This is a genomic window from Arthrobacter sp. U41, from assembly GCF_001750145.1.
GTDB lineage: Bacteria > Actinomycetota > Actinomycetes > Actinomycetales > Micrococcaceae > Arthrobacter.
Genome location: NZ_CP015732.1, coordinates 3765023 through 3820266 on the forward strand (window position 1 = coordinate 3765023; position 55244 = coordinate 3820266).

54 protein-coding genes and 1 riboswitch (2 of these 55 running past the window's edge) are annotated in these 55244 nt (G+C 67.9%); of the genes, 17 read left to right on the top strand and 37 right to left on the bottom strand.

The window, feature by feature from the left end:
• The 5 genes from ruvB to pdxT form a co-directional block, all read right to left on the bottom strand.
• Positions 1-455 carry the start of a Holliday junction branch migration DNA helicase RuvB gene (gene ruvB, locus ASPU41_RS17125; protein WP_069951934.1) on the bottom strand. Its footprint begins 658 nt before the window's first position, so 455 of the gene's 1113 nt are visible here — the first part of the coding sequence; its start codon is at positions 453-455; the stop codon falls past the left edge of the window.
• Entirely contained in the window at positions 448-1095 is a 648-nt protein-coding gene (gene ruvA / locus ASPU41_RS17130; protein ID WP_069951935.1) for a Holliday junction branch migration protein RuvA, read from the bottom strand. The genes ruvB and ruvA overlap by 8 nt, the downstream gene beginning before the upstream one ends.
• A 104-nt stretch (positions 1096-1199) precedes the next feature.
• Positions 1200-1787, bottom strand: coding sequence for a crossover junction endodeoxyribonuclease RuvC (ruvC, locus tag ASPU41_RS17135; RefSeq protein WP_069951936.1), 588 nt, complete (start codon positions 1785-1787; stop codon positions 1200-1202).
• Positions 1784-2539, bottom strand: coding sequence for a YebC/PmpR family DNA-binding transcriptional regulator (locus ASPU41_RS17140; RefSeq protein WP_069951937.1), 756 nt, complete (start codon positions 2537-2539; stop codon positions 1784-1786). Before ASPU41_RS17140 ends, ruvC begins: the two co-directional genes overlap by 4 nt.
• A gap of 3 nt (positions 2540-2542) precedes the next feature.
• On the bottom strand, positions 2543-3244 hold the full coding sequence (pdxT, locus tag ASPU41_RS17145; RefSeq protein WP_069951938.1) for a pyridoxal 5'-phosphate synthase glutaminase subunit PdxT: 702 nt from the start codon (positions 3242-3244) through the stop codon (positions 2543-2545).
• Positions 3245-3325: 81 nt separating this feature from the next.
• Here pdxT and ASPU41_RS17150 point away from each other — a divergent pair, with 81 nt between their 5' ends.
• The 3 genes from ASPU41_RS17150 to ASPU41_RS17160 all read left to right on the top strand — a co-directional run bounded on the left by ASPU41_RS17150 (position 3326) and on the right by ASPU41_RS17160 (position 5919).
• Positions 3326-4615, top strand: coding sequence for a Mur ligase family protein (locus tag ASPU41_RS17150; protein WP_069951939.1), 1290 nt, complete (start codon positions 3326-3328; stop codon positions 4613-4615).
• A gap of 116 nt (positions 4616-4731) precedes the next feature.
• Positions 4732-5409: a type 1 glutamine amidotransferase gene (locus tag ASPU41_RS17155; RefSeq protein ID WP_231941358.1), complete on the top strand. Its 678-nt coding sequence runs from the start codon at positions 4732-4734 to the stop codon at positions 5407-5409.
• A gap of 21 nt (positions 5410-5430) precedes the next feature.
• On the top strand, positions 5431-5919 hold the full coding sequence (locus tag ASPU41_RS17160; protein WP_069951940.1) for a GNAT family N-acetyltransferase: 489 nt from the start codon (positions 5431-5433) through the stop codon (positions 5917-5919).
• Positions 5920-5950: 31 nt separating this feature from the next.
• Here ASPU41_RS17160 and ASPU41_RS17165 read toward each other — a convergent pair whose 3' ends face one another.
• Entirely contained in the window at positions 5951-6787 is an 837-nt protein-coding gene (locus ASPU41_RS17165) for an alpha/beta fold hydrolase (protein WP_069951941.1), read from the bottom strand.
• A 23-nt stretch (positions 6788-6810) separates the two neighbouring features.
• Complete coding sequence (locus tag ASPU41_RS17170; protein ID WP_069951942.1) at positions 6811-8088, bottom strand: CapA family protein; 1278 nt, start codon at positions 8086-8088, stop codon at positions 6811-6813.
• 82 nt (positions 8089-8170) lie between these two features.
• On the opposite strand from ASPU41_RS17170, the gene ASPU41_RS17175 reads away from it, so the two are divergent.
• On the top strand, positions 8171-10183 hold the full coding sequence (locus ASPU41_RS17175) for a M3 family metallopeptidase (RefSeq protein WP_069951943.1): 2013 nt from the start codon (positions 8171-8173) through the stop codon (positions 10181-10183).
• A 110-nt stretch (positions 10184-10293) separates the two neighbouring features.
• Here ASPU41_RS17175 and ASPU41_RS17180 read toward each other — a convergent pair whose 3' ends face one another.
• The 7 genes from ASPU41_RS17180 to ASPU41_RS17210 form a co-directional block, all read right to left on the bottom strand.
• Entirely contained in the window at positions 10294-11514 is a 1221-nt protein-coding gene (locus tag ASPU41_RS17180) for an IS481 family transposase (protein WP_069949836.1), read from the bottom strand.
• A gap of 275 nt (positions 11515-11789) precedes the next feature.
• Entirely contained in the window at positions 11790-12716 is a 927-nt protein-coding gene (pdxS, locus tag ASPU41_RS17185; RefSeq protein ID WP_069951944.1) for a pyridoxal 5'-phosphate synthase lyase subunit PdxS, read from the bottom strand.
• 170 nt (positions 12717-12886) lie between these two features.
• Positions 12887-13525: a phosphatidylinositol phosphate synthase gene (pgsA, locus tag ASPU41_RS17190; protein WP_069951945.1), complete on the bottom strand. Its 639-nt coding sequence runs from the start codon at positions 13523-13525 to the stop codon at positions 12887-12889.
• Positions 13515-14138 carry an HIT family protein gene (locus ASPU41_RS17195; protein WP_069951946.1) on the bottom strand — a complete coding sequence of 208 codons (624 nt, stop codon included), beginning with the start codon at positions 14136-14138 and terminating at the stop codon, positions 13515-13517. Before ASPU41_RS17195 ends, pgsA begins: the two co-directional genes overlap by 11 nt.
• Positions 14139-14158: 20 nt before the next feature.
• On the bottom strand, positions 14159-16168 hold the full coding sequence (gene thrS, locus ASPU41_RS17200) for a threonine--tRNA ligase (protein WP_069951947.1): 2010 nt from the start codon (positions 16166-16168) through the stop codon (positions 14159-14161).
• Between the two features lie 106 nt (positions 16169-16274).
• Complete coding sequence (locus ASPU41_RS17205; protein ID WP_069951948.1) at positions 16275-19775, bottom strand: DNA polymerase III subunit alpha; 3501 nt, start codon at positions 19773-19775, stop codon at positions 16275-16277.
• Positions 19772-20107, bottom strand: a complete 336-nt coding sequence (locus tag ASPU41_RS17210; protein WP_069951949.1) for a DUF6504 family protein — start codon at positions 20105-20107, stop codon at positions 19772-19774. Before ASPU41_RS17210 ends, ASPU41_RS17205 begins: the two co-directional genes overlap by 4 nt.
• A gap of 153 nt (positions 20108-20260) precedes the next feature.
• On the opposite strand from ASPU41_RS17210, the gene ASPU41_RS17215 reads away from it, so the two are divergent.
• Complete coding sequence (locus tag ASPU41_RS17215) at positions 20261-20647, top strand: hypothetical protein (RefSeq protein WP_069951950.1); 387 nt, start codon at positions 20261-20263, stop codon at positions 20645-20647.
• An 11-nt stretch (positions 20648-20658) separates the two neighbouring features.
• Here ASPU41_RS17215 and ASPU41_RS17220 read toward each other — a convergent pair whose 3' ends face one another.
• Positions 20659-20985, bottom strand: a complete 327-nt coding sequence (locus ASPU41_RS17220) for a chorismate mutase (protein ID WP_069951951.1) — start codon at positions 20983-20985, stop codon at positions 20659-20661.
• Positions 20986-20999: 14 nt separating this feature from the next.
• Here ASPU41_RS17220 and ASPU41_RS17225 point away from each other — a divergent pair, with 14 nt between their 5' ends.
• Positions 21000-21422, top strand: coding sequence for a VOC family protein (locus ASPU41_RS17225; RefSeq protein ID WP_069951952.1), 423 nt, complete (start codon positions 21000-21002; stop codon positions 21420-21422).
• 213 nt (positions 21423-21635) lie between these two features.
• Positions 21636-23369 (top strand): FAD-dependent oxidoreductase, encoded by a 1734-nt coding sequence (locus ASPU41_RS17230; protein ID WP_069951953.1) that lies wholly within the window; start codon positions 21636-21638, stop codon positions 23367-23369.
• Between the two features lie 234 nt (positions 23370-23603).
• Here the strand turns inward: ASPU41_RS17230 and ASPU41_RS17235 are convergent, their stop codons facing one another.
• Positions 23604-24350 carry an SOS response-associated peptidase gene (locus ASPU41_RS17235; RefSeq protein ID WP_083266589.1) on the bottom strand — a complete coding sequence of 249 codons (747 nt, stop codon included), beginning with the start codon at positions 24348-24350 and terminating at the stop codon, positions 23604-23606.
• Between the two features lie 135 nt (positions 24351-24485).
• On the opposite strand from ASPU41_RS17235, the gene ASPU41_RS17240 reads away from it, so the two are divergent.
• From ASPU41_RS17240 to ASPU41_RS17250, 3 genes are all read left to right on the top strand, one after another.
• A complete protein-coding gene (locus tag ASPU41_RS17240; protein ID WP_056429693.1) occupies positions 24486-24743 on the top strand; it encodes a mycoredoxin in 258 nt (85 codons plus the stop codon).
• A 161-nt stretch (positions 24744-24904) separates the two neighbouring features.
• A complete protein-coding gene (locus tag ASPU41_RS17245; RefSeq protein ID WP_069951955.1) occupies positions 24905-25990 on the top strand; it encodes an S-(hydroxymethyl)mycothiol dehydrogenase in 1086 nt (361 codons plus the stop codon).
• A complete protein-coding gene (locus tag ASPU41_RS17250; RefSeq protein WP_231941108.1) occupies positions 25987-26631 on the top strand; it encodes an MBL fold metallo-hydrolase in 645 nt (214 codons plus the stop codon). The genes ASPU41_RS17245 and ASPU41_RS17250 overlap by 4 nt, the downstream gene beginning before the upstream one ends.
• 16 nt (positions 26632-26647) lie before the next feature.
• On the opposite strand, the gene ASPU41_RS17255 is transcribed toward ASPU41_RS17250, so the two are convergent.
• Positions 26648-27421 (bottom strand): lipoate--protein ligase family protein, encoded by a 774-nt coding sequence (locus ASPU41_RS17255; protein ID WP_442856210.1) that lies wholly within the window; start codon positions 27419-27421, stop codon positions 26648-26650.
• Here ASPU41_RS17255 and ASPU41_RS17260 point away from each other — a divergent pair.
• Positions 27414-27797, top strand: coding sequence for a DUF2177 family protein (locus ASPU41_RS17260; RefSeq protein ID WP_069951957.1), 384 nt, complete (start codon positions 27414-27416; stop codon positions 27795-27797). The genes ASPU41_RS17255 and ASPU41_RS17260 overlap by 8 nt on opposite strands.
• Positions 27798-27876: 79 nt before the next feature.
• Here ASPU41_RS17260 and ASPU41_RS17265 read toward each other — a convergent pair whose 3' ends face one another.
• Both ASPU41_RS17265 and ASPU41_RS17270 read right to left on the bottom strand, forming a co-directional pair.
• Positions 27877-28680: a thioesterase family protein gene (locus tag ASPU41_RS17265; RefSeq protein WP_069951958.1), complete on the bottom strand. Its 804-nt coding sequence runs from the start codon at positions 28678-28680 to the stop codon at positions 27877-27879.
• Positions 28681-28773: 93 nt separating this feature from the next.
• Positions 28774-29058, bottom strand: a complete 285-nt coding sequence (locus ASPU41_RS17270; RefSeq protein ID WP_069951959.1) for a DUF427 domain-containing protein — start codon at positions 29056-29058, stop codon at positions 28774-28776.
• Positions 29059-29277: 219 nt separating this feature from the next.
• Between ASPU41_RS17270 and ASPU41_RS17275 the strand changes: the two genes are divergently transcribed.
• Positions 29278-29988: an endonuclease/exonuclease/phosphatase family protein gene (locus ASPU41_RS17275; RefSeq protein WP_069951960.1), complete on the top strand. Its 711-nt coding sequence runs from the start codon at positions 29278-29280 to the stop codon at positions 29986-29988.
• 54 nt (positions 29989-30042) lie between these two features.
• Positions 30043-31695: a SulP family inorganic anion transporter gene (locus tag ASPU41_RS17280; RefSeq protein WP_069951961.1), complete on the top strand. Its 1653-nt coding sequence runs from the start codon at positions 30043-30045 to the stop codon at positions 31693-31695.
• A 17-nt stretch (positions 31696-31712) separates the two neighbouring features.
• Here ASPU41_RS17280 and ASPU41_RS17285 read toward each other — a convergent pair whose 3' ends face one another.
• Genes ASPU41_RS17285 through ASPU41_RS17295 form a run of 3 tightly spaced genes read right to left on the bottom strand, consistent with a single transcriptional unit; the run spans position 31713 to position 34642 of the window.
• Entirely contained in the window at positions 31713-33383 is a 1671-nt protein-coding gene (locus ASPU41_RS17285; protein ID WP_069951962.1) for a DUF5671 domain-containing protein, read from the bottom strand.
• Complete coding sequence (locus tag ASPU41_RS17290; RefSeq protein WP_083266590.1) at positions 33383-33943, bottom strand: hypothetical protein; 561 nt, start codon at positions 33941-33943, stop codon at positions 33383-33385. Before ASPU41_RS17290 ends, ASPU41_RS17285 begins: the two co-directional genes overlap by 1 nt.
• A 42-nt stretch (positions 33944-33985) precedes the next feature.
• Positions 33986-34642 carry a DedA family protein gene (locus ASPU41_RS17295; protein ID WP_069951963.1) on the bottom strand — a complete coding sequence of 219 codons (657 nt, stop codon included), beginning with the start codon at positions 34640-34642 and terminating at the stop codon, positions 33986-33988.
• 139 nt (positions 34643-34781) lie between these two features.
• Between ASPU41_RS17295 and ASPU41_RS17300 the strand changes: the two genes are divergently transcribed.
• On the top strand, positions 34782-36239 hold the full coding sequence (locus ASPU41_RS17300; protein ID WP_069951964.1) for a DUF5129 domain-containing protein: 1458 nt from the start codon (positions 34782-34784) through the stop codon (positions 36237-36239).
• A 5-nt stretch (positions 36240-36244) separates the two neighbouring features.
• Here ASPU41_RS17300 and ASPU41_RS17305 read toward each other — a convergent pair whose 3' ends face one another.
• The 5 genes from ASPU41_RS17305 to ASPU41_RS17330 all read right to left on the bottom strand — a co-directional run bounded on the left by ASPU41_RS17305 (position 36245) and on the right by ASPU41_RS17330 (position 40407).
• Entirely contained in the window at positions 36245-36436 is a 192-nt protein-coding gene (locus tag ASPU41_RS17305; RefSeq protein WP_069952779.1) for a DUF1918 domain-containing protein, read from the bottom strand.
• A gap of 59 nt (positions 36437-36495) precedes the next feature.
• Entirely contained in the window at positions 36496-37521 is a 1026-nt protein-coding gene (locus ASPU41_RS17310; protein WP_231941109.1) for a serine hydrolase, read from the bottom strand.
• Between the two features lie 172 nt (positions 37522-37693).
• Positions 37694-38887, bottom strand: coding sequence for a type II toxin-antitoxin system HipA family toxin (locus ASPU41_RS17315; RefSeq protein WP_069951965.1), 1194 nt, complete (start codon positions 38885-38887; stop codon positions 37694-37696).
• Entirely contained in the window at positions 38887-39084 is a 198-nt protein-coding gene (locus tag ASPU41_RS17320) for a helix-turn-helix transcriptional regulator (protein WP_069951966.1), read from the bottom strand. Before ASPU41_RS17320 ends, ASPU41_RS17315 begins: the two co-directional genes overlap by 1 nt.
• A gap of 588 nt (positions 39085-39672) precedes the next feature.
• On the bottom strand, positions 39673-40407 hold the full coding sequence (locus ASPU41_RS17330) for an NlpC/P60 family protein (RefSeq protein ID WP_157357034.1): 735 nt from the start codon (positions 40405-40407) through the stop codon (positions 39673-39675).
• Positions 40408-40411: 4 nt separating this feature from the next.
• Positions 40412-40607, bottom strand: a riboswitch (cyclic di-AMP (ydaO/yuaA leader).
• Between the two features lie 148 nt (positions 40608-40755).
• On the opposite strand from ASPU41_RS17330, the gene ASPU41_RS17335 reads away from it, so the two are divergent.
• The gene (locus ASPU41_RS17335; RefSeq protein ID WP_069951968.1) at positions 40756-41037 is read left to right on the top strand and encodes a hypothetical protein; all 282 of its coding nucleotides are present in this window, start codon (positions 40756-40758) and stop codon (positions 41035-41037) included.
• A gap of 14 nt (positions 41038-41051) precedes the next feature.
• Here ASPU41_RS17335 and ASPU41_RS17340 read toward each other — a convergent pair whose 3' ends face one another.
• The 3 genes from ASPU41_RS17340 to ASPU41_RS17350 all read right to left on the bottom strand — a co-directional run bounded on the left by ASPU41_RS17340 (position 41052) and on the right by ASPU41_RS17350 (position 43055).
• The gene (locus tag ASPU41_RS17340) at positions 41052-41729 is read right to left on the bottom strand and encodes a DNA alkylation repair protein (RefSeq protein WP_069951969.1); all 678 of its coding nucleotides are present in this window, start codon (positions 41727-41729) and stop codon (positions 41052-41054) included.
• Positions 41730-42102: 373 nt separating this feature from the next.
• Positions 42103-42423 (bottom strand): GYD domain-containing protein, encoded by a 321-nt coding sequence (locus ASPU41_RS17345; protein WP_069951970.1) that lies wholly within the window; start codon positions 42421-42423, stop codon positions 42103-42105.
• Positions 42424-42596: 173 nt separating this feature from the next.
• Positions 42597-43055 (bottom strand): universal stress protein, encoded by a 459-nt coding sequence (locus ASPU41_RS17350; protein WP_069951971.1) that lies wholly within the window; start codon positions 43053-43055, stop codon positions 42597-42599.
• Between the two features lie 256 nt (positions 43056-43311).
• Here ASPU41_RS17350 and ASPU41_RS17355 point away from each other — a divergent pair, with 256 nt between their 5' ends.
• Both ASPU41_RS17355 and ASPU41_RS17360 read left to right on the top strand, forming a co-directional pair.
• Positions 43312-43869: a hypothetical protein gene (locus ASPU41_RS17355; protein ID WP_069951972.1), complete on the top strand. Its 558-nt coding sequence runs from the start codon at positions 43312-43314 to the stop codon at positions 43867-43869.
• Between the two features lie 2 nt (positions 43870-43871).
• Positions 43872-44420, top strand: coding sequence for a hypothetical protein (locus ASPU41_RS17360; protein WP_157357035.1), 549 nt, complete (start codon positions 43872-43874; stop codon positions 44418-44420).
• Here ASPU41_RS17360 and ASPU41_RS17365 read toward each other — a convergent pair.
• From ASPU41_RS17365 to ASPU41_RS17395, 7 genes are all read right to left on the bottom strand, one after another.
• The gene (locus ASPU41_RS17365; RefSeq protein ID WP_069951974.1) at positions 44417-44929 is read right to left on the bottom strand and encodes a mycothiol transferase; all 513 of its coding nucleotides are present in this window, start codon (positions 44927-44929) and stop codon (positions 44417-44419) included. The genes ASPU41_RS17360 and ASPU41_RS17365 overlap by 4 nt on opposite strands.
• A 117-nt stretch (positions 44930-45046) precedes the next feature.
• Positions 45047-46891: a gamma-glutamyltransferase gene (ggt, locus tag ASPU41_RS17370; protein WP_069951975.1), complete on the bottom strand. Its 1845-nt coding sequence runs from the start codon at positions 46889-46891 to the stop codon at positions 45047-45049.
• A gap of 157 nt (positions 46892-47048) precedes the next feature.
• Positions 47049-48068, bottom strand: a complete 1020-nt coding sequence (locus ASPU41_RS17375; RefSeq protein WP_083266591.1) for a phosphotransferase enzyme family protein — start codon at positions 48066-48068, stop codon at positions 47049-47051.
• Positions 48065-49090 (bottom strand): phosphotransferase, encoded by a 1026-nt coding sequence (locus ASPU41_RS17380; protein ID WP_069951977.1) that lies wholly within the window; start codon positions 49088-49090, stop codon positions 48065-48067. Before ASPU41_RS17380 ends, ASPU41_RS17375 begins: the two co-directional genes overlap by 4 nt.
• 10 nt (positions 49091-49100) lie before the next feature.
• On the bottom strand, positions 49101-50972 hold the full coding sequence (locus tag ASPU41_RS17385; RefSeq protein WP_069951978.1) for an ABC transporter ATP-binding protein: 1872 nt from the start codon (positions 50970-50972) through the stop codon (positions 49101-49103).
• A gap of 77 nt (positions 50973-51049) precedes the next feature.
• The gene (locus tag ASPU41_RS17390; protein WP_069951979.1) at positions 51050-52081 is read right to left on the bottom strand and encodes a phosphotransferase; all 1032 of its coding nucleotides are present in this window, start codon (positions 52079-52081) and stop codon (positions 51050-51052) included.
• Positions 52078-55244, bottom strand: the 3' portion of a protein-coding gene (locus ASPU41_RS17395; protein ID WP_197515695.1) for a glycogen/starch synthase. It continues 292 nt past the right edge of the window; only the last 3167 of its 3459 coding nucleotides appear in the window; the start codon falls outside the window, past its right edge; the stop codon is at positions 52078-52080. Before ASPU41_RS17395 ends, ASPU41_RS17390 begins: the two co-directional genes overlap by 4 nt.

A 55244-nucleotide genomic window follows, 5' to 3' on the forward strand; every position in this document is an offset into this window, starting at 1 on the left:
GGAATTTCAAGCGGGATCGCGGTGGCGCCGGCGCCCTTTCCGACGACGATGTCGACCCGGAAATCCTCCATTGCCATGTAAAGCATTTCCTCGGCAGGCCGGGACATCCGGTGGATCTCGTCGAGGAAGAGCACTTCGCCTTCGGAGAGCGAGGACAGGATGGCGGCCAGGTCCCCCGCGTGCTGGATGGCGGGTCCGCTGCTGATCCGCAGCGGGGCGTTCATCTCGGCCGCGATAATCATCGACAGCGTGGTCTTCCCCAGCCCGGGAGGGCCGGAGAGCAGGACGTGGTCGGCACTGCGGCCGCGCATGCGTGAGGCCTCCAGGACCAGCGAGAGCTGTTTGCGGACCCGGTGCTGGCCGACGAAGTCGTGGAGGTTCTTGGGCCTGAGGGCGGCTTCGATGACCCGCTCCTCCGGCTCCTCTCCCCCGGTGACAATCGACGGCTCAGCCACGGGCGCCTACCCTGTTCCCGGCACGGGCGCCGTCCTGGCCCAGCCAGCGGAGGGTTGCGCGGAGGATCTCAGCCACGTTGCCCTTGTCAGCCAGTTCGGGTGAATCCGCCAGGGATTTATCGATGCTGGACGTGGCGTCCTTTTCGGACCAGCCCAGACTCGTCATGGCCGCAACGACCTGGGGCTTCCAGACCGCTTCGGAGTTTGCCGCCGGAGCCGTGGTGCCGGGGGCGGTGCCGTGCGGCACCAGCTTCCCGGCCAGTTCAAGCACGATCCGGCCGGCGACCTTGGGTCCGATACCGGGCACCTTGGTGAAGGCCTTGCCGTCGCCGGAGTGCGCGGCGACGCGGATCGCCTCGGGCTCGTGCACGGCGAGGACGGCCAGCGCCAGCCGGGGTCCGACGCCGCTGACGCTGAGCAGGATGTCGAAAACTTCCCGTTCGTCGTCGGAGCCGAATCCGAACAGCGTGAGCGAGTCCTCACGCACGATCAGGGAGGTGAAGAGCTTCCCCTCCTCGCCGATGCGGAGCCTGCTGAGGGTCTGCGGCGTGGCGTTCACGCTCATGCCGGCGCCGTTGAGGTCGATCACGGCGGAGGCCAGGCCGATGTGCGCTACGGGTCCGCGGAGAAAACTGATCAAAGCCGGGCTCCTGAAAATTCAGCTGAAAAGATAACCGGACGACCCGGCTATCCGAACATATCTACGAATACCCTACCAAGTTCCGAGGCGGGACAGTCGGACATTCAGCGGGCACGGCGCGCTTTGGCCTCGGCGTCCGCCCAGGCGCGCTGGGCCGGGGTCAGGGACAGGCTGCCCGCTCCGGTGGTGGCTGCACCCGTGTTGGAAGTGCCGGCCCCGGACCGCCAGGCGTGGGTGATGGCCAGCGCGAGGGCGTCGGCGGCGTCGGCCGGCCGGGGCGGGGCGTCGAGCCGGAGGATCTTGGTGACCAGTTTGGTGACGGCATCCTTGTTGGAGGTTCCGCTGCCGGTCACGGCGGCCTTGACCTCGGACGGGGTGTGCAGGGCGACCGGGATGCCGCGGCGGGCGGCGGCGGCGATCACCACCCCCGATGCCTGGGCGACGCCCATCACGGTGCTGACGTTGAGCTGGGAGAAGACCCGTTCGACGGCGAGGACGTGCGGTTCGTACCGGTCCAGCCACTCGTCGATCGAGGTGGCGATGACCAGCAGGCGCTGGTCCAGGCTCTCCGCGGGTGAGCTTCCGACGACGCCGAACGCCACCATGGTGGCGCGGCGGTTTTTCTCGACGTCCACGACGCCGATCCCGCAGCGGGTGAGGCCCGGATCGACGCCGAGGACGCGAAGGGTCACTCGGCTTCCAGTGCGGCCTGCACTTCGTCGCTGAGGTCTGCGTTGCTGTACACGTTCTGGACGTCGTCGAGTTCTTCGAGGGCGTCGACGAGCTTCATGAACTTCTTGGCCGCCTCGAGGTCCAGCGGCACCTGCATGGACGGGACGAACTCGGCTTCGTCGGTCTCGTACTCGATGCCGGCGTCCTTGAGCGCGTCGCGGATGGCCTGGAGGTCGGTCGGCTCGGAGTGGATCTCGAAGCTGTCGCCGTTGTCCTTGACTTCCTCGGCGCCGGCGTCGAGCACTGCCATCAGGACGTCGTCCTCGCTCAGTCCGCTCTTCGGCAGCGTGACGACACCTTTGCGGGAGAAGAGGTAGCTGACCGAACCCGGGTCGGCGATGGTGCCGCCGTTGCGTGAGATCGCGAGCCGGACCTCGGAGGCGGCACGGTTCTTGTTGTCCGTCAGGCATTCGATCAGCAGCGCCGAGCCCTGCGGCCCGCGGCATTCGTACATGATCTCGGTGTAGTCCACGACTTCGCCGGTGAGACCGGCGCCGCGCTTGATGGCGCGGTCGATGTTGTCAGCGGGGACCGAGGTTTTTTTGGCCTTGGTGACGGCGAGTTCCAGGCCGGGGTTGCCGGCGAGGTCCGGGCCGCCCATGCGTGCAGCAACTTCGATGTTTTTGATCAGCTTGGCGAACGACTTGGCACGGCGGCTGTCGAGGATGGCCTTCTTGTGCTTGGTCGTCGCCCATTTGGAGTGGCCTGACATGCTTTACGCTTCTCCTCTGATCATTCGAATAAACAATTCATGCACGCGCTTCTCCCCCGTCACTTCCGGGTGGAAGGAGGTGGCCAACAGCTTGCCGGAACGCACTGCAACAATTCTAGCCGTCCCGGCCAGCGCCTCGGGGTGGGAAGCCCTGGAAGGCTCGACTTTGGCGAGGACCTGCACGCCCGCGCCAACGCGTTCCACCCAGGGCCCGCGGATGAAGACCGCGTGGACCGGGGCCACGCCCGCTGCGGTGGCGCTGAACTCCAGGCCCTTGAAGTCGAGGTCCGTCTCGAAGGACTCGCGCTGCCGGCCGAAGGCGTTCCGGCGCACCGTGATGTCCAGGCCGCCGAAGGTCTGCTGCGGGTTGCCGGCGAGGTCCTTCGCGGGGTCGGTGATCTCCTCGGCGAGCAGGATCATCCCGGCGCAGGAGCCGTAGACTGGCAGTCCCTCCTGGATGCGTCGGCGCAGCGGGTCGCGGAGCCCGAAGGCCCGGGACAGCTTGTCGATGGTGGTCGATTCGCCGCCGGGGATGATGAGGCCGTCCAGGCCGTCGAGTTCGGCGGGCCGGCGGACGCCGATGCCCGTGGCGCCGGCGTCTTCCACCGAGTGCAGGTGTTCGCGGAAGTCGCCCTGGAGTGCCAGGACGCCGATCCGCAGGCCTGAACCCGCGCGGGAAGGGAGCGCAGAAGAGGGGTTGGTCATCGGACCAGCATAATGGCCCGGACACGTCCCGGGCCGCCTCCCGGCGGGCTTCCATGCCGCCGCTGGGATATATTACAGAGCATGTTTTACTTCAGTGTTCCGCTCGGCAAGTTCGTCCGCCGGGTCTCCCGGCTTAGGGGCGGAGGCTCTGCCCTTCCCGGGCTCGTGGTTGAAAAGATCGACCCTGGTTTCATGCGCAGGACGCTGTCCACGCTCCCGCATGGGGTCGCCGTCGTCAGCGGCACGAACGGCAAGACGACGACCACGAAGATGGTGGTGGAACTGCTGGAGAGCCAGGGCCTGAAGGTTTTCACCAACCGCACGGGCAGCAACTTCACCCGCGGCGTGGCCGCTGCGCTGCTGGGCGAGGTGGACTGGCGGGGACGGCTGGACGCGGACGTCGCCGTGCTGGAGCTGGACGAGGCCCACGCGGTGCACTTCGTCAACCAGGTGCCGCCGCGTTACTGCCTTTTGCTCAACGTCCTGCGGGACCAGCTGGACCGCTTTGGCGAGATCGACAAGACCGCGCAGCTGCTGCAGCACATCGCCTCAAAGACCACGGGAACCGTCGTGCTGAACCGGGAGGACCCGCGCGTCGCCCGGATAGCGGACACGCTCAGCGGTCCCGAGGTCCTCTACTTCGGCCTGGATGATTCCCTGCTGAGCACCTTCCCGAACGACGACGAGATGCGGGCGGCCCCGGGCAGCCCGGTGCCGCCGGCCCCCGCCAGGCCGCACGCCGACGTCGTGCTGCGCCGTGTGGGTGCGGCGGACGCGGACTTTGAGTACGACGGCGTCACGGCCACCACGGCGATGAAGCTCCGCGGCGTCTACAACATCTTCAACGCCGCGGCCGCGCTTACCCTGGCCCGGGCGATTGCAGTCAAAGATGGCGCCGTTGCGGACAACGAGGGCCTGCTGGAGGCTCTGTCCCAGGTGGCGCCGGCGTTCGGACGAGGCGAGAGCCTCGTCGTCGACGGCCTGCCGCTGGATCTGGTCCTGGTGAAGAACCCCAGCGGCTTCCGTCTGGGGCTGAAGTCCTTCCCGGCCGCGGGTTACGCCACGATGGTCGCGATCAACGACAACTATGCCGACGGACGGGACATGTCCTGGCTCTGGGATGTCGAGTTCGACACCCTCCGCGAGGGCGGCGTGGACCAGTTGAGCGGTTCCCGCGCCTACGACATGGCCCTGCGCCTGCAGTACGACGACGTCGCGATCGGCGCGGTGAACACGGAGATTGCCCCGGCGCTGGCGTCGTTCATCGCCGGCGCCAGGGACAAACCGAAGCGGATCTTCTGCACCTACACGGCGATGCTGGCCATCCGCCGCGAACTGTCCAAAATCACCACAGTGGAGGTGGTCTCATGACCCCCCAGTCCGAGTCCAGCGAGGCGAAGCTCTCCTTCGGGCATGAGCTTCCGCCGGAGGAATCCCCGGCGCCGAGCAAGGGAACGATCCGGGTCCTGCAGCTCTACCCGCGGGACATGAACATCTACGGCGACTGGGGCAACGCCCTGGTGCTGGCTCAGCGGCTGCGCTGGCACGGGTACACGCCGGAGCTGCTCGAATACAATGTCGGCGACGCGTTTCCGGCGGGCGTGGACCTGATCGTCGGCGGCGGTGGACAGGACAGCGGCCAGCTGGTCATCCAGGATGATCTGCTCTCGCGCGAAACCGTCCTGAAGGAACTCGCCGAGGCCGGCACCCCCATGCTGGTCATCTGCGGCCTGTACCAGCTGTTCGGGAAATTCTTCAAGACCCGGACGGGTTCGGTCATTCCGGGGATCGGCATCCTGGACGTGGAGACACACGGCACGGACGAGCGGCTGATCGGCAACGTGTCGGTGTCCTCTCCCGAATTCGGCACAGTTCTGGGCTACGAGAACCACAGCGGCCAGACCACCCTCGGCCCGGGCGTCTCGCCGCTGGGAACCACCGCCAAGGGCACCGGCAACAACAGCAAGGACGGCAAGGAAGGCGCGCGCTACCGGAACATTGTGGCGAGCTATCTGCACGGCTCACTGTTGCCCAAGAACCCGGCGTTGGCGGATTTCCTCATCCGGACCGCCGTCGAACGCAAATACGGCAGCTTCTCCCCGGGCACCCCGGACGACTCCTACGCCGTCCTGGCCCGCGAACACGCCGCCCGCCGCCCGCGCTGAGCCCGCCCTCGGCCAGCCACGATGATCCGGATTGACCGCGACGACCCCGGGCGGGCCGATGTCCGGGAACTTCTTCGCGAGCACCTCGCGGACATGTTTGCCACCTCGCCCGCGGAAAGCGTGCACGCCCTCGATTCTGCGGCCCTTGCCGGACCAGCCATCACCTTCTGGACCGCACGGGAAGGTTCCGAAGTCCTCGGCTGCGCGGCGCTGAAGCAGCTGCAGCAGGGCGGCCAGGGCGAGATCAAGTCCATGCGCACCGCTGCCCGCGCGCGGGGCCGCGGCATCGCCGCTCTCTTGCTGGCCCGTATCCTGGCCGAAGCCCGGGCCGGCGGATATCAGCGCCTGTCCCTCGAGACCGGAAGCCAGGACTTCTTCGCTCCGGCGCGGCGGCTGTACGAGCGTCACGGATTCAGCATTTGCGCCCCCTTTGCCGACTACCGGGAAGACCCCAATAGCGTCTTTATGACCCTGGAACTGGGCCCTGGCCGGGACCAGGGCCGCGCGTAGCCCATACGGCTGCGGCAGCCGGGATGCAGCCTCAGCCTCGTCCGGCGAACGCCAGCACGTCCCGCGCGACACGGCCGCTTGAACCCGCCCTGAGATGGCCCTTGCCCTCGTACCAGATCAGGGTGGAGTCCGGGATCAGACCGGCGGTTTCCTGGGCGACCTCGCGGGGGAAGAACTGGTCGGCGCCCCCGCAGATCAGCAGCACGGGCCGTCGGATTTGCGGGAGCACCGCCCGGGAATTAAAGGTCACTTCGCCCTGCACCTCGGTGAGGACGTCCTGCGGCGGGTAATCGGATCCGCTCAGCAGTTGGCGTCTGATGACGGGGCCGATCAGCCGCCGCAGCCACTTCAGGCGCCGGCCCGGCAGCAAATACTCGGCGAAGACCGTGCCCGCGCCATCAGTGTCGCCGTCCGCCAGGGCGCGCGCCATCCGGGAATCGACGTCCTTGCCCCAGTCGCTCAACTCCGCAGCCGTGACCACCATGGCCATGTGGCCGAACGATTCGGGATGCCGGGCGGCCAGGTACTGGGCGATCATCCCGCCAAACGACTCAGCCACGACGACGCCGACGCGGCCGCCGAACTCCTCGGCTATCAGCCGTGCGTAGTCGTCCGCCATGTCGGCGATCGTGTGGTCCGGCGGCATGGCCCGGCGCCGGGTGACAATCCAGACGGAGTATCCGGCGTGCAGAAAGGGGTCGAACTGCCGCCGGAACATCCGGCGCAGCACCCCGTGGGGAACCGCACTCCCGGGGCCGCCCTGGATGAACAGGAGCGTCTCCGTGCCGCTGCCCCAGCTCAGGTAGTCCATGCCATTGGCGAAGGACCCGTTCCGGGGTTCCCGGTCCGCCGCCGACACTTTGCCCACGAAAACCTCCCGCCCGGCTGCGCCTAGGGTTCCTTGGTGATGAGCAGTTCGTGGGCGCCCGCAGCGGCGGCCCCCATCGACTCGACCGCGGTCTGGGTGCGCTGGCGGGTGGCCGCATCAGCCGCGGCACCGGCGCAGGGACCCTGCGGGGCGTCGGAGGCCACGGAGCACCAGCGGTAAGGTCCGCGGACCATCACCGACGGCGCCCAGGCCAGGTCCGAGGCGGTCCACTCGCCGGCGGCATCCTGGCTGAACTGGACCCGGACCAGCAGGCCCTCGTTGTTCACGACATAGTTCGGCGAGAGTTCAGTGATTCCGTTGCCCAGGCCGTAGGCGATCCAGGTCCCCTTGTACTGCTCGATCGGGAGCACCGAGTGCGAGTGGTGGCCGTAGATCATGGTGAACTGGCCACTGTCCGCGAGGGCGTGGGCAACGCTCGTCTGCTCTGCGTTGGGCACCCGGGAATACTCGTCCCCGGCGTGCATGGCGCCCAGCACGATGTCCGCTCCCAGGTCACGGGCTTTCTTCGCCTTGGCAATCATGACCTCGGGGTCGAGCATGTCCACCTGCCAGGCTGCCTCCGGGAGCTGTCCGTTCAACCCGTAGGTCGCACTGATCACGGCGATCTTCGCCGCCGCCGTCTGCAGGATCAGGATGCCCCCGGCGTCGGCCTCGCTCCGGTAGGAGCCGGTGTGCTGCAGACCGGCAGCGTCGAGGGCGTCCAGGGTGCGGACCAGTCCGGCGGTGCCGCGATCCACGGTGTGGTTGCTCGCGGTGGTGCAGGCCTGGTAGCCGACCTGCTGGGCCGCCGGGATGATTTGGGGCGGGACGTTGAAGGAGGGGTAGGCGGAGAAGGGTCCGGTCGGGCCGGCCACGGGCGTTTCCAAATGGCAGACCGCGAGGTCGCTCTTCTCAAGGTACTTGCGCTGGCCCTCGAGCATCGGGCCGAAGTCCAGCCCCTTGGCGCCGGCGGCCAGGGCGTCCGCGCGGGCCTGCTCCCAGAGCTGGGCGTGGACCAGCATGTCCCCTGTGACCACAACCGAGGCGCAGCGGACGGCCGCGCAGTCGGGCCCCTTGCCCGGTGTCGGCGTCGGGCTCGGTGACGCCGACGGCGGTGGTGCCGACGGCGTCCCCGGCGTCAGTGATGCTGCCGGGGAGGCGCTGCCCGCGGCCGACGGCGAGGCCGGCGCATTGCTGTCCGAACGCGCGACGGCGCCGCAGGACGCCACGGAGGCCACGAGGGAGAGGGCGGCTGCGGCGGCGAGGAGACGGCCGCGCAGCCCGGGGGTGATGGTTCGCATGGCGCCCATCCTACGGTGGCCGCAGTCACAACACGCGCAGCAGACCGTTGAGACTCACACCATTACATGAAAGAGTTATTTCATGATCAATCCCCTGATGAGCCCCAGCCCCCTGCCCTTCGGCCTGCCGCCGTTCGCGGACATCACCGACGAGCACTACGCCGAAGCCGTCGAGGCCGGCGTCGCCGAGCACCTTGCGGAACTCCAGGCAATCGTGGACACGCCGGAGCCTGCCTCCTTCGAAAACACCGCGCTGGCCATGGAGCGGTCCGGACAGCTCCTGCAGCGCGCGGCGGCCTCCTTCTTCACCCTCGTCTCGGCCGACGCCTCGGACGCAATCCGCGAACTCGAGACGACTCTGTCCCCGCGCTTCTCTGCCCATCAGGACGCCGTCTACCTCAACCGGGGGCTGTTCGAGCGGTTCGCCGCGATCAGCACGGACCAGCTCGACGCGGAATCCGCCCGGCTGGTGGAGGAGTACCTCAAGGAGTTCCGCCAGTCCGGCATCCAGCTCGACGGCACCGGCCAGGACCGGCTCAAGGCCGTCAACGCCGAGCTCTCCCGGCTTGGAACGGAGTTCGGACAGCGGGTGAAGGAAGCCATGAAGTCCGGCGCGCTGCTCCTGGACGACGCCGCCGAGCTCGCCGGGTTGCCCGCTGATGATGTTGCCAGCGCCGGGGAAGCCGCCCGAGCCGCCGGACACGCGGGCAAGTTCCTGCTGACCCTCATCCAGCCCAGCAACCAGCCTGCCCTCGCCGCCCTCGAAAACCGCGACGTCCGCCGCCGCCTGTACGAGGCCTCCATCGGCCGCGGCAGCGACGGCAGCGCCCTCGATGTCCTGGACCTGGTCAAGGACATGGTCCGGCTCCGCGCCGAGAAGGCCACGCTGCTGGGCTTCGCCAACTACGCCGAACTCGTCGTGGACCAGCAGACCGCCCCTGACTTCGCCGCCGTGCAGAAAATGATGAACCGGCTCGCCCCTGCCGCCGTCCGGAACGCCGACGCCGAGGCCGAGGCGCTGGCCGAAGTCGCCGGGCACCCCCTCGAAGCCTGGGACTGGGCCTACTACTCCGCCAAGGTCAAGCGCGAACGGTACGCCGTGGACGAGCAGGCGCTGCGCCCCTACTTCGAGCTGGACCGGGTGCTCAAAGACGGCGTCTTCTTCGCCGCAAACGCGCTCTACGGCATCACCTTCCACGAACGCGCCGACCTCGCCGGCTACCACCCTGATGTCCGCGTCTGGGAGGTCCGCAACGCGGACGGGACCGAACTGGGCCTTTTCCTGGGCGACTACTACACCCGCGAAACCAAGCGCGGCGGGGCGTGGATGAACTCCCTCGTGGAGCAGTCCGGTCTGCTCGACACCCGGCCCGTGGTGATCAACAACCTCAACATCTCCAAGCCGCCGGCCGGGGAACCCACGCTCCTGACCCTGGATGAGCTCCGCACCACTTTCCACGAGTTCGGCCACGCCCTGCACGGGCTGTTCTCCGCCGTTACCTACCCGAGGTTCTCCGGCACCTCGGTGCCGCGGGACTTTGTCGAATACCCCTCGCAGGTGAACGAAATGTGGATCATGTGGCCGGAGGTGCTCGCCAACTACGCCCGCCACCACGCCACCGGCGAGGCGCTGCCGCAGGAGGTCGTGGACAAGCTCGACGCCGCGCAGCTCTGGGGCGAGGGCTTCGGCACCACCGAGTACCTGGGTGCGGCACTGCTGGACCTCGCCTGGCATGTGCTGGACGGCACCGAGGTGCCCGAGGATGTCCTGGAGTTCGAGGCCAAGGCGCTGGCCGCGGCCGGAGTGGCCCACCACCTGATCCCGCCGCGCTACCGCACCGGCTACTTCCAGCACATCTTCGCCGGCGCCGGCTACGCCGCGGGCTACTATTCCTACATCTGGAGCGAGGTGCTCGACGCCGAAACGGTGGAATGGATCAAGGACAACGGCGGCCTCACCCGGGCCAACGGCGACTTCTTCCGCGCCGAGCTGCTCTCCCGGGGCAACAGCCGCGATCCGCTGGATTCCTTCCGCGCCTTCCGCGGCCGCGACGCCAAGCTCGAACCGCTCCTCAAGCGCCGCGGCCTCGACTAACGCCCCGCCCCCACCCATCGGGTGCTCCGTAACCGCCCTTTTGGGGTCCTGTCATGTCTCAGTACCTCGTGGACAGTTGATGTCTCAGTACCTCGTGGACGTTTCCTGTCTCAGCACTTCGTGGACGTTTGGTTGGCCATGAAGCCTCGGGGCTTGTTGTTCCCGACGTAGTTTGTGCCTATGGGCGGGCGCGGGTGGGTGATGATTTCCGTTCCGCGCCCGTCGAAGAACATGATCGTGGCCTCGTCGTAGAGGACATGGACGGTCGCGCCGACGTGGTCTTTACCCATGCCGAAATGCATGCCGATGACGGCAACGGAACCGTTTTTCCCGACCCGTCGCTGGACGCTGCGCCTGGTGGCGGGCACGGTGATTTCAGGGTTGGGCGGCTCGGGTGGCGTGGCTTTGGCCGTTGCATACCAGGCCTCCTGCGGGGTGGTGCCTGGTGGCAGTGATTGATGCTCACGTTCGGTGTTGTAGTACCGGTCAAACTCGTCGACATAGGCCTGGAGTTCTGCCATCGTGTGTGCCGGCGGTTGTTGATTCAGATACCTGTGCAGCGTCTGGTGGAAGCGTTCGTTCTTGCCCTGGGTGGTGGGTTTGTAGGGTTTGCCGGTGATCGGCTCCACTCCGTGGGACTTCAGATATTCCACCAACGCGCCGGTCCTTCCGCGTCTGGTCGGGTTCAGCGCGGCACCGTTGTCCGAAAGAAACTTCTGCGGGACGCCGTGGCGGGCGATGGCTGCCGATACGACGCGGATGGCGGCTTCGCTGGTCTCGCCGGTGGCTACCAACGATGCCAGTGCCAGTCGCGAATGATCGTCAATGAGTTGGAAGATCGCGACTTTCGTGTTGCCGGCCAACAGCCACTCGGTCGAGTCGATCTGCCAGCACCCGTTCGGCTCGGGATATACAAACCGCTGATAGGCGCTCCGGGGCTTCTTCCTCGGCTCCGGGACGACGACCCCGGCCCGGGTGAAGATCCGGGCCAGGGTCGCCCGTGACGGTGGTTCCAGACCTTGCCGACGCAGTTTTGCGGCAACGCTCAGTGGTCCGTAGTCGTGGCCCATCCTCTTCAAGGTTTCCCGCGTGTCCAGGACCAACTCGACCATCCGCGGGGTGACTTGGGCCGGGCTGGTCCGGGGTTTCGTGGAGCGCATCTCCATGGCCTTCATCGGGCCCTGAGCGGACGCAGCGGCCTTGATCTTGTAGAACCAGGCCCGGGAGACTTTGTGCTTGCGGCAGAACGCCGTCACTGAACCCCGAGGGGCATCCTCAGGCCACGACGCTACGAGATGACGGACCTTCATATCCAGATTGCGTTCGCTCATGAGATGAGCAAAACGCCATCGAGTGTCCACGATGTCCTGAGACACACTGTCCACGATGACTTGAGACAGAAGTGTCCATTAAGTCATGAGACTCCACAGCCCTTTTGGGGTCCCATAAGGGCCGTTGCGGAGCAATCGACGGGGAAAGCACGACGGCGGCGAGTCACCAGAACAGGTGACTCACCGCCGTCGTGCTTCGTACTTTAGCGTCGAGCTTCGTACTTTAGTGGTGCTTAAGGTGTTCTTGAGTGGTGCTTAAGGTGTTCTTGAGTTGGTTACCAGCCGCGCTCGGCGAGGCGGTGCGGGGCCGGGATCTCGTCCACGTTGATGCCGACCATGGCCTCGCCCAGGCCGCGGGAGGCCTTGGCGATCTCTTCCGGGTCGTCGAAGAAGGTGGTGGCCTTCACGACGGCGGCGGCACGCTGGGCCGGGTTGCCGGACTTGAAGATGCCGGAGCCGACGAAGACGCCGTCGGCGCCGAGCTGCATCATCATCGCGGCGTCGGCCGGGGTGGCGATGCCGCCGGCGGTGAACAGGACCACGGGGAGCTTGCCGGTGGAGGCTACTTCCTTGACCAGTTCGTACGGGGCCTGCAGTTCCTTGGCGGCGACGTAGAGCTCATCCTCGGCCATGCCGGCGAGCCGCTTGATCTCCGCGCGGATCTGGCGCATGTGGGTGGTGGCGTTGGAGACGTCCCCGGTGCCGGCCTCACCCTTGGAGCGGATCATCGCCGCGCCCTCGTTGATGCGGCGCAGGGCCTCACCAAGGTTCGTGGCGCCGCAGACGAAGGGAATCGTGAAGTTCCACTTGTCGATGTGGTTGGCGTAATCGGCCGGGGTCAGGACCTCGGACTCGTCGATGTAGTCCACCCCGAGGGTCTGAATGACCTGGGCCTCGACGAAATGGCCGATCCGGACCTTTGCCATGACCGGGATGGACACGGCCGCGATGATTGCCTCGATCATGTCCGGATCGGACATGCGGGACACACCGCCCTGGGCGCGGATGTCGGCGGGAACACGTTCCAGCGCCATAACGGCCACGGCGCCGGCATCCTCAGCGATGAGGGCCTGCTCGACGTTGACGACGTCCATGATGACGCCGCCCTTGAGCATCTCCGCCATGCCGCGTTTGACGCGGTTGCTGCCCGTAACGCTCTTCGCGGACGCGCCGGCTTCGCTGCTTACATCAGGTGTAGACACAAAAACCCCTATGGGTAGATAGATGACCTCGCCGGAGCGCGGACGGCACACAAATGCCGCTTCGCACGCACCGGATTACCGGATCCATTGGCCGGTAGTGCTAATACTAGTCCCCCGCCGCGGCCCGGCTGAATTCCGGTTACAGCTGCGGACCCGCCGAAGCTGTGTGCTCAGGCGGCCTGTTCGGTTGCGGTGCCCTCGGTCTCTTCGAGCGACTGCCGGCGCACCGTGATGATCCGCTGGATGACGGTCACAAGGCTCGCGGCGGCGAGGAGGCAAAGCGTCACGAAAAGCACCACCGTGGGCAGGCCGAGGCCGGTGAAACCGGTGACCACCAGCACGGAAACCAGCCGTTCGGCGCGCTCGGCGATGCCCACATTGGCCTGGAAGCCCAGCGCCTCGGCCTTGGCGCGGGCGTAGGACACCACCATGCCCAGGACCAGGCACAGGACGGCGGCAACCGCGATGGGCGTGTCCGCCCCTCCGGTGAAGAACCAGACCGCGACGCCGGCGAACAGGGCGCCGTCGGCAACCCGGTCCAGGGTGGAATCCAGGAAGTTCCCCCAGCGGCCCCCGCCCTTTTGCATCCGTGCCATGATGCCGTCGATGACGTCGGAGAAGATGAACGCGGTGATGAAGAGGGTTCCCCACCAGAGCTCGCCCAGCGGGTAGAACACGAGGGCGCCGACCACGACGCCGAGGGTTCCGATGATGGTCACCGCGTCCGGGGAGACGCCGATCCGCAACAGCCAGCGGGCAAGCGGGGAGAACAGCGCGGTGAAAAACCCGCGTGCGTGCCTATTCAGCATCCGTCGCCCCGGCGGTCGCCTGCCCCGCGTCGTTCGCCTGGGGCCAGGCGTCCGCCACCTGCTGGCGGACCTCGCCAAGGGTCTGGGTGATGGCCTTGGTCTGGGCGATGATCGGGAAGAAGTTCCCGTCCCCGCCCCAGCGCGGCACCACGTGCTGGTGCAGGTGCCCGGCGATCCCGGCGCCGCCGGTGACGCCCTGGTTCATCCCGAGGTTGAAGCCGGTGGGGTTGGCGACCTTGCGCAGCACGCGCATGGCCGTCTGGGTCAGCTCGGCGAATTCGGCCGTTTCCTCCACGGTCAGGTCTGTGTAGTCAGGGATGTGACGGTACGGGCAGACCAGCAGGTGGCCCGGGTTGTACGGGAAGAGGTTGAGCACCACGTAGCTGGTCCGGCCGCGGTAGACGATCAGGGAATCGTCGTCCTCGCGTTCCGGTGCCACGCAGAACGGACAGTCGTCCACGTTCTTGAACTGGTGCTGCCCGCCCTTGATGTACGCCATCCGGTGCGGAGTCCACAGGCGCTGGAACGCGTCCGGCACCCCGGCCAGGCCAAAGTCGTCGGTCACGCCGTCGTCCCCCGGATACTCCGAAGCGGCCCCTGTGGTTTCCTGCATGCCTGTTTCTTCCCTGTCCGCTAGCTGGTCCGGTTGCGGACGGCGTCGACGATCCGCTGGACGGCCTCGGCCACCGGCACGCCGTTGTCCTGGCTGCCGTCGCGGAAACGGAAGGACACGGCGCCGGCCTCGGCGTCGTCTCCCCCGGCGATCAGCACGAACGGGATCTTGTCCTTGCTGGCGGTGCGGATCTTCTTCGGGAAACGGTCCGAGGAAATGTCCACCTCGGCGCGGATGCCTGCGGCCTTGAGCTGTCCCACGACGTCGAACATGTAGTCGTTGAACGCCTCGGCCACCGGGATGCCGACCACCTGCACGGGGGCCAGCCAGGCCGGGAAGGCGCCGGCGTAGTGCTCGGTCAGCACACCCATGAAGCGCTCCACCGAGCCGAACAGGGCACGGTGGATCATCACGGGACGCTGCCGGCTGCCGTCGGCGGCCTGGAACTCAAGTTCGAAGCGTTCGGGCAGGTTGAAGTCCAGCTGGATGGTGGACATCTGCCAGGTGCGGCCGAGCGCGTCCTTGGCCTGGACGGAAATCTTGGGGCCGTAGAACGCGGCTCCGCCCGGATCCGGGACGAGCTCAAGCCCGGAGGCTTCGGCCACCTCGGCGAGGGTGCGGGTGGCTTCCTCCCATGCGGCGTCGTCGCCGACGAACTTGTCCTCGTTCTTCGTGGAGAGCTCGAGGTAGAAATCGTCCAGGCCGTAGTCCTTGAGCAGGCCGAGGACGAAGTTCAGCGTGGTGGTGAGCTCGTCCTTCATCTGCTCGCGGGTGCAGTAGATGTGGGCATCGTCCTGGGTCATGCCCCGGACTCGGGTCAGGCCGTGCACGACGCCGGACTTCTCGTAGCGGTAGACCGAGCCGAACTCGAAGAGCCGCAGCGGCAGTTCGCGGTAGGACCGTCCGCGGGACCGGAAGATCAGGTTGTGCATGGGGCAGTTCATCGGCTTGAGGTAGTAGTCCTGGCCGGGCTTGCGGACCGTGCCGTCCTCGTTGAGCTCCGCGTCGATGTGCATCGCCGGGAACATGCCCTCCTTGTACCAGTCCAGGTGGCCCGAGACTTCGTAGAGGTGGCCCTTGGTGATGTGCGGGGTGTAGACAAAGTCATAGCCGGCATCCACGTGGCGCTGCCGGGAGTAGTCCTCCATGGCCTTGCGGATGATGCCGCCCTTGGGGTGGAACACCGGCAGGCCGGAGCCGAGCTCGTCCGGGAAGGAGAACAGGTCCAGTTCCGCGCCGAGCTTGCGGTGGTCGCGCCGCTCGGCCTCGGCGATGCGTTCCTGGTAGGCCTTGAGCGCGTCCTTGGTGGGCCAGGCGGTGCCGTAGATGCGCTGCAGCTGCTGGTTGTTCTGGTTGCCCAGCCAGTAGGCGGCCGAGGAACGGGTCAGCGCAAAAGCGTTGGAGATGAGCTTGGTGTTCTGCAGGTGCGGGCCGCGGCACAGATCGCACCAGATGCTGTCACCGCTCTTGCGGTCCACGTTGTCGTAGATCGTGATGTCGCCGGCGCCGACCTCGACGTTGACGCCTTCTCCGGCCTCGGCGGCGTCGTTCTTCCGGCCGAGGAGTTCGAGCTTATAGGGCTCGTCCTTCATCGCCTGGCGGGCCTCGTCCTCGGTGACCACCCGGCGGACGAATTTCTGGTTCTGGTTGATGATCTTTTGCATCATCTTTTCCAGGGTCTTCAGGTCTTCCGGGGTGAACGGCTCCTCGACGTCGAAGTCGAAGTAGAAGCCGTCGGTGATGTACGGGCCGATGCCGAGTTTGGCGTCGGGGCGCAGCTGCTGCACGGCCTGGGCCATGACGTGGGCGGTGGAGTGGCGCAGGACGTTAAGGCCGTCCGGGGAGTCGATGGTGACGGCCTGGACCGTGGCGTCCTCGGGCAGCGGCTGGTCCAGGTCCTTCAGCTCGCCGTTGACGCGGGCCACAACGACGTCCCGGCGCTCAAAAAAGAGTTCCGCGCCGGTGGTCCCGGTAGCCACCTTGGTCTCTTCGCCATCGACGAGAAGGGTGATCTGCTGGGCATCTGACACGGGTGTCTCCTGTTCAAAGTTAAGGCTTCGTAGCTTGTGGCGTACGGGGACCACAGCCAGCCTCGTCCATGCTATCGGTTTCTGCAGAGGCCAACCAACGCACCGCTCAGCCTCCCAGCCCGGTGATGGCGAGGTTGCGGCTGATCCCCTCCAGCGGCCCCGGAGGCTCCGGTTCCCGGTTTTCCGGGATCCCGGACGCCGGGACCGGGAACGGCAGGGTTTCGGTGCGGCTCAGGTCCCAGGCCATGCTGGCGCTGATGCTGATCCCCCGCGGCCCGGTCCGCCGGGTGTTTCCCCGGATCAGCAGCAGCCGGGTGCCGAACAGCAGCGGCCCCGCCAGCTCCTGGGCCTCATGGAAGAACACCGAGTCCACACAGCCGGTGCCGTCGTCGATGCTGATGAACACCACGCGGCGGCCTCCCCGCATGGGCGGGGTCTGGGTGGCGACGCGGACTCCGGCGACCAGCACCTCGGTGCCGTTGCGCAGCCCCAGCAGCTTGTCCGCAGTGGTGACGCCGAGCCGGTCCAGCAGCGGCCGGTGGCTGGCCATCAGATGTCCGCTGACATCCATGGCCATCAGGTCCAGTTCGGCCCGGACGGTATCCACCATGGTGGGTGCGGGCAGCCCGGTCTTGAGGTTCTTCAGCTCGACGTCGCCCAGCGGCAGCGACAGCTGCCCCTCGATCACCTCGTGGCCTTTGCGCTGCGGCCGGCTTTGCAGGGCCTGCAGGTGCTGCACCAGGTCCGCGCGGTTGGCGGTTCCACCGGCGGCGCGGTGCAGGGAGTCGAAGGCGCCCAGCTGGGCCAGCCGCTGGATGCTTGGTTTGCTCAGCCGGGACCTGGCCCGCAGGTCCGCGAGCGAGTCATAGGGCTGTCCCGCCACAATCCTTTTCAGCTCGGTTCCGGAGAGACCGTAGATGCCGTTCAGGCTCAGCCGGATGCCCAGCCTGCCGCGGTCCGGGCCGGTGGCCACGCGTTCCACCCGGTACTCGGCCTGGCTCCGGTTGATATCCAGGGGCAGGATCGGGATCCCCAGCCGCCGGGCCTCGGACACGAGGAGACGCTTGGGATACATGCCCGGATCGTGTTCCCACAGCCCGGCGAGGAACGCTTCCGGGTGGTGGGTCTTGAGCCAGGCTGACTGGTAGGTGGGCACGGCAAAGGCGGCGCCGTGCGCTTTGCAGAACCCGAAGCTGCCGAAGGCCTTGAGCGTCCCCCAGACCTTGTCCACCACTGCGGGACTGTACCCCCGGGCGCGGGCCTCCTTCCGGAAGAACTCCTCCACCCGGCCTTCCAGCACCTCGTCGCCGAGGGCGCGGCGGAATTCGTCAGCCCGCGCCAGCCCGCAGCCGGTCATGACGTCGAAAGTTTTCAGGATCTGCTCATGGAACACGGTGACGCCGTGGGTCTCCTGGAGGACCGGTTTGAGGTCAGGGTGCGGATAGACCTCGGGGGCGAAGCCGTGCCGGTGTTCCAGGAAGGGCCGGACCATGTCCGATTTCATCGGGCCCGGGCGGAAGAGGGAGATGTCGATGATGAGGTCGTTGAACTCCCGGGGGGCGAGTTTGCCGATGAGCTCCCGCTGCCCGGGTGATTCGATCTGGAAGCAGCCCAGGGTGTGGGTGCTCCGGATCAGCTCATAGGTGGGTTCGTCGTCGAGCGGCACGGCATTGAGGTCGATCCGGCCGTCCTCGGCGATGTAGTCCGGGCCCGTCCCGTCCGGCCCCGCCGGGTGGGCCCCGGCTGCCACCACCTCGGCTTTGGAGGGATGCAGGCGGATCACCTCGCGGACGGCGAAGGCCATGGCGCTTTGCATCCGGACGCCAAGGACATCGAGTTTGAGCATGCCCATCGGGTCCATGTCGTGCTTGTCGAACTGGCTCATCGGCAGGCCCAGTCCGCTGGGCTGCACGGGGGTCCGGTCCAGCAGGGTGGCGTCCCCCAGGATGACCCCGCAGGGGTGCATGGAGATGTGGCGCGGCAGCCGGTCCAGCCGTTCGGTGAGGTCCACCAGGAGGTCCAGCTGCTGGTTCCCGCTGATGTCCCGCTGCCCCACCCGGCCGGCGAATTCCTTCAGCTCAGGCTTCTCCACGAGGGCTTCGCGGAAGTTCCGGGCCGAGAACCGCCACAGCTGCTTGGCGATGTCCCCGATCTCGCCTTCCTCCATGCCCAGCGCCAGGCCGGCGTCCCGCACGGCACCGCGAGCGCGGTAGCCGTTTTGCATGCTCATGAGCGTGACGCGCCCGGAGCCGAAGCGCTCAAAGATCTTCCGGTACACGTTGTGCCGTTCGGCGCTTTCGACGTCGATGTCGATGTCCGGGAGGGTGGCGCGGTCCCGGGAGAGGAAGCGCTCGAAGATGAGGTCGTGCTGGAGCGGGTTCACCTGGCTGACATCGATCAGGTAGTTGACCAGGCTGGAGGCGCCCGAGCCGCGCGCCGCTGCCCTTACCCCCATGTCCAGGATCATCCGGGAGACCTCGGCCACGGTCAGGAAGTACGCGGCGAAGCCCAGGCTGTCGATGATCCTCAGCTCGTGCTCCAGCCGCGAGCGGAGCTCCTTGGCGGGCTTGCCGGTGATCCCAGGGAACCGCCTGCTGATGCCCGCTTCGCAGCGCAGGGTGAGTTCAACGAGGGGGTCCCCGGCGATGCCGATCACCGAGGCTTCCGGCACTACGGGCTGTTTCCATCCCATGTCCGTCACCGGGTCCATCCGGCAACGGTCCGCGAGCGCCGCGGTCTGCGCCATCAGGTTCTTGAGGTCCGCGGCGCCGTACCCGGCGGAGTGCATGATCTCCTTTCCCAGCTGGAGCATCTGCGCCGCGGATTTGAGCCAGCCCTGCCCGTTGGGCTGGAGCAGCGGGGCGGCGGAGAGTTCGGGAAGCGATTTCAGCGCGCGGGCTGAATCCAGCACGTCCGCGGTGGCCGCTCCGTCCTCGGCGACATACCGCACGGCATTGCTGAGCACGGCGGGAACCCCGTGTTCGGCGGCGAGCTTGAGCATCCGCACCGCGTGGGCGGTGCTGAGCGGTTCGCCCGGCGGGCTGAGCTGGCTGACCACCTCGGCGGCAATCGTTCCAGGCGGCATGGCATCGAGCCAGCGTTTGAACAGGGTGCGGGGGCGCAGGTAGCGCCTGCCGCCCATGGCACGTCCGACGTCGGAGTCCGGGCCGATCAGCACGGTCAGCACCGGCTTGAGGGTTTCCGGGTGCAGGGTGCGGGAGGCCAGCTCGGCCCGGGTCACGGCCGCGGGCACCGCTCCCCCGGCCTTGCCCGTGGTGCGGGCATGCGCGTCGGAGATCAGCCGGCACAGGGCCCGGTAGCCGGCGCCCCGGTTGTTCCCATGGGCCAGCACGAGGACGCGCCCCCCGACTTGGGTGCGGAGGTCGCCGTCGTCGTCAAAGACCGCAAGGTCCACCCCGACGATCGGGTCCAGCCCCGCAGCCATGCAGGCCAACAGGTGTTTGACCGTCCCGTAGAGGCCGTCGCGGTCCGTGCAGGCGAGCGCGGTCGCCCCGTCCGCGGCCGCGGCGGCCGCCAGTTCATCCGGCCAGGAGACCCCGTAGTGGGCACTGAAGGCGGTGGAGACATGCAGATGGGTAAAGCTCATGCTGATTCGGGCTCTTGGACTGGAAGCCTGCCGTCGTGGATCCGCAGCAGGCGCCAGCGTCCGCTGCCCACATGCCGGGTGAGGTCAAGGGTGATGGAGCTTTCGGTGCCGGGGGAATCCTCCGGGCGCACCTGCACCCGCCAGATCTCATGGTCCACCAGGCCCGGGCCGCTGCCCAGCGGCGCCCGCTGTTCTTCCGCCCACCATTGGCGGCGCTCATACCAGCGGACCGGGTCCGCGCAGACGGTGTAGTGCCGGCCGGCCCAGTCGAGTTTCAAGGGCTGGCCTGAAGGCGTGCAGGCGACGTCCACCGACTCGCTGAACATGCCCATCGTGCCTCCCGGTCCACACCATCTGTAAAACCGTCCGTAAACCGGCCAGTAACTATTCGAACATATCTTCGAACAACTCCAGTCTACGACGGTGCCGGGGCAAAACCTAGATCAGGGGTGGACGGACGCAGGCACAGGTAGCAGGATTGAGCCATGAGCTCCCATAACGCACTCCTGAAGCACGTAAGCATCGCCGCCGAGGACACGTCCTTGGTGGCGAAGTTCGATATAGACGGAAACATCCCAGGGCAGGGCGCCTACGTGGTGGGGCTGGTGGCAGCAACCCCGGACCATTCCCACCAGCGACGAATGGGGATCGAGTTCATGAACGGGGAGGCCGTGTCCTTCTACTGCTTCAGCCATGACGGCACGGAGGAGAACTTTGACCTCAAGGGTGTGGAGCATTCCGGCAACACCATTACCGGGTACTTTCCGATCAGCACGATCATGGGCCTGGCCAAGGGCCACCTGATGACGGCCTTCAGCGACTGTGACGGCCGCGGGTACCAGGCGAACGTCCCGGTGGAGGAAGCCCTCTAGGCCATAAACCCCTAGGAGCTGGCTTTGTAGACTTCCAGCTCGAGCGTGATGAACGCGTCGATCATTGCCCGGTAGGTCTTCTCAACGAGTTCGACGTCGATGTCCTTCTGTTCCGCCGTGGCGCAGACGTGTTCGATAACCCGCTCCACGCGTCCGGGGGCACGCACCTCCGCGCTGTCGGCCTTCAGGGTTCCGGCGATCCGGATCAGGCGCTCGCGGCGGCCAATCAGCGACACGATCTGCTCGTCCACCTCGTCAACAGCCACCCGCACGGCGGCGAGCTGTTCCCGGTCGGCCTTGGCAGCTTTTTCGTCTTCGTGATTTGTGGACATGTCCATGACAGTATCGAAAGATGCAGCCACGAGTCGATTTAATTTCACTGGGTGTCCGCAGCGTTGATGCCTCCCGCAGTTTCTATGTGGATGGCCTGGGCTGGCCCGTCCACCGGGAAGTCCGGGGAGAGGTCCTCTTCATCCAGGCCAATCACGGCCTCATCCTTACGCTCTGGGACGCCGGGCAGATGCAGGCCGAAGCCGGCACCGATCCTCCCACCGGCAGTCCGAGCATCACGCTGAGCCACAACCTGGGCAGCGCAGCGGAAGTCGACTCGGTGATGGCGGAGGCGGCGGCGGCCGGAGCGGCCATCATTGCAGCGCCGAAGACCCAGTCCTGGGGCGGCTACACCGGATACTTCGCCGATCCCGACGGCTACCGCTGGGAAGTTGCCTTCAATCCCAGCTGGGCGGTCGACGGCGCCGGGAAAGTGACACTCTGACAGCTCACCACGGGGCAGCCGACGGCCCTGCCCGCCTCCCGGGCCGGGGGTCCGGAGGGCTACGGCCATAAGGCCCTATTGAGGTGTCCGCCGGGGCGGCTACCGTGACTGGGGTACACGGCGGCACGCATATTCGAGCCGGTGTGCTTTGCTCCGCGAACCAAGGGTTGTGTATTTTCCATGGCCCGCACTCCCAGGGAGGCAGGGAGAAAGATGAAGACAGTCATCGTTGGAGGAGTCGCGGCGGGCGCGTCGACCGGCGCCCGTCTGAGGCGCCTCGACGAGTCGGCCGAGATCGTCATTCTCGAGCGGGACCACTACGTCTCGTTCGCCAACTGCGGCCTGCCCTACCACATCGGCGGAATGATCCCCGAGCGTGAGAGCCTCCTGCTCCAGACACCCGAAAGCCTGGCTAAGAGCCTGGCGCTCGACGTGCGGACCGGACAAGAGGTCATGCGCATCGACCTGGCCGCCAAGGAGGTCGAGGTTCACGATAAGGAACAGGGGCGGACGTACCGGGAGTCCTACGACAAGCTTGTGCTGTGCACGGGGGCCGAGCCGGTCCGGCCCCCGATCCCCGGTGCGGACGACGCCCGGGTCGACGTGTTGCGCAACATCCCGGACATGGACCGGATCATTGCCCATCTGGACCGCGGGGCCTCCAGCGCCGTGGTCGTCGGCGGCAGCTACATCGGGCTGGAACTCACGGAGGCGTTCCGGGCACGGGGGCTGCAGACGACAGTCGTCGAGCGGACTGAACGGCTGATGCCGTGGCTGGACCCCGAGATGACCCAGATCCTGGACTACCACGTCAGCACCCAGGACGTGGACCTTAGACTCGGCATCTCCGCCACCGCGGTCCGCCGCACGGAGAACGACCGGCTGGTCCTCGACCTTTCCGACGGCACGGGCATCGAGACCGACGTCGTGGTCATGGCCTCCGGTGCACGTCCGAACGTGGCCCTCGCCCGGGACGCCGGCCTGACGATCGGAGCCCGCGGGGGCATCGTGGTTGACCCGCAGATGCGCACATCGGCACCCGACGTCCTCGCCGCCGGTGACGCCGTGGAGACCGCTCACTTCCTCACGGGCCAGCCGGTGCTCTCGATGCTGGCGGGCCCGGCGAACCGGCAGGGCCGGATCGCCGCCGACACGATCGCCGGCCGGAGCAGCGCGTACCGCGGTTCGCAGGGGACGGCCGTGGTCAAGGTGTTCGAGATGACCGCAGGCGGCACCGGGATGACCGAGACCGAGCTGCGTGCCGCGGGGATGGAGTACCGCAAGGTTTACACCCACCAGAACGGCCACGCGGCCTACTACCCCGGCACCTCGCCGCTGTTCCTGAAGGTGCTGTTCGCCCCGGGGGACGGGAAGCTGCTGGGTGGACAGGTGCTCGGCTGGGACGGCGTCGACAAACGCATCGACGTTCTTGCCGTTGCGCTGCGCGCCGGGATGTCGATTTACGACCTGGAGCATCTGGAGCTCGCCTACGCCCCGCCGTACGGTGCGGCGAAAGACCCCGTGAACATGGCGGGCTTCATCGGCGCCAACCTGCTGCGCGGCGACGTCGCCCTCTGGTATCCCGAGGAGTTCCCCGAATGCGCCGACCGGGTGACCCTTCTGGACACCCGTACCGAGGAGGAGTTCGCCGCCTGGCACCTCCCCGGGGCGATCCTGGTTCCCTACACGGAGCTGCGCCAGCGTCTCGACGAGGTGCCCCGCGACAAGCCCGTATACACCTACTGCCGCTCGGGCTTCCGCAGCTACATCGCCTACTGCGTGCTGAAGCAGAACGGGTTCGACGACGTGGCCCTGCTCTCCGGCGGGACGATGACCTACCACGGCTACCACCGGACGCCACTGACCGTGGGCCACGGCGGGATGCCGATGGTGGCCCACGCTGAGGATGATCTTGCCCGGCTGCCCGGGGCCCTCGAGAACATTTGAGCACCTGATCCGGCCCGGGGGTACCGGGAGTCCCTGCAGGTGGGTCCGTCCTTCGATGATCCCCGAATCCCGGCACCCTGCGTGACCCAGGGCACAACGACCCTGTTGAGGTGTCGGTACGCGCCGCTAACGTGAATCGGGTACACGGCGGCACGCTTACTCGAGCCGGTGTGCAATAACGAAGGAAGCAGCGGTGGTGCCGGCGTCTGTCGGCGGCACCACGCAGCAATCCGGCTAGAACAGGCTCCCGACCGGCTGGATGAGTTCCGGGGAGTCGTTTTTCACGTTCCCAACGGCGGTGCCGACGGCGTCGATCGTCCACCCCTCCGCAACGTCGTGCGCCCCGGCCCGGACCAGGTCCACCAGCCCGGCTGCATCGTCGGCCTGCGGATCCAGCCACGCCTGCATCGTCCCGCGGTCCATCGGCAGCGGAACCCGGTCGTGCAGGGCCGTGAGTTCGGCCAGCATTCCCCCGGCGTAGCCTTCCGGCGGCGAGTCGGTGGTCATGATCGACGTCGAGAGCAGCCAGCGCCCGGGATCATTCTCGGCCTTGGACGGGTCCTTCCACCATTCGTAGAGTCCGGCGAAGACAATCGGATGCCCGTCCCGCGGGTGGACGTAGTAGGGCTGCTTGGCCCGGCCCTCGCCCTTCCATTCGTAGTAGCCGTCGGCGGGAACGGCACAGCGCCGGGAACGGGTGGCCTTCCGGAACGCCGGTTTCTCCAGCACGCTTTCACTGCGGGCGTTGATCATCTTCGAGCCGATCCCGGGGTCCTTGGCCCAGGACGGCACCAGACCCCACCGGGCAATGTGGAGCTGGCGGACCGGTTTCCCGTCCACCAGCCGTTCCAGCAGGACCGGCACATCGGCCGTCGGGGCCACGTTCCAGGACGGCGGAACCGCAATCTCGTCCTCAAGTTCGGCGTCAAACTCGGCCAGGAGATCTCCAACGGCCCGGGCCATCACATAGCGTCCACACATGGCACCAGCATGCCACCGCCTCTGCCGTGCGGGAATAGGGGCCTGCGGGTTACGGTTGTGGGCAATGACGTACGACTTATTGTCGGCAACCGGCGCTGCCACCCAGCGCCGTCAATCAGCTTGAAGGAGAACTTCGTGGACTTCACCCCCGAATCCGGCACCATCACCATGTTTTCGACCACCTGGTGCGGCTACTGCAACCGTCTGAAGAAGCAGCTGGACGCCCAGGGCATCGGGTACACCGAGATCAACATCGAAGAAGTTGACGGCACCGCAGATCTCGTGGAGAAGCTCAACGGAGGCAACCGGACCGTACCCACCGTGCTGTTCCCGGACGGCACCGCAGCCACCAACCCCTCCGCCGCTGAGGTCAAGAGCCGCCTCGCGGCCTAGGCGATCCGCCTTACGCACGACGACGACGACGCGGCCACCCGAGGGCCGCGCCGCACCGCGTTGTGCGAGAGAATTTTACCGGGCCGAAATCCTGAGTGACAGAAGTCTGGCGATAAGAGTTTTGCGGCCTGAACCGCGACACGAGCAGAGGAGCTATTTCCATGGTCCATAAAGTCAAAGGCGCAGTTGTCCGCTCCAAGGGAGCGCCCGTCACCCTGGAGACCATCCTGGTCCCGGATCCCGGACCCGGCGAGGCCCTGGTGGACATCCTGACCTGCGGTGTCTGCCACACCGACCTGCACTACAAGCAGGGCGCCATCAACGACGACTTTCCGTTCCTGCTCGGACACGAGGCCACCGGCGTCGTGAGCGCCGTTGGTCCGGACGTTACGCAGGTGGCCCCCGGCGACCGCGTGGTGCTGAACTGGCGCGCCGTCTGCGGCGAATGCCGCGCGTGCCGCCGCGGCCAGGGGCAGTACTGCTTCAACACCCACAACGCCACCCAGAAGATGACGCTCGAGGACGGTACCGAGCTCTCGGCTGCCCTGGGCATCGGAGCCTTCGCGGAGAAGACCCTCGTCGCCGCGGGCCAGTGCACCAAGGTTGACCCCGACGCCGATCCCGCCGCCATCGGCCTGCTCGGCTGCGGCGTGATGGCAGGCATCGGCGCGGCCATCAACACCGGCAACGTCAAGCGCGGCGATTCCGTCGCCGTCATCGGCTGCGGCGGCGTCGGCGTGGCTGCCATAGCCGGCGCCGCGCTCGCCGGCGCCACCACCGTCATCGCCGTCGACATTGACCCGAAGAAGCTCGAACGCGCCAAGGACCTCGGCGCCACCCACACCGTGGACTCCTCCGCCGTCGATCCGGTCGAGGCAATCCGGGAGCTGACCGGCGGTTTCGGCGCAGACGTCGTGATCGACGCCGTCGGGCGCCCGGAGACGTACAAGCAGGCGTTCTACGCCCGAGACCTCGCCGGCACCGTGGTGCTGGTCGGTGTTCCCAGCCCCGAGATGACTCTGGAACTGCCGCTGCTGGACGTGTTCGGCCGCGGCGGCTCGCTCAAGTCCTCGTGGTACGGCGACTGCCTCCCCTCGCGGGACTTCCCCATGCTGATCGACCTCTACCGGCAGGGCAGGCTGGACCTGGACGCCTTCGTCTCTGAGCGGATCACGATCGACCAGATCGAGGAAGCCTTCGAGAAGATGCACTCCGGCGCGGTGCTGCGCTCCGTGGTGGAACTGTGAGCAGGCCCGCGGGCGGGCTGCGGATCGACCGGCTTATCACCTCGGGCACCTTCTCGCTCGACGGCGGCACCTGGGACGTCGACAACAACGTCTGGATCGTGGGCAACGACGCCGAATGCATCGTGATCGACCCGGCGCACGACGCCGCCGCGGTCGAGGCGGCCGTCGCGGGCCGGACCGTGAAGGCGATCCTGCTGACCCACGGCCACGATGACCACATCGCCGCCGTCGGCGAGTTCCGCGGCCGGGTCAACGCCCCGGTCTATCTCAACCGCGAGGACTGGATGCTCTGGAAGCGTGTGTTCCCCGGAACCGAACCGGATCACGCGATCGAGGACGGGGACACCTTCGACGTTGCCGGCGCACGGCTCGTGGCGCTGCACACCCCGGGACATTCCCCTGGCTCCATGTGCTTCTCGCTGCCGGGCGAAGGCACCGTCTTCAGCGGCGACACCCTGTTCCAGGGTGGTCCGGGCGCCACCGGACGGTCCTACAGCGACTTCCCCACCATCATCGAGTCCATCAGGGGCAGGCTGCTGACGCTCCCGGCGGATACCGTGGTGCGGACCGGTCACGGCGGCCCGACGACGGTCGGCGCCGAAGCACCGCAGCTTGAGGACTGGATCGCCCGGGGCCACTAGCACCGGGGCACCGGCCTCAGTCCAGCAGGCTGCCGAAATCGCCGTAGCCCAGGGCGGCGTAGCGGGCGTAGGTGCCGATCACGGCGTCCTCGATGGCGTCCACGTCCAGGTGCGGGACGAGGTCGTTGACGGCGCCGGCTGTGGCCGGGTCCCAGTCCAGGCCCAGGGCGGCGTAACTGGCCTCCAGCACCGCGCGGATCGGGGCCGAGTTCTCCACCACGATGACCGAGCTGAACAGCCAGCCTCCGGCCACCACACGCTGGGCCGTGCCGATGAGCTTGAGCTGGTGCAGTGGAAACTCCGGATCCTGGCCGTGGACGCTGAATTCACCGGGGCAGTATTCACCGGGGATCTCCCCCACCGCGGCGTCCACGCCGGCGCTCCGCAGCGCGGCGGCCAGCAGTTCGCCGAAGAAGGAGAAGCGTCCCTTGGCCCCGGCGATCGCATCCGTGTCCGGTTCCAGGTGGTCGATCACCAGGGTCCCCTCGTGGTAGGCGGCGGCGCGACCCCCGGCCTTGCGGATCAGCGGTTCAAAGCCGAGCTCGCGGCAGGCCTGCGCCGCGGCGTCGAAGCCCGGCAGATGCGTGTCCCGCTGTCCGAAGGCCACGGTGGGCGCCGGGCGGTAGAGCCGGAGCATCGGCCCGACCTCGCCGGTTTTGACCTTCCGCAGCAGTTCGAGCGCGAGGTCCAGGTCCGCGGCGGCGCCCAGGGATTTCTCCTGCCGGAAAATCGTCAGCGTCCGTGGTGCGCCCGCGGCCTCCGGCATCTTGTTATGCTCCCTTATGGTCATCTTGCAGTTCCTCGTCGTAGCCGCCGCGTTCGCCGTCATCGATTCCGTCTGGCTCAAGTCGATGAGCAAGTTCTACCGGAACCATCTGGGCCACCTCATGGCGGACAAACCCAATCTAGGGTACGCCGTCGCCTTCTACGTCCTGTACATCGCAGGGATCGTCTTCTTCGCCCTCCAGCCGGCGCTCGACGGCGGCAGCTGGCTCACGGCGCTCGGTTACGGCGCGGCGCTGGGCACCTTCGCCTACGCCACCTACGACCTCACCAACGCCGCAACCCTGAAGAACTGGCCGCTGGTCATCGTGGTGGCGGACATCGCCTGGGGCGCGGTGCTGACCGGCCTGGCCACCGTCGTCGGCTGGCTGGTCTTCCACTAGCGAGCCGTCCGCCGGAACCCGCCGCGGCACCGCCGGGCACCGCCTGCGGCGCCGGCCGGGTCCCGGGGTTTCCGGTGCGTCAGGACTTCCGGAGCGTCAGGATCTGCTCGGCCCGGCCGAACGGGCCCTTGAGGTCGTGCAGCACGGTCGAGGTCAGTCCAATCCCGTCCGTGCCGAAGGAAACCTCGTTGTCCAGCCCGAGCCAGTCCCCTTCGGGGAGCCGGTACATGTGGACCTGGAGGTCCAGGTTGGGGAAGGCGTAGCTGCCTTTGCCCGGCGGGACCCGCGCCGCGATCCCGTTGGCCGTGTCCACCAGGCCGACCAGCCGGGCGAGGTCACTGCTGTCCTTGCGGTCCGTCAGCGGGTGTCCGGTGCGCAGCCACACCGTGCCCGAGCCGGCCCGGTGCCCGTCGGCAATCCTCATCGTCAATGATGCGATGTAGCCGCCCGGCCAGACGGTCGAGGCGTCGTAGGGTGCGCACTCCTCCGGCGCGGGAATCCCTGGATCCTCAAAGGCCGCGATGGCCGAGGTGTCGGAGGTGGCCATCCGCCAGGCCGTGGCGCGGATCGCGGTGCGGCCGCCGGCGACCAGTTCGGCCTGCACCAGCTCGATCGTCCTGCCGGGACGGAGGGTGGTGGTCACAACCTCGAACTCACCGCCGGGAATCAGACCGAGAATCTCATAGCTGAGGCGCGCCATCCGCATATCATCGCGCGGTTCATGCCGGTCCAGGCAGTCGGCCATGATGCCGGAGGCGGGGGCCATGTGCTGCTCGTGCACGTTCCAGGCCCCCTGGGCGTGGATGGTGGAGCGGAAACGCCCGCCGCCCAATACCTCGTAGTAGAAATCGCCCTCGGCAAGCACCGGTAGTTCAGCGGTCAACGTCTGCCCTTTCGCGTGGCTGGTAGTCCCAGAACACACTATCGCTTCACAGCTTCCGCTGTACCGGCTCGGGAGGTCGCCGCGCGCTACGGTTCAGGCCTCGACGCGGACGCCCCGCCAGAAGGCCACGTGGTCTTTGATGTGCCCGGCGTCGGACTTCGGCTCAGCGTAGAACCACGCCGCATCCTGGTTCCGCCGGCCGTCGACCACCAGGCTGTAATAGCCCGCCCGGCCCTTCCAGTGGCAGACACTGCTGTGGCTGCTGTCCTCGAGGTACTCGGAATTCACCGAGGAACGGGGAAAATAATGGTTTCCCTCCACCATGACGGTGTTGTCACTCTCCGCGATGACCGCGCCGTTCCACATTGCCTTTGCCATGATGATGTCTCCTGCTCGTAGCCGGGAAGTGCATTACGACGGCGGCCGCGGCCGCGCGTTACCCGCCCAACGTCCGGGAACACCCATTGATTCCGATTTCCTCCCGGCCGGGCCCGTTTTCGCCGCCGGACCCGCGGTCTTAGTTCCCCCCGGATTCGCTGGACTGGGTAGACTCAGAACCAGACTTTCCGCGACTACCACCGAAGAGGTGCTCCCCTGATTCGAGTCATCAGCTACAACCTGCGCAAGCACCATGCCAGCGGTGAACTGGCTGCGCTGGCCCGAGATTTTGAGATTGATGCGCTGTGCCTTCAGGAGTGCGACACCAACGACCTTCCGGACACCATTGGCGATCTCCACCTTGCCGACGCCACCAAGGGCAACCGGCTGGGCCTGGCGATCTATTACCGCATGGACCGGTTCACGGCCTACGAAACCAAGACGTTCGCCCTGAAGAAGTCCCTGCATGACCGCATCCTGTCCCCCGCCCACGAGCGGCTCATCGGAACCCGGGTGATCGATAACGAGACGGACCACGACCTGGTCATCGCTTCCTTCCACGCGGCCCCCCTCACGGCGTCGAACTCACTGCGCCGGAACCAGATCCACGCCGCTCACGCTGAACTGCTGAGCATGGGCGGCGGCCTCATGACCCTGATGGTCGGTGACTTCAACTATCCGTTCTTCACCGAGTACCTCACCCAACAGATGAAGGACGCAGGCTACGACCTGACCCTCAGCGACCGCCGGACCTACACGCGGTACAAGGTCTTCAAGGGCCACTTCGACTTCGCCACCTCGCAGGGCCTCAACATCGAGAGTGTCGAAACGCTACCGCGTGGCGCCTCCGACCACCTCCCCATCCTTATTTCGGCGGAGTACGGCCAGGACGCTCCGGCGGCCGACGGCTCCGCCTCCCCTGCTGCGTAGCCCGGGGCCCCGGTGCGCGGAACGAGGGCACTGAGACTCCCGCCCGGCCTCAGGATGATGCGGGACTATGAACGCCCCTGGCTGAAATCCGATCTGGCCGCCGGCGCCGCCCTCAGCGCGTTCCTCATTCCGGCCGGCATGGCCTATGCCGAAGCCGCCGGGCTGCCGGCCGTCACCGGCCTGTACGCCTCGATCATCCCGTTGCTCGCCTACGCCGTCTTCGGGCCCTCCCGGGTGTTGATCATCGGCCCGGATTCCAGCCTGGCCCCGATGATCGCCGCCGCCATCCTGCCTCTTGCCGGCAAGGATCCGGACCATGCGGTGGCCCTCGCCGGCCTGCTGGCGCTGCTGATCGGCGGCCTTCTCCTGGCCGGCAGGGTCTTCAAACTGGGGTTCGTCACGGGGCTGCTGTCCAAACCCATCCGCGTTGGCTACCTCAACGGAATCGCCATTGTCATCATGCTGAGCCAGCTGCCCAAGCTGCTCGGCATCCCGGGCACGGGCGGCTCGCTGGTCAACACCGCCGCCGGCACGGCACAGGCGGTGGCCCAGGGAGCCACCAATCCTTTGGCGTTGCTGTTCGGTGCCGGCACCATCGCCGTGATCGTGGCCTGCCGCTTCCTGCCGTGGAAGCTCCCCGGCGTGCTGATCGCCGTTGTGGCAGCCACGGCGGCGACGGCTGCCCTGAACCTCACCGCCGCCCTTCCCACCGTAGGTGCCCTGCCCCACGGCCTGCCCGCGCCCGCCCTCGGCGGAATCAGCCTGGAGGACGTCATTGCCCTGCTCGGCCCGGCGGCCGGCATCGCCCTGATTGCCTTTGCCGACACCTCGGTGCTCTCCAAGAGCTTCGCCGCCCGGAGCGGGGTGCGGGTCGACGGGAACGAGGAGATGGGCGCCATCGGCGTTGCAAACGTGGCCAGCGGCCTCTTTGGCGGTTTTCCGATCTCCGGCAGCACGTCGCGCACACCGATCGCCGTCGAGGCCGGAGCCAAGAGCCCCCTGAGCGGGGCCGTTGCCGCCGCCTTTGTGGTGCTGTTCATGATCCTGGCGCCCGGGCTGACGATGTTCCTGCCCTCCAGCGTGCTGGCGGGCGTTGTGATGGTTGCGGCGGCGTCCATCCTTGACGTGAAAACGCTCTTCCGGCTGCTCAGGATGAGCCGCACGGAGGCCGCCCTGCTGGTAGCCACCTTCCTGGGGGTCGCGTTTGTGGGTGTGCTCGAAGGCATCGTGGTCGCCATCAGCCTGTCCCTGATCGCCTTTGTGCTCCGCGCCCTGGACCCGTACCGCACCGAACTGGGCAGCGTGGGAGACATCCCCGGCTACCACGACCTGAGCCGGCACCCCGAGGGCCAGCGCGTCCCCGGGCTCGTGATCGCACGCTTCGACGCCCCGCTGTTCTTCGCCAACGGCGCCGTCTTCACCGAACACATCAGGACGCTCGTGGCCAACGCCCCGGAACCGGTGCGGTGGGTCATTGTGGCATCGGAGGCCATCACCGGTCTGGACACCACCGCGCTGGATGACCTCGTGGCCCTCGACGATGAACTGGCCAAACACGGCATTAATCTCGTCTTCGCCGAGATGAAAGGACCCATCAAGGACCGCCTGATCCGGTTCGGCGTCAGCAGCCGGTTTGGCCCGGACCACTTCTTCCCCACCGTCAACAACGCGGTGAGGCACTACAAGAGGACCTTCGACCTGGCGTAACGGCAGCGTCCGGCACCTCAGCCCAGCAGCGGAATCACGTCGATCCTGCCGTCCGGGCTGACCGTCACGACCACCCGGGTGCCGGTGACCCCCTCCAGTTCCCCCGCCAGCCGGCCGGCCAGCTGGCCGTCTTCGGCAGCCGGGCCAGCCCCGACGTCGGCCCGTCTCCAAACGGTCACGCCGGCCCCGGTGACGTCCTCGATGACCCGGTGCAGCGGCGCCGGGTCGGATCCGGTGACCAGGACGACGTGCCCGATGGTCCGCTTCCGGGCAGGTCCGGCGGCCGCGAGGAGAGCACGCTCGTGGCGCCAGACCGCAAAGTGGTAGCCGGCCACCAGGCCCGTGGCCACGAGCAATCCGAGCGGGGCACGGACCCTCTCCACCAGGCTGCCGCCGGAGACGTCTCCCAGGAAGAACTCGAACATCCGGTACCCGATGACCAACAGGGTGATGACGGCTACCACGGCGCTGAGGCCAAACACCACGATCAGGTAGACGCGCCGGGCATTCTGCCACGTCCAGGAACCGCCGGCCGGGCCGGGCTGCGCCACGGAGCTGCGCTGGAGCGGCTTCCAGGTGAGCCACCAGACCGGGGCGCCGACCAGGAGCGAACTGATGCCGCCGAGCAGGAGCGTGCGCGTCCCGGATCCCACAAATGGGGTGGCGGCCATGGCAAGGGCTGCGTTGACGATCACGCCGATGCCGGAGGCAGCAGCAACCAGGGCGACGCCGGAGGTCACCAGCCGGCTCCCCTGCCGGATGGTTTCCGAACTCCCGCGCGCCAGCCCGCGGTGGTACACCCAGACGAGCAAGCCGATGGCGGCGGCGGCGAGCGCCGGAGCCAGGGGCTCCAGCAGCAGGTCCATCGATTCCGTGCGGTCGAAGGCGAGCCGCAGCAGCACGAACAATGTCAGGCCCGCACCACCGAGTGTCAGCACACCGGCGCCAAGGACGCCGACGGCGATGAGGCCAACGCTGGCGAGCCCGCCACGAAGTTGCCGGCCGCCGTCGTGCTTCCAGTGCCACCACCACACCATCGCGCCGCCCACGGCCCAGACGAGGGACTGCAGCACGGAAACCCACCAGGGCTTTCCCACCGCAGCGGCCGCCAGCGCCCCGCGCAGGGCGGCATCCAGCAGGGTGGACAAGGCGGCGACGGCACCGCTGACTGCCATCACCAGGCCGATGTAGCTGGCGAGCGCGGTGGAGATGTCAGCGACCTCCCGGGGCCCCTTGCGCGGATGCCTCCACATCCACCGGTGCCACACCCAGACGGCTGCCCACACCAGCCCGGAGGCCAGGGACGCGCGCCACTGCAGCGACTGGCCGCCGATCAGCGTGGTCAGGGTACTCAACAGGTTGCTCACCGCCAGAATCAGGGTCAGCACATACGCGCCGGTCACATACAGGCCCCAGCCCACGGATGCCCGTTCCGTCTCGTCACCCAGCCGCCGCCAGACAACCCACCACAGCAGCGCGGCAAGGGGTCCGCCGATCAGGGCGAAGGCGAGCGAACGGGCCAGCCCGGTCACGTCGCCCGTCGCCAGTTCGGTGCCCGCCACGAGAAGTCGTTCCAGTAGGCCGCTGAATCCGATGGCGGCGATGATCACCAGGGCGAAAAGCAGCAGGTACGTGATCACGCGCCGGACGGTCCGCTGGGCCGAGCCCACGGCTGATTCAATACTCATCACTTCACCGCCGTGGGCTGGCAGACCGTCAGTTGCCACGGAGCTCTTTCGATCAGCCATTTGTCCCCTGTCTTCACCAGGTCGAAGGCGTCCTCCATCTGATACTCAGCGCTTCCAAACGGTCCTCCGCCCTCGGAGACGGTGATCAGCACCCTGACGTCCGCGGATCCAGGGCGCTCGGTCGTGGAGACGAGCGTGACGCGCAGGTTCTCCCCTCCCGACCGTGGCATCTCTTTGATGCAGCCGGCCTTGGCGGCGTCAGTCAGGTAGGCCGCCGCGGCCGTCTCGTCGCCTGCGATCACGGCGGCGGAGTAGCGCTGGACCACCCCGGCGGGGGTGGCCTCGTCCAGCGGCGCGGGCTCTCCCCGGGTGAACACCACGATCAGGGCGACAATCACCAGCACGGCAATGGCGGCGATTATGGCGAGCAGGGTCCGTTCCGGCCTGTGCAGCGTGGCGGCCGGTTCTTTCGTCGCCGGTGCGGACGGTTCTGCTGCGGCCGGTTTTGCTTCGTTCGGCTCGGGCTCTTTCGGCCCTGGTTCATTCGGCTCTGGACTCATGTGGTCAGTATGGAGCAGACCGGGAGTGCCGTCATGGTGTCTTTAGGCCCCAGTGCGCCCTGACCTGCTGTTTCTTCGCCGCCGGAAGCCCCTCACAATGAGCGAGCCGACGACGAGCGCGAGTGCGGAGTACACGGCAAAGTTGAGGAAGCGCGAATATTCGTCGATGAGCCGGTACTGCGCCCCGAGCATGGCCCCCAGCCCGATCAGCAGCCCGTTCCAGAGCCCGCTGCCCGCAACCGTGAACGCGCTGAACGTGCCAAGGTGCATCCTCTGGGCACCTGCCGGCAGCGAGATCAGGCTGCGCACGCCCGGCAGCAGCCTGCCGACGAAGACTGCAGACCGGCCGTAGCGGCTGAACCAGCCGGCGGCCTTTTCAAAGTCTTCGCGGTCCATGAGCGGGAGCCTCGACAACCACCGGATCGACCGCTCCAGTCCCAGCCGCGCCCCGAGCCAATACAGCAGCAGCGCGCCCAGGTAGGCCCCCAGCGTGCTGGTAACCAGCACAAGGGCCAGGTTCATGGTCCCCTGCCGTGTGAGGAAACCGGCCAGGGGAAGGATGACCTCGCTGGGAATGGGCGGGAAGACGGTCTCCGTCAGGGTGAACAGCCCCACGCCCCACTCGCCGAGCGCGTCGACGGCGCGCGCGGCAAAACCGACCAGGCCGCCCATCTCGTCGATCGGGGTGGCGGATGTCATGGCCACCCCGGCCCTTCAGCATCCTCGAGCACTGGTGCTCCCCTTCCCCGTCAATCGTGGCCAGCCTAACCGAAAACAGGGGCGCCCGGGGCGGCATGGGTTCGTCGACGCCGCCCGCGGCAGGCACTACGCTCGGGAAATGCGAATCGTGCGGAAAGTTCTTGGCCTCATTGGGCTGGTGGTGATCGGGCTGGTGGGTTCCGGGCCGGCAGCACTGGCCGTCACGCCGGTCGACATTGTCGTGGAGGACCGGGCCGGGGTGCTGGACCGGAACACCCTCCTGCCGGCAGTCCAGGCGATCGAGTTCTACGAGCCCACCAAGGTGGCCGTGTACACCTACAACGGCTCGGCCTCGGACAACCTCAACGAGGAGGTCCTGCGTTTTGCCCGGACCGAGCATCCGGAGTGGATCAGCGAGGACGGCCAGAAGTGGGCGAACGGGCTCTTCATCTTCGCCGTGGACCCGGTGGGCCGGCATGTGGGGACCTACATGGGTGAGGACCGGAAGGTTTCCCCCGAAACGCGGGCGGAGATCCAGAACGCCGCGAAGGACCTCCTTGCCGATGCCCAGTGGACGGACGGCACCGTCGCCGGGATCCAGCGCGGCGCGGAGCTGATCAACCAGCCGTGGTACCGGTCGACGGCCTTCCTCGTTACTGCCTGGACCAGCGCGGGGACTGCCGTCGCGGGCGCCGCCACCTGGCTGATCGTGCGCTGGCGGACCAGGGTCAGCAGCCGCCGGGAACTGGCCCGCGGCGATGCCAGCTACTCCAACGTGAGCATGGATCTCCAGGTCACTGAGCTCAACGCCAGCACTATTCCGGAAACGTCCCGGTACGGCAGCACCGTGCTGGAGAAGCACCGGACCTTCATGGCCAAGTACAACACCGCCACCGGTCTCGCCAACCAGGTCCATGCCCTCTCGCCCAAGGAACTTAGCAGGCGGAAAAACCTGAAGCTGGTCAGGAGATACGCGGACGCCGCTACCGAACTGGACGCCCTCGACGACGTCATCGCGGACACCAACGCCCTGCTCAACCGGGGCTCCGCCTGGGCTCCCGCCTGGGACCGGCAGCTGGCCCCCTTCCGCGCCGACCTGGCCGCGATCGAACAGATGCTGAGCAAGCGCAACGCCCAGGGCGATTCAGCAACTGCGGCGGCCCTGCGCTCCTTCCGTGACGAAAGCCACCGGGACATCGAACGCTGGACCGCGGAACTCTCGGACGGCACGATCACCCCGGAGACGACGCTTGACCGGCTGCGGGACGCCCGCACCCACCTGTCCGAGCTGCTCAAGAACCACGCCGATACCGTCATAGACGGCTTCGCCAAGAACGAGAAGGAAGCCTCGCTGATGCGCCAGGAGATGGAGAGTGCGCAGGCCGGAAGCAAGGACAAGTACGGGCGCACGTACGAGCCCAGCATCCTGGGCACCGTCTACCCCGCGTACTACTTCTTCTCCGTCCCCACCTTCAACTCCGGCTTCAACACCGGGGTCAGCAGCGTCAGCAGCGCCCGGGGCGGCGGCGGCAGTACCACCGGCTACGGCGGCAGCGGTGGCAGCTTCTCCGGCTCCGGCAGTTCCTCGAGCTTCTGACGGAATCAGACGCTCTTGCTGCGTTCGACGACGAAATCACCGCCGGGGAACAGTATGGTCTCGTGGCCGTCGTCGAACCTGACGTGATACGGCGGGGCCCCGTCTGCCCCCTTCACCTCCAGGATTTCCCCGTGCCGGTCCGCTGACTCAACTGTGGTGCCACGGATGATGATCCGGTCTCCCTGGGCTGCTTTCATGGCATTCACCTCCGTTCTCCAGCGTACGAGCCTGCGTCCGTTTGGGGAACGGACACCCGTCAATAAAGCCCGTCGGTGACTGTGCCGGTGAGCTGGTGGATGACGCGCGTCCGGGCGGCCATGTCGGACATCTCCCGGCCCAGCGTGTAGACAACAAACACGAAAGCGCGATCCCCCTGCACCAGGACGCTCGCGTCGTGAAGGTTGCCGTTGAGCAGCCCGTACTTGTGGAAGACGCTGACCCCGGGGGGTGTGGCGGCCGGGATCAGCTCTTCGTAATTGGTCTGCTGCATGTAGGAGAGCAGCTGGGCGGTGTTTTCGGCGTTGAGCAGCCGGCCGCTGTACAGCTCGGACAAGGTTCTGGCCATCTCCGCCGGAGTCAATGCGTTCACCGTCCGGTCATAGGGGATGCCGATCGAGGCGGCATAGTCGGTCAGTCCCTTCTGCCCGACGGCGGCCAGGATCGCCGCCCACGACTCGTTGTTGCTTTGCTGGACCATCAGCCGGATCTGCTGGCCGGCGGTGGACGCCCCCATCCGTGCCCCGAGCGAGGCCTTGCCGGTTTCCACGAGGTGGTAGTAGGCGGCGGCGGCGAGGATTTTCCCGGTACTGGCGGCAACAAACTTGGTCTTAACCCCGTACTCGTGGACTTCACCGTCCTGCACATCAATCAGGGCCACACCCACCCGATAGGCGCTGTTGGCTTTGATGACCGCATTGATCTCGGCGTCGAGCGCCGGTCCGATGGTTCCGCCGGGAGGAGACGCCGAGGGTGTCGGGGACGGCGTTGAGGCCGGGGGTTCTGACGGCGGCGTTCCGGTGCCGGGCAGCGGGTCGGCGGCTGCGGTGTCAGCTGGTGCGGACGCCGACGTCGGAGCCGGCGCGCCGGCGTCGAGCGGGACCCGGGTCTGCATGGTGGCGTAGACGGTCGCGGCCGAGACCAGGCCAAGGACGGCAATCAGTGCAATCAGGAACTGGGGGCGGATCCCGCCGATGAGCGCCAGCAGGTGCCACCCGGCTCCCCGGGTTGACTCATGTGTATGCCGGCCGCTGCTGAAATGACGGCCAGGTCCCCAGGATTCCATCAGGTCCTAGCGCCGGAACGTCGGCGGAGACGCAACGACGGCTGACGCCACAGGCAAGTTTGCAGGCATGCTTGTCCTTCTAAAGGTTCAGAACCGCGGCACGGCTTCAAATCTCCCCATTCTGCCCCGGGCACCGACCAAGCGCAAGCGGCGGCGCCCGCAGAACCCCGGGTCAGCCCTCCAGCTCCCGGCGACGGAAGCGGAGTTCACGCTGCGCCCCGCGCAGCGGAGAGCCTGTGAAGGGCAGGTCCTCAAGCCGGATTGCTGCCGCCGCGGCAAGCGCGATCCGGTTCGCGGCGGCGGCGGCCCGCTCCGGCAGTCCCAGGGAACCGGCCAGCTCGGCCCAGTGCCTGGCCTTGAGGTGCCGCGTTTTGCCGGCGACCGGCAGCGCCAGCGTCTCGTCCCCGTACAGCAGGGTGCAGGGAACATCAAAGACAGGGGCCATCACAAATCCGCGCGGGCTGCCCAGGACTGCAAGGTTCTTGGCGTGCAGGTCTCCGTTGCCGGTCAGCCAGGCAAAAAGGAACTGCAGGTACAGGTTGCGGCTCGCGAGCAGCGGAGCGGTACACGCGGAGGCGAGCGCCCTGGCCACGTCCTCGGAGCTGACGCCGTATTTGGACGCGGGCGGCAGGCCCAGAACCTGGGTCCCGTCCTCCAACGGCAGCCGGACCCAGGCCCCGGCCGGGCCTTTGACCCGGTCGAACCGTTCCACCAGCAGCCCCCGCAGACCGTTCCGGTCCTCGATAACCGAGCATTTGGCCACCGGGATCTTCAGCGCCCTGGCACCCTGCAGGTGCACGGCCTCGTTCTCCACGAGGTGGGGATGTTCCGGCGGATCCAGTTTGAGCAGGTAGCGGTGTCCTTTGACGGCCAGCGGCGTGGTCAGCATCGAGGCGCTGGTTTTGCGCTGGACTCCCGGCAGCCCGTGCAGGTCCACGGTGTTGACCAGGAGGGAGAAGTCCAGTGTTTCCGGCCTTGAGGTATCGGCGAGGGTGGGCGGTTCCACCGGGACTTCGCCGGCCGGGACCACCTGGACGTCACCGGGGACATCGGCCCCTACGGCCAGCAGCAGGGTCATTTCATCGTCAAAGCTGGTTTTGGTCGCGTTCTTCAGGACCGTCAGCCGATGGCCCTCGGGAAGCAGGCCGGCGAAGAAGGCCGGCAGCGCTCCCCCCGGAGTCTCCACCGCAGCCCCGGACAGCGGCAGGGAGAGTGCAACGGCAGGGCCGCCGCCCGCGAGGTACTCCGGTGCGTAGCTGAACCGGATCCCGCCGTAGCCGGTCCTGCTGAGGTGCCCGGCGAGAATCCCGCCCTTGTAGACGTCCGCATCCCGGACGAACTTCAAGTCCTGCAGTTCGGCCGGCATCAGCGCGCCGTCAGCCGCAGGCCCAGGACATCGCTCACAGCCACCACAGCGTGCAGCGAGGGGTTGCCGGTTCCGGTCTCGATGGCCCGGACCGTGCGCACCGAGACCCCGGCGAGGTGGGCGAGGTCCTCCTGCGTGATCCCGGCATCCTTGCGGGCGCTCCGGATGCTGGCCCCGATCGACAGCACATCACCCATTGAACTGCTTCATTTGAACTGCTCCATTCGGCAGAATGCTGCCGGTCGCGTCATCCAGTCCCGCCATCATGCCGTGATTTCCAGCTTTCGGCAAGATCCTGCCGGTACGACTCTGTTCGGCACTCCGGCCCGCGGCGGGAGGCGCGCACCGGCAATAAGCTGCCGACCGGCGTCGGGCTTTCCCTCCCTGCCCCGGCGGCGGAACGCGGCGTACGCTGGAACCCCGGCTGGAGTGAGCAGTGAGGGGCCCGTCATGCGCAAGCTCATCCTGATGATGCAGGTATCCCTGGACGGATTTTTCGAGGGCCCGGAGCATGACACGAGCTGGCACCGGGTCGATGAGGAACTGCACCGCCTCCAGGACCCTGGCCTCGGCCGGCTGGAAGACCGAGGCGGTCCACGACGTCGTCGCCGAGGAGGTGGCCAGGCTCAAGGCCGCTCCGGCTGCAGGAGAGCCGCACCTTCGGCAACGGTGTGGTGCTGCTGCGGTATTCCGTGGAACCGGACACCGGACAAGCAGAAGACCGGTGATCTGCTGCCCCCAAGGCAACCGATCGACCGGCCTTCCGTGCGCTGCTGGCGGTGCTGCTAGCCGGCGCGGACGAACGTCATGGGGCCGGTGGCGGTCAGCCAGGACAGCGGGTGCGTCACGGTGGAGTTGACGCCGTTCATGCCGCCGCTGATGGCCTGGCCGTTGCCGGCGTAGATGGCGACGTGGCCGGACTGGACGATCATGTCGCCGGGCTGCGGGTCGCCGACAACCTTGCCGTAGTTCAGGAAGGCCTGCGGTCCGATGTCACCGACCGGGATGCCGGCCGCGTTCAGGGCCTTCTCCACGACGGCGGTGCAGTCCTGCGTGATGCCGATCTGGCCATAGGCCACGGCCAGCAGGGTGGCGTTCACTCCGCCGGCGGCAGGGGCGGCAGCGGGGGCAGGCGCGGGAGCGGCCTGGACCTTTACGGTCGCCTTGGCAGCGGCGGGTGCCGCGGGGGCCGGGACGGCGGGGGCCTTCGGAGCGGCTACCGGCTTGGGTGCCTCCACCACGGGAGCCGGGGCAGTCTCAACGGCCGGGCGCTCGAAGGTGATCTGGACGGCTGAGTCCGCCAGGACCGGCGCGGAGACCTGGCCCTGGACGTCCACGGACGACGCCGGTGCGGAGTCGCGCTCGGTCGGTGCATCGGCTGCGTTGGCGGCCATGGCGCCGCTAAGCACCATTCCGGAAGCGGCGACGAGTACCGCGGCCTGGCGGCCGATGGTGCCGGCGGTGCGGCGCTTGCTGCGAAGGTCGGCGCGTTTGGGCGCACGGGTATTGCTAAAAGTCATTAAAGAAGCCTCTCCCAATGCCTGCGAGGTGAGCTGTCGGATTCGGATGGGAGGCACCCGGCCGCACGCTGGCCCGATCATTGCGGGCCGTGCGGCTTCACCCCAAGACCCCTGGAGAAAAGCGGGTCAAAAGTGGTTTCCCCGTCTCTGCCGGACGTTGCTGCGGGTTATCCCCGCGCCGCGGCAGAGTTAGGCAATCGGCTGGGGAGAGCCTGTCTCGGAAACAACAGGCACCTAACAACGGTAACGGAATGATTACGACAAGTCACATTGCGGTAACGGCATGAGGATGCGGCCCCAGGCATAGGATGATGCCATCACCGTTCCCCCGAAGCGGAGGCCCGAAAAATGAACAGCCCCGAAATCACCCGGCACTGCGTCGCGATCTGCCAGCTGAGCAATCAGCCGCAGGAGGACTTCAACGTCAACACCGAACTGGTGGTGCTGGAAAACGGGGAGGTTCACGTGGCCACGTGGGACGCTGAGCCGCGCGACGGAGGCTTCGACGTGCACGTCCTGAACGACCGCGTGGACGCCCTCGGCTTTATGGTGATCACCGACTGGGAGTTCTTCGACGAAAAGGCCTACGCCGTAGTGGAACGGCGGCCCAACCAGGGCAAGGCCCGCTGACCAGGGCGGGCCGGTCAGAATTCCAGCTCCGGCCGGCGCTTGGCCATTTCGGTAAGCACCACGGAGACCGCTTCGGCTGCGACACCGCGGTCGTCGTCCGGCCCGTCGTCGGCGCCGTCGTCGTCCGGGCCGTTTGACCGGGCCGGCTCAGCCAGGAGTGCGCGGGCGCGGCGCACGAACCGGGACCAGTCCCCTGCGCCGGCACGGAGCTCGCGCAGCGGGGACAGCAGGGCAGCTCGGCGCAGCCAGCCGTCGGGATCCCGCACCCAACGGTCCAGGACGCTGTCCGCGCGCACCCTGCCGACAGCGTCGAGTCCCGCGATCAGGGGCCCGACGACGTCGATGGCGAGCGGATCGACAAGGGCGGCCAGGCGTGCGCTCCGCACGAAGCCCTCGATCCGGGTAAGGTCTGTGTTGGACAGGCGGGGGACGCTGGATTGCAGGAGGACGACGGCGGCAAGGCGGCGTTCGAAGACGGGCTCCTCCCACAACTCGGAGCTGAGGGCGGTGATGTCATCGCGGGTCAGTTCCGGGTGCCGGCGGAGGGCGTCGCGGACTGTTCCGCGCACGGCTCCGACGGACGCGCCGTAGTAGCGGTGGCGGCTGCCGTGCCTTGCTTCGGCTTCCTCGGCGCGGCTCCATGATGACTCACGCTGGAGCGCCACGTCTATGAATTCGCCGGCATCGCTCATGGGGTCATTCTGTCGCATGCCGCGGCGCGCTAAATGTCGCAGGTGACCGGTGGCGTGTTTTTATGGACGCCCCGCGGCCACGGAAACCTGACCTACCCCAGCTTGCGGCGCCATTACCGGGGTCCAATAATTGACCCCGGGGGGCTCGAACGGAGGAATGACCGTGGACGACCCTAACGAATTCCTGGCGGCCGTTATGCCCCGGCTGGCGGAAGCACGGCGATGCCCTGCCGGACGGTGACAGCAGCTCGACCCTCCAACAGCTCGGCCGGCTTGGACAAAACAGCAGCAATCCCGAAAAGGCCGGATAGCTCCCAGCCCGGTTTCCCCCGCACCTCACCTGGTGGATCCGTGCGGGGCGGCTGAAGCTGCCCTACTGCCCGGGGGCCCGGTAGGAAGGCGTCTTCTTTGCCGCTTCGTCAAGATCTTCCGGGGTCATCAGGGGTTTCAGACGCACGTTCACGGAGCCTGTCGAATTGATCATGAGCGAGAGCGCGGCGGCGTCGGCCGCCCCCGGCACCTCGAAGACCCCCAGCACGTCGGTGTCCCCGAAGGCATAGTAGAAACATTCAAGTGAGCCGCCGACAGATTTGAGGGCTTCAACGAGGGCATCACGGCGCTTCGTGCCCCCTTCGCGCATGAGGCCCTTGATGCCCTCGCCCACGTAGTTCGCTTCGAACAAATATTTGGCCATGGCCGTTCCCGTCCCGTGATGTCCAGGACTGGGGCAAACCGAAAGAGTGTCCGACTCTTCCGGGGCAGGTCCCGGAGTGGTCCCCAGAGTGGGGCTGTGGGCACATCGTAGGCCGTCCCCTTCGCCCTTACAACGGTTGCCGCATGTGCTTGCGCCGCGCTGCGGTTCACACCCTACGAGGCCTTGGGCCGGACGACCAGGACGGGGCACGGCGCATGGCTGACGACCTGGGCGGAAACCGAGCCCAGGCGCAGAGCGGGAAACCCGCCATGCCCTCGGGAGCCAACCACGACGAGATCCGCGCCCCTGGCGGCGTCGAGCAGTGCTGACGCCGCTGAGTCATTGTGAACGACCTGGCCGGTGGCGGCCACCCCCTCAGCTTCCGCGGTCTTCAGAGCGGCGGCCAGGAGTGACTCAGCTATTTGTTGGGGCGAATCCTCAGCCACGATTTCACCGACGGCCGTTTCCAGCACGGCCGGATACCAGGCGAGCGGCGGTTTACTCCAGGCCGTGACGAGACGGATCTGGCCGCCGCGCTGCTTGGCCTCGTCCACAGCCCACGCCAGGGCATTTTGAGAACTCTCCGAACCGTCAAAACCCACCACAATCACGAACGAACCTGTAACGGTCATTGTCTTTCCATTCCCTAGCTGCAGTAAGCCCTGGACTTTTCAGTCTCTGTGTCCGGGAAAGTCAGTGTCAAGGTCCGCCCGGTATACCCGGCCGCCCCACGATCCCGGGAGCCGACGACGGGTGGACTCTATGACAACATGCCCCCAACCACTATTCTCGTGCCATGAGAGATGGGGGCGCTTTGCGGCGAGGGGCCTCGCGCCAGCCTGGCCGCGACCGTCCACGCGGTTCGGCGCCACGGTCTGCGGCTGCCCCATGAACGACACCGGCGCCCCGGCTCATGACAATTACGACGCCTTCCTGGCGAGGCTGGACGCTGCGACAACAAGCCTCAGCACACGGGCGGCGTCGCTGGACCGGGCGTTTGCCGCCGTCGCGTTGCTCCTGGGCCCCTACGAATCCGCCGTCCGGAGCTGGGAACGACGGCGGCATTACGTCAGCGGGCAGCTCGCCCGGCACTGCGGATCGGCAAAGTCCTACACCGCGCTGAGCGATCTCCACGACGTGGCAGCAAAAATGGAATCGATGCTTCGCGGCCGCGTCCAGAGCGTCTCGGAGAAGTTGTCGGTTATGCAGGGCCGTCGGGAGGCGATCGACAATTCCCTGCTGGAGCTTGAACTGAGCAGGGTGAAGCTGAATGCGTCCCGGTTGCTGGCACAGGACCGCGAAAGGTTGAGCAGCATCTTTTCTGCACTCACCGGCTCAACTTCTGCCACCCCGGCCCTGCCGGACCTGGGTCTGCTGAGCGATCTCAAAGAAGCACGCGAGGCAGTCATTCTGGCCGAAGCACTGATGGAAGTGAAGGGGTACTAACCATGGAAAGTTTACCGCACGCCCAGCCCCGCAAGAGCACCGTGGCAGTTGTCCGTTGGTCAAAGAGGCCAGCGGAAAATCCCGTGGTCAGGTTCATCCTGCTGAGCATCTTCGGTTTGATCCTCTGCCTGTTCCTGATGATCTTTATGCCAGGCCTCAGGAGCGGCGGCACCGTGGCCCTGTTCACGCTCGCCTTCGCGACACTGCTCACAATTCCCACGATCTCGGGTCAGCGGACGTTCATGCGGGGGCTCACCAGGAGAGTCAACGACACCATCGCCGAGGTGACAGACTCCCCGGGCGACCACTTGTCGGTCAGGGATTTCCGGAGGATGGTCAAGAGCGGCGAACAGCTACCGCTCCTCGTCGGCGGGGTGGCCGGGTTGAACCTGCAGGTGGAACGGCTTGCAGTGGTGGAGCCGAATGCCCCGCAGAAGTGGCTGGCCGTCTTCACTGTGGTCGCGCCCGAGAACGGGGCCGCAAGTTTCGATCGGTTGGTTGCCGCAGCCATCGACGCCGACCCCGGCGCTGCCGGCACCACTGCGTCCTAGGCCGGGCGGGCGGGGTTCAGGCCCTTGGCATACGCGGCCTGTCCGACGTGTTGGAGGCAGTCGGCAATCGTGCTGACCAGGCGCACTCCCAGCGTTACGGGCGGGTCCCAGCGGGTGTCGACGATGCGGTCGAAGTCCTCGTCGCCGAGGGTTGCCAGGAACTCCGCCGTCTGCCGGTGAACGGCGTCGTAGTATTCGAGCAACAGCTCCGGGGTGGCCTTCACTTTGTCGACTTTGTCCGAAGAATGGCCATAGCCGGTGTCTCGTTCGGGCAGCGGCAGATTGAAGCGTACGGCGAACCCCTGCGAGGTCCAGACCTGTTTCAGGCCGGCGGCCGAGGCGAGCTGCGCATCCTCCACCCGGCTCAGATGCCAAATCAGCCAGGCAATGGAGTTCCCGTTTCCTGAGGGCCGTCGGAGCAGCGCCTCCTCCCGGGCCCCGTCAAGAGTGTCGGCGACGGCCTCGCGGATGCGGGCGAAGGCGTCCAGCAGAAATTCGTTGGATTTCATCGGGTCCCCTCACGGCGTATTTACGGTGAGCCCCCATGCTTGCATGGATGCAGCACCACGAGATAGGGCGCTCGCCCCGCTTCCCGTGCTGCAGCACAGGGCGCGCCCCGTGGCGTTTCACGGCTTCGGCGACGGCTTGAGCACCATCGCCGAGCCGCCACCGCGCCTCACGGGCTCGGCGGCTGCGACCATGCGCCCGTCGGGCAGGAACTCGATGGCGGTCGCGGCACCGATCTCTGCCGCCGAGGTGAATGCGTCGCCGGACGGCGTGAACTGATGGCGGTACGGCGCGAGCTCGCCGCCATACGCGTCGATGAATTCCGGCTCGGCCGTGACGTTTTTGGTGTTCCGTTGCGAGGCCCGCGGTGCCGCGATCGCCTCCGAAATGCTCATGCCCAGGTCCACCCGGTTCAGGATCGTCTGCAGGACGGTGGTGATGATCGTCGAACCGCCGGGCGATCCCAGCGCGAAAAACGGCTCATCATCCTTGAGCACGATGGTGGGAGACATGGACGAGCGTGGGCGTTTCCCCGGCTCGATCCGGTTCGGGTCGCTCGGGTCGTAGACCGTGGAGAAGTCGGTCAGTTCGTTGTTGAGCAGGAAGCCGCGGCCGGGGACCACGATGCCGGACCCGCCGGTCTGCTCGATCGTGAGCGTGTACTCGACAACGTTTCCCCACTTGTCCGCGACCGTCAGATTGGTCGTGGAGATGTTCTCCGTGTCCTTCTCGTCGGCGGGCGCCGCGGCGGGAGCAGGGCACACGCCGTCGTAGGTGGACACGTCACCCGGCAGGACGGGCTTATCAGCCGCCTGCAGCGGGTCAATCCGGCAGGCACGCTCCTTGCCGAACAGCGGATCCGTGAGCGCTCCGGTGGGGACGTCGCCGAACGCGGGGTCGCCCACGTACTTACCGCGGTCCGCAAAGGCCAGCGCGCTCGCCTCAAGGTAATGATGCAGGGCGCCGGGTCTGGACATCTCGGAAAGGTTGAACGTGTCAAGGATGTTCAGCGCCTCGCCGGCCGTGGTGCCGCCGCTGCTCGAGGGAGCCATGCCGTAGACGTCCAGGCCGCGGTACTCGACGTGCGTGGGGGCCTGATCCAAGGCGCGGTAGTCGGCGAGGTCATCCGTTGTCAGAAAGCCGACCGGGACGGGCAGCGTTGTGCCGGCAGTCTTGGGCGGCGCCTGCACCGTGGCCGCGATCTCGGCCGCAAGGGCGCCGCCGTAGAAGCCGTCCGTGCCCTGCTTCGCAAGGAGCCGGTAGGTAGCGGCCAGGTCGTGGTTCTGGAAGACACTGCCGACGGCGGGCGCGTCGCCGCCCGGGAGGAAGAGCGAGCTCGTCGAGGTGAAGGCCCCGAACCGGACCTCGTTGTCGAGGGTCTGCTGGCGGAATGTTTCGTCGACGACGAAGCCACGGGTCGCTACCTTGATCGCAGGTTTGAGCGCAGGTTTGAGCGCATCGCCCAGGCTCAGCGTGCCCCACCGGTCGAGGGCGCGCTCCCACGTGGCCGGCGTGCCGGGGACCCCCACGGAGACGCCGCTCGTGACGAGGTCGGGCGTGAAGCGGTAGGGCTGGCCAGTCATTGGGTCGATAAACGCGTCGGTCGGCATGTCTGCCGGCGCGGTCTCGCGCCCGTCGATTGTGCCGACCTCCCCGGTCTTCGCGTCGTAGAACACGAAGTAGCCTCCGCCGCCAATCCCGGCGCTGTACGGCTCGGTCACGCCGAGTGTCGCGGCTGCGGCGACGGCGGCGTCCGCCGCGTTGCCGCCCTTGCGGAGGACCTCGATCGCCGCTGCGGATGCCTCCGGGTCCACGGTGCTGACAGCGCCGCCGTACCCGGTGGCGGTCGACTCCTTGAAGGTCTCCCGCGGATCGGCGAACGCGGGAGCGGCGACGGCGCCGCCCGTCACGCTCAGGGCCAGAGCGGCAGTAACGGCCGCCAGCCCACGTGTCACAGATGCCATGATCGCTCCCGAGTCCTTGTGATGCGTGTTGACAGTGATTGTCACGCTACTACGCCGCGGTGCGACACTCAACAGCGCGGGCCGATAGGACGGGATGAGAATTCCTCCCCGGAAATTGGATTCGTAGCCGGTTGGCGTGCCTTGGCTGCTCCCGGGTTCAGGGGCGTGCTGATCCGATTGGGCCGAGGGCCGCCTGCCGGCAGGCGGCCGCCAGGGCGTCCCGGTGCCCGTCCAGCCAGGCGAGCCGGTGGTCCTCCAGGCGGATCTTTTCGTGGTCGTTGTCGGACAGGGTTTCCCCGTCCCGTATCCGGCTGCGCCGCCCGAGGCCCCGCTTCAGCCGTTTGGCCTCGAGCAGCAGCGGCAGGGCTTCGACTTCTGCCGCTGTGGGTGGCGTCTCCCGGCTGTAGGCGGCGAGCAGCTCCGTGACGCGGTTGAGATCCAGCGCGACCTTGTGGTCGGCCTGGCCGGTGCGGGTGTAGACCTTGCCGGCGTCGTGAACGGCGACGGCGAGATCGAGCACCCGGATGTCCGGGTGGGAGCTGTCGAAGTCCAGGACCCCCACCACCTGGTCGCCGCGGAAGACGAGGCTGCCGCGGCGGGCGCCGCCGTGCACGACCACCCGGGGAAGGTCCGGGAGCAGGCCGGTCAGTCGCTCCACCAGGTGCGCGGTCCTGTCCTGGAGGGCGGGATCCACCTCCGGTTCAGCGGCCCGGCTGCGCAACTCGCCGAGCACGGCCGGCTCGGCCGCCGGCGCGGGCTGATCGGCGACGACCCGGTGGTAGCGGGCGAGCGTCCGGCCCAGAGCATGCAGGTGCGCCCGCGAGCCGTCGTCGAACGGCTCCCCCTCGACGCCGCGGGTTGCGATCCAGAACCGGCCGAAGAGCTCGACATGGTCGGCGCCGGTGCTGGCCGGGACCACCTCCGGTGCCGGGAACCCGCGGCTTCGGAGCAGCCGCATGAGGGCCAACTGGCCAGCGAGCTCCTCCAGCGGCTTGGACCGGTAGGACCGGCGCAGATAGTGGACGCCGGCCGCGGTTGCCAGGCGCAGGTGTTCGTTTTTGCCGCCCGGCACCGGGCTGACCGAGGTCCAGCCGCCCAGCGGCCACTGGATGGCGAGCTCGGCCAGCGGGAGCTCCTGACCGGCGCGGTCCAACAGTGTCCCCCCGGATAGCATCATGCCCCGGCCCTTCCTTCTGCCACCCGGTAGAACTCGTCCCGGTACAGCCTGAATTCGGCGTCGCCGTCATCACGCCAGTCCGCCTCCCCTGTCTTGACGCTGCGGTTGAGGCTGTGCAGGATGTGGCGCGCCCAGTGGAAACGCAGGTTCGCCAGCCGGTCGCCGCCCGCGGCTTCCCGGTAGGCGCCCAGGAACGCCGCACTCGCCTGGTTGGCCCGGCTGACATCACCGGTGGCGTCATGCACGCCCACCCGCAGCCGGTGCAGGAACTCGGCAACATCGCGTGCGGGGTCCGCCGGTGCGCTGCGGTCGAGGTCAATCACGGTCACGATGTCCTCGGTCAGGAAGACGTGGATCGGCCGGTACTGCCCGTGGCTCTGGGCCAGGACGCCGTCCACGGTGTCGCGGGTGAGGTCGTCCAGTCGGTCGAGCATGGCCAATCCCGTGTCCAGGTAGCCGGGGCGCTCGGCTGCCACCTTTGCCAGACGCTTGGCCATACTGGTCAGCTCGCCCGTGACCAGGAGGGATTGCGGGAGCCCGACTCGAAGGTCCGCCCCGTTCAGGTGTGCCAGCCATGCCCCGGCCCGGGCACAGGCCGCTGCGAGCTCCGCGCCGTCGCTGCCGAGCAGGTCCGACAGCGGCCTGCCCGGCGCGCCGCGGCAGAGCAGGACCTTCTCCTCCCCGTACCAGGCCAGCGGCTCGACCGCCTGGAACGGGGCTCCGGCGCCCAGTCCCGCGGCGCGGAGCGCCTGCAGCTTCGTGTGCACCGCAGGGCCGTCCTCGAACGGGAACAGTTTGGCGAACACGGGGGCGCCGCCGTCGAGCTCGATCCGCACGGTGGCGGCCCCGGTACCGTCCAGCTGGATCACCTCTGTGGCCCACGATCCCCCGGCCGGCGCGTCCGCGCCCAGGTGGGGGCGGACATAGCGCTCGAGGAATTCCGTGCTGCGGACCCGTTCGGCACGGTCGGCCTGCTGCTCCTTCACGTGGCGGTACTGCGTGTGGTTCTGGGTACGGTCCATACGTCCTCCGTTACGGGGAAGGGGTTGTCGGCTTCGAAAGGCGGGTTGTGGGCTGGTCCATTCCGACGTCGCGGGGTGGGGCCGCGTGGCGGCCATAGCCTGCCGCGCTGTGGTCCAGGAGCGCCCGGTGGTCGGTGATCCCCTGGAGCAGGCACATCTCCGCGTAGAGGCCGCCCGCCGCAATCAGCCTCCGGTGCGTACCGCGTTCCACCACCCGCCCCGCGTCCAGGACCACGATCTCGTCCGCGGTCATTGCCGCCGCCATCCGGTGGGTGATGATCACCGTGGTCCGTCCGGAGCTGACCTGCCGAAGGGCGCGCAGTACGGCGTCCTCGGACCGGGCGTCCAGGCCGGTCGTCGGTTCATCGAGCACCAGGATCGGGCAGCCCTGCAGGACCGCCCGGGCCAGTGCTAGCCGCTGCCGTTGCCCGCCGGACAGTGTCGCACCGCGTTCGGCCAGGACCGTCTCGTAGCCCTCAGGCAACGCCTGCACGAAGTCGTGGGCCTGGGCCGCGCGGGCGGCGAACTCGACCTCTTCCGCGGAGGCGCCGGGACGGGCGTATGCGATGTTGTCCCGGACGGAGGCCCGAAACAGCAGGGCATCCTGGGTGACCAGCCCGACCTGGGTGTGCAGGCTGGCGCCGGTGAGATCGCGCAGGTCCGCATCGTCGAGGAGGACACGGCCGCTGGTGGGGTCCTGCAGCCGGCACAGCAGGGCAGCGATCGTCGACTTCCCCGCCCCGGTGGGCCCGACGACAGCGAGGGTGGTGCCCACCGGTACCGTCAGGTTGACGTCCCGCAGGACGGGCTGGCCCGCCGTGTAGGCGAACCCGACCCCGTCCAGGCTGAGCCCCTCCCGTGGCCGGCCGGCCGTGCGGGCATCGGGCTTGTCCTCCACCTCCGGCCGCCGCTGGAGGGTGTCGGCGATGCGGGCAGCGCGGACGCCGGCGCGGGTCAGTTGGGCGGGAAGCTTGGACAGCGCCCGGGTGGGTCCGAAGAAGTCACGCAGATATGACGTGAAGATCACCAGGTCACCCGGAGTGAGGACACCGGCCAGCACGCGCTCGGCCCCGAGCCAGACCAGGCCCGCGATCGCCACGGCGACCACCGAGTCCACGGCGGCCACGAACGCGGCGCTGGTGCGGGCGGAGCGGAGCACAGCGGCGACGGCAGCGTCCGAACGGCTCCGGAAGCGACAGGACTCGTGTCCTTCCCGCCCGGTGGCCTTGACCAGTTTGACCGCCACCAGCGATTCCTGCGCCACCGCCGCAAGATCCCCCTCGATCGCGCGCGAATCCTCCTCGACCGCCCTGATCCGGGCGCGGAAGCTGGCCACTGTCAGCAGGAGCAGGGGCAGCACCAGCAGCAGCGCCGCGCTGAGCTCCCAGTCCAGGACCAGCAGCACCCCCGCCATGCCGGCCAGCGTGAGCACGTTGGTCGCGGCGTCGACGAGCGTCACGGTCAGCAGCGCGCGCACCTTGTCGATGTCCCCGGTCAGGCGGGTCGTCAGCTCACCGGTCGGTGTCCGCTCGTGGTACGCGAGCGGCAACCGCTGCAGATGGTCGTACAGCTTCGTGCGGAGCGCGGCGGCCACCCGCTCGCCGACCACGGTCTGGGTGTAACTACGTGCCGCCCCCACGAGGGAGTCCAGGACGGTGATGCCAGCCAGCGCCAGGACGACGAAGACGAGGATCTGTTGTACGTTCCGGCCGGCCGAATCGCCGGTGGGGAGCAATACCTCGTCGAAGAGAAATTTCAGCGGCCACGGCTTGAGCAGTGCAACGCCCGTCCCGACGACTGCCAGCAGCCCGGCCAGCAGGCAACCGGCCCATTGCGGCCGCAGGAAGGGGCCGAAGGTCCGCACAATCGCGCCGGCGCTCATGACCGGCCTGCCGGAGGCGCCCCCCGTCCGGGGAGCCGACCGACGGTGATGAGGCGTGATCCAGGTGCCGGCTCCACTCATCGGTATCCGCCTCCCGCCGCGGCCTCCACAGCAGATTCCCAGCCGACGAGCCAGTCCGGCACGAACGACGCGTTCCCGACCGGGCGGACCACGAGGCGGTAGAAGAGGACCTCGGCGAAGGTTCGGGCCACGTACGCCGGGGCGGACCGGACGGCATCGGCTCCGCCGCCGGCGTCGGCGTAGCCGTCCAGGAAGGCCTCCACCCAGGGCGCGGCGGCGTCCAGTCCCCCGTGCCGTGCGGCGCCCATGGTCAGGGCCTGCCCGATGAAGTGGCCGAGGTCCCGGGCGGCCGGAGCCCGGGCGGCCCGGTCGAAGTCGATCACAACGACGCGGTGTTGGTCCAGATGGATGTTCTTGGGCTGGAAGTCCCCATGGGTCACCACCCGGGAGCCAACGGCGCCGGCCAGGCCCGCCAGGGTCGCCTCGGTCAGCTCGTCCAGCCGGCCGGCAGCCTGCGGCAGCAGCTTGGCAAGCGCCCCGGCGTACTCGGTGAGCTTGGTCCGCTCAAAGTCCGCCGGCAGCTCCGGCACCTGCACGCCGCGGACGCCGTGCAGGCGCGCCAGCCAGCGGCCGGCCCGCGCGGCCTCGGGTGCGGCTGTCCCCGGGTCGCCGTCCAGGAGCGAGTGGAGCGTGGCGGCCGGCGCCTCCTCCATCGCGAGGAGCTGCCGTTCCGGGTCGAAGCCATAAGGCGCCGGGACCTGGTGCTCGACGCCGTCGAGGCCCGCCTGACGCAGCTCGCCCAGCAACCGCCACGCCTGCTCGCCGCCTCCGGCCCGGTACCCCTTGCCGATCACCGCCAGCGGGGCCCGGGGGCCCTGCCCGGTGTCGAAGGTGACCGTCCACCTGACGACCGGCCGGCTGCGGGAGGCGTGCACCACCGAGCGGGTGACCACCTGCACCTGCCCGGGGGGCAGGGCATCCAGCGGTGGCGGCGTGACCAGCAGCGACTCGGCGATTGCGAGCCGTACAGCCCGCGGCGCCGTTGCAGCCGTGGCCGTGACCGAAACGGCGCCGGCGCCGGCGCTCACCCCCGGCCTCCAGCCTGGCCGCGGGCGGTCAGGCCGGCGAGCCGTTCCCGACCCGTCTGGAGGGCCCGCGCCGCGGTGTCGTCGTCGATCTCACCCACGCCGATGAGCAGATGGAAGGACCGCGCTCCGGCGCGCACCCGCACGAGCACGCCATGCCCCGGGTCGGGCCCGGAGGAGTCATCCCAGGCGGTGTCCTCGTCGTCGGCCAGGGCGATCCAGACCCCCGCCCCGCGGTTGCAGGCGCCGCGCCAGCTCCGTCCCCGCTGGCGCTGCAGCCCGGCCACACCGTGGCGGAGCAGCCGGTAGTAGTCCGGCGAGAGGCAGGCCTCGACGGTGAGCCCGGGTGCCGCCGCGGGCAGGTCATAGGCGACCAGCAGCGAGGGACTCGCGTCGTCAAGGACGATCCGCTTGCGGAGCCCCAGCAGCGGACTGCCCTCCTGCGCGTTCGCCAGCTCCACCCGAATGGCCCCGTCCGCGGCATGGATGGCCACCTCGTGCCGGTCATGAACGCCCCCAGCGTCGGCGAGCGCACCGGGGTGGTTGCCCGGGACGTCCATATAGCTGTTCAACTCCTCCTGACGGTTCCAGTCATCGGTGGGGTTCCCGATCACCAGCACACCGCCGTCCGGGCCGCGGCATGCCAGGTAGACCAGGCGCCCGCCGCACGCCGGGGCCAGCACGGCGAAGAGGTGCTCGCTCCTCAGGACCAGCTCCTCCGTGCCGTCGTCGTCGATGTCGACCAGTTCGGCACCGAGCTCTCGGGCCGGGCCGCCGAACCACCGGGCCGCGGCCGCCAGCACTTCGGTGGCGCGCCCATGGCTTGCCACCGCCTTGGCCCAGGCGGCCGGGGGACGCTCCGGCAGGTTTGTGTCGTGCCAGGCCGTCTCGTACCCCGAAGCCAGCAGGTGTTTCCAGGCCAGCGCGGTCAGCCGCGGTTCGGCGCCGGCACTTTCCGCGACGGCGACGGCGCGGCGGGCCCGGGTGAGATGCTCCTGATACGGGCGCCAGGCCTGGTCCTGGCCCCAGCCGCGGTAGTCCTCCCCCGCGTGCCAGTCCTGTGCCAGTTCCACGAAGGTGCCGCGCTCCACTTCGCGGACGCCGGGGACCCGACGGCGCTCGCGGAGCCACGAGGGCAGATCCACCGGTATCAGGTGCGGCTGGGTGGCCAGCCAGCGCAGGAACTCCTCGTACCGCCCGAGCGCACTGGGGTGCCACGGACCCACCCCGGCGCTCTTCTCCATGTCGTCGGCGTACACCAGGACGGTGTCATCGCCAGGGGCGGTCGGCAGTTCGGCCGCGCGGGAGAGGCTGCGCCAGTGCCTCCGGTCCTCCGGGGGAATCCAGTAGCGCAGCCGGGTCGACATCGGCACAACCTGCAGGCCGTTGCCGCCTTCGATGCGGTACGGGCGCAGCGCATCGGCCGGCGGAGGACTGGCCGGATCGGCCCCGTCGAAGTCCGCACGGTCGCTGCCCCCGTGGGCGCCGTCGGTGGGATAGAGCAGCCGGTCGTCGAGCAGGACGTACCGGTAGCCTCCGTTGGGCAGGGCCGGGTTTGTCAGGGTCCCGGCCAGGCGTTCGGTGTCCCACACCCGTTCTGGGACCCAGCAGATCTCCAGGTCCTCCGGCGCGCACCCCAGGTGACGCCGGTAGAGCCAGAACAGCTCGTGCAGCTGCCGCCGGTTGTACTCCGCGTCGAAGGCGGTCAGGACGTTTTCGGAGTAGGTTCCGCCGACGAGCGAGAGCAGGCCGATGTCGCGAAGCCGGCGGACGTCGTCGAGAAACCAGGGGTGGTGCCAGGCGACCGCTTCAACCATGGTTCCGGACAGGTGGATGGCGACCGGGGTGCGGTACTTCTCGTGCAGCTTCAGCAGCGCCGCGTAACCGGTCACGATCTGGGTGAGGCCCTCCCGGTCCTGATAGCCGTCTGTGACCAGATACTGGTTGGCGTGGTGGACAAGGGCCAGGGGAAGCGGGGCCGGGCGCGGCCTCGACCGGGGCGCCGGGGCGCCAGTCCGCGGGGCGCCGGGCCGCACCGCGCCGGGAACGACGACGTCGGCGGCGCGGGCGACGTCGGCACCGCACCGCGAGCGCACAGCCTCGTCGTAGAGGGCGACGTATTCACTGGCGGGCGCCCGCCAGGAGAAGTCCGCCGCCATCACCCGCTGCTGCAGCCGACGCCACTCGGGCTCGCGCCGGTAGACCGCGAGCGCGCTGTCGACCGCCGACAGCATCGACGCGACACGGCGCTGGACGAACACGAACCCCAGTCCCGCGGCCGGATCCTCGGCGTAATCCGTCACCGTGTCCGCGAGGCCCCCGGTACGTCGGACGACGGGGACGGTGCCGTACCGCAGGGCGATCAGCGGTGTCAGCCCGCACGGTTCAAAGACGGAGGGTGCCAGGAAGAAATCCGAGCCTGCGTAGACCTGCCGGGCCAGGGATTCGCGCGAGTCGGGGTGGTACGCCACATTGCCGGGGAGACGCCGGGCCGCGGCCTGCAGCTCACGCCGGTACCGGAGCGCACCCTCGCCCATCACCACCACCTGGGCTCCCCGGGCCACTATCTGGTCCAGTGCCGAGGACAGCAGTCCGACCCCCTTCTGCGACACCAGCCGGGCCACCATGCCGAAGAGCGGACGCTCCGGGGCGCGCTCCAGCTTGCTGATCCGCTGCAGGGCCTCCTTGTTCGAGGCCTTTCCGGCGATGAAGGAGCCGTCATAGCGGGTGTCGATCCACGGGTCCCGCTCGGGGTCGAATTCCTCGTAGTCGACACCGTTGAGGATGCCCCGTGCGGTATCCCCCCGGGCGCGCAGCAGTCCGTCCATTCCGGCCCCCTGGGCCGGCGTGAGGATCTCCTGCATATAGCGCGGGCTGACGGTGTTGACCCGATCGGCGAAGGCGATGCCCCGCTCAAGCAGGGTCCCGGCCGGCGGCAGTCCTATCAACTGGTCGGTGGCAGCCCCGACCCGCCCCTGGTAGGCGATGTTGTGGATCGTGAAAACGATCCCGGTGCGCTCCAGTGCACGCCGGTGCGGTCCCTGCCGGGCGTCCTGGGCCACCAGCCCGCAGTGCCAGTCGTTGCAGTGGATGAGGTGGGGACGCCACGAGTCCTGCGCCGCCAGCGTCGTGACGGCCTTTGAGAACAGCACGAATGGCATGACGT

Excerpts from the sequence above, each read along its gene's own strand:
- ASPU41_RS17140 (WP_069951937.1), bottom strand. The coding sequence starts at position 2,539 with ATGTCAGGCCACTCCAAATGGGCGACGACCAAGCACAAGAAGGCCATC.
- pdxT (WP_069951938.1), bottom strand. The coding sequence starts at position 3,244 with ATGACCAACCCCTCTTCTGCGCTCCCTTCCCGCGCGGGTTCAGGCCTG.
- ASPU41_RS17150 (WP_069951939.1), top strand. The coding sequence starts at position 3,326 with ATGTTTTACTTCAGTGTTCCGCTCGGCAAGTTCGTCCGCCGGGTCTCC.
- ASPU41_RS17155 (WP_231941358.1), top strand. The coding sequence starts at position 4,732 with ATGAACATCTACGGCGACTGGGGCAACGCCCTGGTGCTGGCTCAGCGG.
- ASPU41_RS17160 (WP_069951940.1), top strand. The coding sequence starts at position 5,431 with ATGATCCGGATTGACCGCGACGACCCCGGGCGGGCCGATGTCCGGGAA.
- ASPU41_RS17170 (WP_069951942.1), bottom strand. The coding sequence starts at position 8,088 with ATGCGAACCATCACCCCCGGGCTGCGCGGCCGTCTCCTCGCCGCCGCA.
- ASPU41_RS17175 (WP_069951943.1), top strand. The coding sequence starts at position 8,171 with ATGATCAATCCCCTGATGAGCCCCAGCCCCCTGCCCTTCGGCCTGCCG.
- ASPU41_RS17180 (WP_069949836.1), bottom strand. The coding sequence starts at position 11,514 with ATGAGCGAACGCAATCTGGATATGAAGGTCCGTCATCTCGTAGCGTCG.
- pgsA (WP_069951945.1), bottom strand. The coding sequence starts at position 13,525 with ATGCTGAATAGGCACGCACGCGGGTTTTTCACCGCGCTGTTCTCCCCG.
- ASPU41_RS17195 (WP_069951946.1), bottom strand. The coding sequence starts at position 14,138 with ATGCAGGAAACCACAGGGGCCGCTTCGGAGTATCCGGGGGACGACGGC.
- ASPU41_RS17205 (WP_069951948.1), bottom strand. The coding sequence starts at position 19,775 with ATGAGCTTTACCCATCTGCATGTCTCCACCGCCTTCAGTGCCCACTAC.
- ASPU41_RS17210 (WP_069951949.1), bottom strand. The coding sequence starts at position 20,107 with ATGGGCATGTTCAGCGAGTCGGTGGACGTCGCCTGCACGCCTTCAGGC.
- ASPU41_RS17215 (WP_069951950.1), top strand. The coding sequence starts at position 20,261 with ATGAGCTCCCATAACGCACTCCTGAAGCACGTAAGCATCGCCGCCGAG.
- ASPU41_RS17220 (WP_069951951.1), bottom strand. The coding sequence starts at position 20,985 with ATGGACATGTCCACAAATCACGAAGACGAAAAAGCTGCCAAGGCCGAC.
- ASPU41_RS17225 (WP_069951952.1), top strand. The coding sequence starts at position 21,000 with ATGCAGCCACGAGTCGATTTAATTTCACTGGGTGTCCGCAGCGTTGAT.
- ASPU41_RS17230 (WP_069951953.1), top strand. The coding sequence starts at position 21,636 with ATGAAGACAGTCATCGTTGGAGGAGTCGCGGCGGGCGCGTCGACCGGC.
- ASPU41_RS17235 (WP_083266589.1), bottom strand. The coding sequence starts at position 24,350 with ATGTGTGGACGCTATGTGATGGCCCGGGCCGTTGGAGATCTCCTGGCC.
- ASPU41_RS17245 (WP_069951955.1), top strand. The coding sequence starts at position 24,905 with ATGGTCCATAAAGTCAAAGGCGCAGTTGTCCGCTCCAAGGGAGCGCCC.
- ASPU41_RS17260 (WP_069951957.1), top strand. The coding sequence starts at position 27,414 with ATGGTCATCTTGCAGTTCCTCGTCGTAGCCGCCGCGTTCGCCGTCATC.
- ASPU41_RS17255 (WP_442856210.1), bottom strand. The coding sequence starts at position 27,421 with ATGACCATAAGGGAGCATAACAAGATGCCGGAGGCCGCGGGCGCACCA.
- ASPU41_RS17270 (WP_069951959.1), bottom strand. The coding sequence starts at position 29,058 with ATGGCAAAGGCAATGTGGAACGGCGCGGTCATCGCGGAGAGTGACAAC.
- ASPU41_RS17280 (WP_069951961.1), top strand. The coding sequence starts at position 30,043 with ATGATGCGGGACTATGAACGCCCCTGGCTGAAATCCGATCTGGCCGCC.
- ASPU41_RS17285 (WP_069951962.1), bottom strand. The coding sequence starts at position 33,383 with ATGAGTATTGAATCAGCCGTGGGCTCGGCCCAGCGGACCGTCCGGCGC.
- ASPU41_RS17290 (WP_083266590.1), bottom strand. The coding sequence starts at position 33,943 with ATGAGTCCAGAGCCGAATGAACCAGGGCCGAAAGAGCCCGAGCCGAAC.
- ASPU41_RS17295 (WP_069951963.1), bottom strand. The coding sequence starts at position 34,642 with ATGACATCCGCCACCCCGATCGACGAGATGGGCGGCCTGGTCGGTTTT.
- ASPU41_RS17300 (WP_069951964.1), top strand. The coding sequence starts at position 34,782 with ATGCGAATCGTGCGGAAAGTTCTTGGCCTCATTGGGCTGGTGGTGATC.
- ASPU41_RS17305 (WP_069952779.1), bottom strand. The coding sequence starts at position 36,436 with ATGAAAGCAGCCCAGGGAGACCGGATCATCATCCGTGGCACCACAGTT.
- ASPU41_RS17310 (WP_231941109.1), bottom strand. The coding sequence starts at position 37,521 with ATGGAATCCTGGGGACCTGGCCGTCATTTCAGCAGCGGCCGGCATACA.
- ASPU41_RS17315 (WP_069951965.1), bottom strand. The coding sequence starts at position 38,887 with ATGCCGGCCGAACTGCAGGACTTGAAGTTCGTCCGGGATGCGGACGTC.
- ASPU41_RS17320 (WP_069951966.1), bottom strand. The coding sequence starts at position 39,084 with ATGGGTGATGTGCTGTCGATCGGGGCCAGCATCCGGAGCGCCCGCAAG.
- ASPU41_RS17330 (WP_157357034.1), bottom strand. The coding sequence starts at position 40,407 with ATGACTTTTAGCAATACCCGTGCGCCCAAACGCGCCGACCTTCGCAGC.
- ASPU41_RS17335 (WP_069951968.1), top strand. The coding sequence starts at position 40,756 with ATGAACAGCCCCGAAATCACCCGGCACTGCGTCGCGATCTGCCAGCTG.
- ASPU41_RS17340 (WP_069951969.1), bottom strand. The coding sequence starts at position 41,729 with ATGAGCGATGCCGGCGAATTCATAGACGTGGCGCTCCAGCGTGAGTCA.
- ASPU41_RS17345 (WP_069951970.1), bottom strand. The coding sequence starts at position 42,423 with ATGGCCAAATATTTGTTCGAAGCGAACTACGTGGGCGAGGGCATCAAG.
- ASPU41_RS17350 (WP_069951971.1), bottom strand. The coding sequence starts at position 43,055 with ATGACCGTTACAGGTTCGTTCGTGATTGTGGTGGGTTTTGACGGTTCG.
- ASPU41_RS17355 (WP_069951972.1), top strand. The coding sequence starts at position 43,312 with ATGAACGACACCGGCGCCCCGGCTCATGACAATTACGACGCCTTCCTG.
- ASPU41_RS17360 (WP_157357035.1), top strand. The coding sequence starts at position 43,872 with ATGGAAAGTTTACCGCACGCCCAGCCCCGCAAGAGCACCGTGGCAGTT.
- ASPU41_RS17365 (WP_069951974.1), bottom strand. The coding sequence starts at position 44,929 with ATGAAATCCAACGAATTTCTGCTGGACGCCTTCGCCCGCATCCGCGAG.
- ggt (WP_069951975.1), bottom strand. The coding sequence starts at position 46,891 with ATGGCATCTGTGACACGTGGGCTGGCGGCCGTTACTGCCGCTCTGGCC.
- ASPU41_RS17375 (WP_083266591.1), bottom strand. The coding sequence starts at position 48,068 with ATGATGCTATCCGGGGGGACACTGTTGGACCGCGCCGGTCAGGAGCTC.
- ASPU41_RS17380 (WP_069951977.1), bottom strand. The coding sequence starts at position 49,090 with ATGGACCGTACCCAGAACCACACGCAGTACCGCCACGTGAAGGAGCAG.
- ASPU41_RS17385 (WP_069951978.1), bottom strand. The coding sequence starts at position 50,972 with ATGAGCGCCGGCGCGATTGTGCGGACCTTCGGCCCCTTCCTGCGGCCG.